Genomic DNA, 55,067 nt, shown 5'->3' with positions numbered 1-55,067 from the left:
GATTCGGCCAGGCCCCGCGACCCCGGTGCGTGATCCGCCGGACAGGGCCTAGCCCCGCTCGAGGAGCAGGACGGCCACGTCGTCGGTGAGCTCGCCGCCGTTGAGCGAACGGACCTCCGACAGCGTCTCGCGCAGCAGGACCTCGCCGCTCAGGCCGGCCGCCAGGTGGTGACGGACCAGGTCCGCCATGCCGTCCTCGCCCAGCCGCTCGCCCTGGCCGCCGCCGTCCCGGCCCTCGATCAGGCCGTCCGTGTAGAGCATCAGGCTCCACGCGTCGCCCAGCCACATCTCGGTGCGCGGCCAGCGCGCGTCCGTCAGCAGCCCCAGCGCCGGGCCGTTCTCCTCGTAGGGCAGCAGGTGGGCGCCCTCGCCCGGACGGGCGATCAGCGGCGGCGGGTGACCCGCCAGGCACACCCCCGCGCTGCGCCCGTCCGGCGCGATGTCCACCTGGCAGAGGGTCGCGAAGGTCTCCTCGCTGTGCCGCTCGTGCTCCAGCACCTTCTGCAGCGTGGCGAGCAGGTCGTCACCGCTCAGCCCGGCCAGTGTCAGGGCGCGCCAGGCGATGCGCAGCTCCACGCCGAGCGCCGCCTCGTCGGGGCCGTGGCCGGCCACGTCGCCGATCATCACGTGCACCGCCCCGTCCGGGGTGCGCACCGTGTCGTAGAAGTCGCCGCCCAGCAGGGCGCGCGAGCGGCCCGGCCGGTAGCGGGCCGCGAACCGCAGCAGGGAGCCGTCCAGGATGGGCGTGGGCAGCAGCCCGCGCTCCAGGCGGGCGTTCTCCTGGGCCCGCAGCCGGGACTCGGTCAGCCGCCGCTCCGCCGTGTCGGAGCGCTTGCGCTCCACCGCGTAACGGATCGCGCGGCGCAGCAGCCGCCCGTCCAGCTCGTCGCGCACCAGGTAGTCCTGGGCGCCGACGCGGACCGCCTCGGGTCCGCGCCGCTCGGCGTCACCCGAGCTGGTGAGCGCCAGCACCGCGTGCCGGGGCGCGATCCGCAGCACGTGCTTGAGCACGGCCAGCTCGTCCTCGGCCGCGCCGTCCTGCGACGGGGCGGTCCGGCCGGGGGCGGGGAGGTCGAGGTCGAGCAGGATGCAGTTCACGTCGTCGGTCAGGAGCCGCTCCGCCTCGGTGAGGTTGCGGGCGGTGCGGACCCGCACGGGCCTGCCGTCGGAGCCGAGGAGCTCGGTCACGACGGCGGAGCCGCCCGGGTCGGCCTCGATCAGCAGCAGCGTCAGCTGCGCCGGGGTGGGGGCCTTCTCGGCCGCCGGGGCGCTGGACGCGGGATTGTCCGGCGAGGTGTGCTCCTCGTGGTTCGGGGCGGTGCGGTGCGGGTCGTCCGCCGACGGGTTCGCCGATGCCGCGACGGACGCGGCGCCGGCCGGCCCCGGAGCGCGCGGGCCCTCCTCGGCGGGGGCGCCGTACGCCCGGGCGCCGGGGTCCGACGCCGGATCGCTCTCCGCGGGCGGGACCGCCCGGGGCCGCGGTATGTGCATCGACATGGGTTCGGTTTCCTTCCCTCCCCCCGGAGCGGCGGGGCCGAGAGGGTTCGACGCCCGCCGAGTGGGGACCTTAGCGGCTCACAAGGGCACAACGGAATGCCGCAACGCCCTCGGGAGGGTGCGTCCGGCAGCGTCAAATGCCGCGTTCAGGAGCGCTTTCGGACGAGACGGCGGCCTCGGCGGGGATGACGAACGTCACGCGCCGAGGCCGGCCGGAGGGCGGGGGAGGTGGAATGCGTCACTCCGCCTACTCCCGCACCGGAAGGGGGTGTTCCGGTGTGTCAGTCCTTCTTTCCGTCCTTCTGTCCCTCGCCCTTCCCGCTGTCGCCCTTCCGGCCGCCGGCCTGTGCGGCCGCGGTGCTCGGCTGCTTCGGGTCGGGGCGCACCACGCCCAGGATCGGCATGGTGCCCGCGCCGGCCACGGTCACCGAACGGCCGGGGCGCGGGGCGTGGATCATCAGGCCGTCGCCCAGGTACATGGCCACGTGGGTGGCGTCGCTGTTGTAGATGATCAGATCGCCGGGGCGCATCTGCTGCACGGGCACCCGGTGCAGCCGCCGCCACTGCTCCTGCGAGGTCCGCGGGATGCCGTACCCGGCCGCGGCCCACGCCTGGGAGGTCAGGCCCGAGCAGTCGAAGGAGTCGGGGCCCTCGGCGCCCCACACGTACGGCTTGCCCAGCTGCTCGGAGGCGTAGGCGATGGCGCGGCGGGCGGAGTCGGAGGTGGCGTCGTCGAGGCCGGCGAGGACGCCGGAGCCCACCCAGGCGGCCTGGGACCGGCGGGCGGCCTCGGCCTCCAGCTCGGCGAGCCGCTCCCGCTCCTCCTTCTCCAGGCGTGATTCGAGCTCCTCCGCCTGCTTCACCTGCTTCTCGATCTTCTCGCGGGCCTTGTCCTTGGCCTTGCGCTGCTTCTCGAGCTTCTCGTACCGCGTGGAGGCTTCCCGCTCCAGCTTCTTCAGCTCGCCCTTGGACTCGGTGAGTTCCGCGAGCACGCCCTTGGCGGCCTTCTCGCCCTCCCGCACGCGCCGGGCGCCGTCGAGGAAGTCCTCGGGGTCGTCGCTCAGCCAGAGCCGGGCCTCCGGAGGCAGCCCGGCTCCCCGGTACTGGGCGCGGGCGGCGGCTCCGGCCCGCTGGTGCAGGTCGTCCAGCCGCTGCTGGACGTCGTAGATCCGGTCGGTGATCCCGGCGATCTCCCGGGACTGCTCCTTCGCCTTCTCCTCGGCCGCGTTGTACGCGTCGGTGGCGCGGGCGGCGTCGCGGTAGAGGGTGTCGAGCTGCTCGCGGACCGCCTCCAGTTGCGCGGTGCTGGCGGGAACGGGCGCGGGGTCGTCGGCCGCGCTCACGGAGGCCGGCACGTGGGTGCCCGCGTACGCCACGCCCGCCACGCCCGGCGCGCCCACCGCGGTGACCGCGCAGACCAGCGCCACGGCCGTGACGATCAGCCCGCGGCGGCTCGGGCCGCGTCCGCCTCTTCCTCTGCCTGCTGCCATGGGTCGCCTCCCACCTGTCTTACCGTCGGTAACATCGGACACTCCTGGGGGATGCTGCCATGCCGCACGGGCAAAGCGACAGAGGTCGTGCCGAGCGGACCGCGGTCGGACGTGCCGACCGCCGCCCCGTACGGCCCCGGGCCACCCCTGGGCGCGACCGCCCGTCCCCTCCTGGCGGCCGCGCGTGACGCTCCCTCAGGGGGTGTGACGAACCGTACGGAGCGATCGTTCCCGGAGCGCGAGTCCGTTCGGGTGACGTTCGGTCAGGGAGTGCCGGAAGAACGCTTCCCGGGGGATCCGGGGGATCCGGGGGCGGCAGGAGGCCGGCCGATGCCCCTGGTGGGGCGCCGGTGTACAACCCCATGTGGTTGTCAGCCGTCTGTAGGACGCTGGAAGGACGCGCCTTCGGTGCGACGGCGTACGGAGATAGGGGATCAGGTGGGGAAGCAGAGCTGGAGAGCCGCTGTGGTCGGCGGTGCGGCGGTGGTGTTCACGGCCGTGGCCGCGGTGCCGGCCGGGGCGGCCGAGGGCGGGGTCTCGTTCACGCGGGTCCAGGTGAACGGCGGCAAGCCGATCGTGGTCGGGGTGTCGAACGAGGTCGCGGTGCCCGTGACCTTCCGGATGGCGACCACGCGGGCGTGGGAGTGGCCGGCGGTGTACCTGTACCGCGACAACGGTGAGCAGCTGTGGCACGCCATCGACGTGAGCGACTGCATCGAGGTGAGCGCGGGCGTCTGCGACTTCGACGAGAAGATGATCTTCGACCCGAGCGTCTGGGACATGTACAACCGTGAGGCCGGGGCCTGGAAGGTCGCGGCCGAGGTGTACTTCAAGGACGACGACGGCGGCGACACCGACGACGAGGGCCTGACGGTCCACGTCAAGCGCAACTCCCGCCTGACCGTCAACGCCTCGCCCGAACCGGTGGCCAAGGGCAAGACGATCACCGTGACCGGGAAGGTCACCCGGGCCAACTGGGAGACCAGGAAGTACGCCTCCTACGGAGGCCGCCTGGTGAGCCTGCAGTTCAAGGCTTCCGGCGCCACCTCCTACACCACGGTGAAGAAGGTGTACGCGAACAGTTCGGGCGATCTCAGGACGACCGTGACGGCCTCCAGGACGGGTACGTGGCGCTGGGCGTACTACGGCAACACCACCACCGGGCCGTCGACGTCGTCCGGGGACAACGTCGTGGTGCAGTGACGTCCGTGACCGTGTCCGTGTCCGTGTCCGCGTCCCTGGCCGCGGTGACGGCGGGCCGGTGGGGGCCGGGCCGGCGGTGACGCCGAGACGGTCGAAGGGCCGGGCCCGCCGCGCCGGCGGCGGACCCGGCCCCTCGACCTCGCGTTCCGACTCTCCGTGCTCCCGTGCTCCGAGTGCCGAGGCCGCCTAGCGCAGGGAGAAGCCGAACCAGGCGTCGGTGGAGGCCGCGCCGATGTCCTTGGCGCCGAACGCGTACGCGTTCTTCGTGGACAGGCCGGCCGAGCCGCCGCGCAGCAGCCACACGGCGCCGTTCTCGCTGTTCTCGGCGGTCGTGCCGACGGCGAGGTCACGGAAGCCGTTGCCGTTCATGTCCAGGAGCGCGGTGGACACGCCGAACATGTCGCCGGCCTCCCCGACGCCGGGGATCCCGGCGGTGTCCTGGTTGACGGCCTTGGCGCCCGCGCCGGTGACGCCGGCGGCGCTGCCGGGCACCAGGACGACGGCGCCCGCGTCCTCGATCGTGCCGATGTCCTCGCCCGCGACGCCGAGCGCGATGTCGGCGTACCCGTCACCCGTCATGTCGGCGACCGAGACGGAGGAACCGAAGAGGTCACCCTCCTCCTGGGCGCCGGGGATGCCGGGCGAGTCCTGGTCGAGGAGCACGGTCTTCGCCTCGGAGAGGCCGGAGGCCGAGCCGTAGGAGATCCGCACCTTGTCGGACCAGTCCTCCGCGCCGACCACGACGTCGTCGTAGCTGTCGCCGTTGATGTCGCCGATGCCGGTGCCGGCGGGGGTGCTGGTGGTGGAGTCGCCGGGCACCCAGCCGCGGGTGAAGCCGGTGGCGCCGCCGCCCAGCAGCAGGCGGTTGCCCCAGGTGCCGTCACCGGTGTAATGCCACTGGACGATGTCGTCGCGGCCGTCGCCGTTGACGTCGCCGACCTGGCCGGCCCTGACCGGCCCGGTGATCGAGGCGGGACCGTCCTCGCAGGCGTTCACGTCGGCGCAGGACCTGTCCTCCGCGTCGTACCCCCACCACAGGGACTTGTCGAGGAGCGGCAGCACGGCCGCCGGGGCGCCGGCCCGGGTGATCGGGCCCTTCCACAGGGTCGCCGGGGCGCCACTGGGGTCGTCGCCCCTGACCTCCTGCTGGGAGAACAGGGCCAGGTCGGCCTTCTTGTCGCCGTCGAAGTCGCCGATCTGGGGAGCGGCCCCGTACCCGGCCACCGCGGTGCCGCCGGTGAGACCGGAGGCCGAGCCCCACAGGATCACCGAGCCGGCGGTGCCGCCGCCGATGATCAGGTCGCCGTAGCCGTCGCCGTCCAGGTCGCCCTTGGCGAAGGTGGAGCCGAAGCGCTGGCCGGCGGTGGCCGCGCCGGGGACGCCGCTGGTGGAGCGGCTCACGATCTTCTTCTTCGCGGTGTCGACGCCCGCGGACGACCCGTACATCACCGCGACGTAGCCGGCGCGGGCCGCGCCCGAGACGGTCGCGTTCGGGGCCCCGACGACGAGGTCGGCGTAGCCGTCGCGGTTGAAGTCGTCCTGGACGCCCACGGAAGGGGCGGGGGCGGCGTGGGCCGTCGCCGTGGTCAGCGACCAGGCGCCCAGGCCGCCGGCCAGCAGCGCCGCGGCGGCAAGGGGAGCGCCCAGTCGCGTGGAACGGACGCCGCCTCGTGCTCGAGACATGGAGATGCCTTTCCGGTCGGTCGGTCGACGCGGGGCGCGAGACGCGCCGCGCGTTCAACCAGTCCGACTCCGGTCAGGGTCTTCCGGTTGTACGCCTGAATGTCACGGTAGTGTCCCCGAGCCGCAACCGCCCCGGACGGCGAACTCCCGGGACTCCGCCCGCCCTAGGGGAGATCGGGCCGACGCGCCTCGCGCGGCCGGGGGGCAACCCCGGGCAGCGACAAGCCCCCTGCTCGCGACGACCTCGCGGGCAGGGGGCTTGCGGCGGGTTACTTCTTCTTGCCCTGGTTCTTCACGGCCTCGATGGCGGCCTTGGCGGCCTCCGGGTCGAGGTAGGTGCCGTGCGGGACGACGGGCTTGAACTCGGCGTCGAGCTCGTAGGCGAGCGGGATGCCGGTGGGGATGTTGAGGCCGGCGATGTCGGCGTCGGAGATGCCGTCGAGGTGCTTCACCAGCGCGCGCAGGGAGTTGCCGTGGGCGGCGACCAGGACGGTGCGGCCGGTCAGCAGGTCGGGGACGATGCTGTCGTACCAGTACGGCATCATCCGGTGGACGACGTCCTTCAGGCACTCGGTCTGCGGGCGCAGCTCCGGCGGGATCGTCGCGTAGCGCGCGTCGTTGTACTGCGACCACTCGGCGTCGGCGTCGAGGACCGGCGGCGGGGTGTCGTAGGAGCGGCGCCACTGCATGAACTGCTCCTCGCCGAACTGCTCGAGGATCTCCGCCTTGTTCTTGCCCTGCAGGGCGCCGTAGTGGCGCTCGTTCAGGCGCCAGCTGCGGTGGACGGGGATCCAGTGCCGGTCGGCGGAGGTCAGGGAGAGCTGGGCGGTGCGGATGGCACGCTTCTGGAGGGACGTGTGCACGACGTCGGGGAGGAGCCCGGCGTCCTTCATCAGCTCGCCGCCGCGGATCGCCTCCTTCTCGCCCTTGTCGGTCAGGTCCACGTCCACCCAGCCGGTGAACAGGTTCTTGGCGTTCCACTCGCTCTCGCCGTGGCGGAGGAGGATCAGCTTGTACGGTGCGTCGGCCATGGCACCCAGCGTAATCGGAGCGCGGCGGGGGTCGCGCAGGCGTCCATTATTCGGTGGCTCCCGGCCGACGTGCGGAAGTAATATGCACCGTCCGTCTGCGCCGCTTACGGCAGTCCTGTGGAGGCCGCCTTGTCCGTCGTCTCGCCGAGACGTGCTCTGAAGGAGACCGTCTCCGGTCTCCCGCCGGCCTTCTGGTGGCTGTGGGTCAGCACCCTGGTCAACCGTCTGGGCGCCTTCGTCGCCACCTTCCTCGCGCTCTACCTGACGCTGGAGCGCGGTTACTCCGCCTCCTACACGGGCCTGGTGGCCGCGCTGCACGGGCTCGGCGGCGTGGTCTCCTCGGTCGGCGCGGGGGTGATGACCGACCGCCTCGGCCGCCGGTCCACCATGCTGATCGCGCAGCTGTCCACGGCGGCGTCGGTGGCGGTGCTCGGCTTCGTCAGCGATCCGGTGAGCATCGCGGTCGTCGCCTTCCTGGTCGGCATGGCGTCCAACGCCTCCCGGCCGGCGGTGCAGGCGATGATGGCGGACATCGTGCGGCCCGAGGACCGGGTGCGGGCCTATTCGCTCAACTACTGGGCCATCAACCTCGGCTTCGCCGTCTCCGCGGCGGGAGCCGGCTTCGTCGCGCAGGTCAGCTACCGGGCGGGCTTCCTGGTCGAGGCGGTGATGACGCTGGCCTGCGCCGTGGTGGTGTTCGTGAAGCTGCCCGAGTCGCGGCCGGAGTCCGCCCTCCAGGAGACGGCGGCCGACGGCAAGGTCGGCGGGCCGCGGGTGGGGCTCGGCACGGTGCTGGGCGACGGGCGGTTCATGTCGCTCGTCGGGCTGTCGTTCGTGGTCGCGCTGATCTTCCAGCAGGGGTACGTGGGCCTGCCCGTCGCGATGGGCAGGCAGGGGTTCAGCCCGGCGGAGTACGGGCTGGCCATCGCCGTCAACGGCGTGCTGATCGTCGCCGCGCAGCTCCCGGTCACCCGCCTCATCCAGCACCGGGACCCGCGCCGTCTGCTGGCCGTCGCCGCGCTGCTGGCGGGTTACGGGTTCGCGCTGACCGCCTTCGCCGGGTCGCTGGGGACGCTGGTGCTCACCGTGTGCGTGTGGACGTTCGCCGAGATGCTGAACGCGCCGACGCAGTCCAGCCTGGTGGTCCGGCTCTCACCGGTCGAGGGGCGCGGGCGGTACCAGGGGATGTACTCCATGTCCTGGTCGATGGCGGCCTTGGTCGCCCCGCTCGTCGCGGGCGTGGTGATCGACGGGTACGGCGCGAACTGGCTGTGGGGCGGCTGCGCGGTGCTGGGCACGGTGGCGGGGGCCGGGTATGTGCTGCTGACGCGGAACCTGCCGCCGGAGGCGGAGGTCACCGTTCCGGCCGGCGGCCTGCCGAAGCCGGTGGCCGAGGCGGCCTGAGCGGGGGTGCGTGCCCGGGGGGTGCGTGCGTCGGGTGCCTGAGCGGGGGTGCGTGCCCGGGGGGGTGCCTGCGCCGGGTGCCTGAGCGGGGGTGCGTGCCCCGGGGGGTGCCTGCGTCGGGTGCCCGAGCCGGGGTTCCCCGAGCCGGGGTGCCTGCCCGGAGTGGCCTGACCCGGAGTTGCCTGACCCCCGGTACCGGGCCCTGGACGCCTGTTCGCGGACGCCGTGCCGGAGCCGTCCGGCCGTGGTCGCCGCAGCCGCCGGCTCAGGTCCCGTGCAGCATGGTCTCGGCGATCTCGCGGACCCGCGCGAGGGTGATGCCCTCGCGCTGTTCGACCGCCAGCGGGTGGTCCGTCGGCTCCAGTTCGACGTACGGCCGGCGGCCCACCTCACGGGTGTGGACGTTGGTGCGGAGGTTGAGGGTGCTGGGGGAGTAGAGCGGCAGCGAGGTGTTCAGCCAGCCGAAGTACGGCGGTTCCGCCTCCCGCCCGGGGGTCTCCCACAGCTCGTCCGAGCGCCGGAAGTTCTGGGCGCTGAGCGAGACCCAGACACCCCACTCGAAGACCTCGCCCCCGGGCACGGCGCTGTCGCGCACGGGGATCTCGATCAGGCCCTTCACGAAGAAGTGCTCGCCCTTGATCACGCACTGGTCGGCGGAGAGCACGCTGTCCTCGCGCTCGGCGTAGCGCGGATCCCAGACGTCGGGCGCCTCGGTGGAGTAACCCATGGGAGGGCCCGCGTGGTGCTCGCCGCACTGCGAGCAGACGAAGCCGGGTCGCTCGTGTGTCATGACCCGAGAGTAATGGGCCCCTCGGACGGCCACGGCCGAACCGCCGGACCCGCCGCTCCGGCTCCCCTCGCCGCCCCCGGTCCCCCTCGCCGCCCGCCCCCGCGGCCCACGGCCCGTTCCGCTTCCGATCACTTCCGTTCCGTTCCGCGCGTTCCGCCCACCGTGGCACGCTGTCAGCGAACACAGGAGGTCCGCATGTCCCTCATGTCGTCCGGCGACCGTCTCCGCGTCCGTCCCGCCCGCGCCGACGAGGCGCCCGCCCTGAGTGAGCTGGCGCTGCGTTCCAAGGGGCACTGGGGGTACGACGCCGACTTCCTCGCCGCCTGCCGCGACGAACTGCGCCTGAGGCCCGAGGACCTGACGCCGGGCAACGCGACGGTCGCGGAGGACGCGGCCGGGCGGGTGCTCGGCTTCGTGCTGATCGACGGGGCGCCGCCCAGGGGCCGCCTCGACATGCTCTTCGTCGACCCGTCCGCCATGGGGGCGGGCGTCGGGCGCCGGCTCTACGCGGAAGGGCTGGCCACCGCCCGCCGCCTCGGGATGCGCAGCCTCGCCATCGACGCCGACCCGAACGCCGAGCCGTTCTACCGGGCGATGGGCGCCCGCGTCGTCGGCGTGGTCCGGTCCGGGTCGATCGCGGGCCGGGTGCTGCCCCTGATGGAGGCGGACGTCCCGCAGGCCGGGGCGCCGCACGCCGCCGCCCCCGCCGGGTCCCTGCCCCGGTGAGCGCCGCGGTGAGCACCGCCGACCTCCGGGCGCGGGCCATGTCGGGGCCCGGCGACCCGCCCCTGCGCCCGCTGCCGCCCGACGTCGCGGAACTGCTGACCGCCCTGGACTGCCCGCCGCGGCTGGCCGCGCACCTGCGTGCCGTGCACGACGTGGTGCACACGCTGGTGGAGTGGACGGAGCGGCGACTGCCCTCCGGGTCGCTCGACCGGGAGGCGGTGCTCTTCGGGGCGGCGACGCACGACGTCGGCAAGACGGTCCACCGGGCCGAGCTGTCCGGCCCCGGCTCCGCCCACGAGGAGGCCGGGCGCACCCTGCTGCTCGCCCGCGGGATCGACGCCGGACGAGCCCGGTTCGCCGCCACCCACGCCTCGTGGACGGCGGCGGAGGCCGGTCTGGAGGACCTGCTGGTCTCGCTCGCCGACAAGGCGTGGAAGAACAAGCGCGTTCCCGACCTGGAGGACCTGGTCGTGGCCCGGCTCGCGGAGGCGAGCGGCCGGGCGGCCTGGGAGGAGTTCGCCGACCTCGACGACCTGCTCACGGCGGTGGGTGAGGACGCCGACCGCCGCCTGGCGTTCCAGGCGTCGTTCCCGGTCGGCAGCTGACGGCGCGGTCCGGGGCCGCCGGCCGGTCGACGTCGCCCCCGCCGGTCAGCTGAGGGCGCCGCCCCGGACCCGGGACCGCCCCGTCGGTCACTCCCCGGACAGCTGCAGCGCCGCCCGGACCCGGGACCGGCCGTCGGTCACTCCTCGTCGAACAGGTGCGCGAAGGCGTCCAGGTTCCGGGTGGACTCGCCGCGGGAGACCCGCCAGGCGTACTCCTTGCGGATGGAGGAGGCGAACCCCATCTCCAGCAGCGTGTTGAAGGCGCCGTCGGCGGCCTCCAGGACCTGGCCGAGGAGGTGGTCGATCCCGTCCGCGGTGACTGAGGCCAGCGGCAGGCGGGCCGTCACGTACACGTCGCCGTGCGGGTCCACGGCGTAGGAGACGCCGAACAGCTTGAGGTTGCGCTCCAGCAGCCAGCGGTGGACGCCCGCCTCGTTCTCGTCCGGGTGGCGGATGACGAAGGCGTTCAGCGAGAGGGAGTGCCGGCCGGCGATCAGCGAGACCGTGGTCGACAGCTTCTGCGTTCCCGGCAGCTTCACCACGAAGTTGCCGGGCTCCGGGGACTCCCACTCCAGCTCGGCGTCCCCCAGGAACGCCTCGATCACCTCGCGCGCGTCAGCCATGGGCCGAGCGTACGCGACGGCGGTGGGCGTGCAGGGCGGCCGAGTACACCTCGGTGGTCGCGGCGGCGGCACGGTCCCAGCCGAACTCCTGGGCGTGCCGCGCGGCCCGCTCGCCGAGACGGGCGGTCAGCCCCGGCTCGTCGGCGAAGCGCCGCAGCACGGCCGCGTAGTCGGCGGGGTCGTGGCCGCGGACCAGGAAACCGGTCACGCCGTCCCGCACCGCCACCGGCAGGCCGCCCACCGCGGCGGCCAGCACCGGCGTGCCGGTGGCCTGCGCCTCGATGGCGACCAGGCCGAACGACTCGCTGTAGGAGGGCATCACCAGCACCGACGCCGCCCGGAACCAGTCCGCGAGCCGGTCCTGCCCCACCGGCGGATGGAAGCGCACCACGTCGTTCAGGCCGAGGCGCGCCGACAGCTTCTGCAGCCGCTCCGGCTTGGCGAGGCCGCTGCCGCTGGGCCCGCCGACCACCGGCACGAGCAGCCGCGACCGCAGGTCGGGCCGCTGCTCCAGCAGCACCGCCACCGCGCGCAGCAGCACGTCGGGGGCCTTCAGGGGCTGTATCCGCCCGGCGAAGAGGGGGATCAGGGCGTCCTGCGGCAGGCCCAGGCGGGCGCGGGCGGCGGCCCTGCCGTCGGCCGGGCGGAAGCGGTCCAGGTTGACGCCCGGGTGCACGACCTCGACCTTCCCGGGGTCGGCCTCGTAGTGGTGGACCAGGTCGGCCGCCTCGTCGGCGGTGTTGGCGATCAGCCGGTCGGCGGCGTCCACGACCTGCGTCTCGCCGATCACGCGGGCCGGCGGCTCGGGCGTGTCGCCGTGGGCGAGGGAGGCGTTCTTCACCTTGGCCATGGTGTGCATCGCGTGCACCAGCGGCACGCCCCAGCGCTGGGAGGCCAGCCAGCCGACGTGCCCGGAGAGCCAGTAGTGGGAGTGGACCAGGTCGTAGTGCCCGGGACGGTGCCCCGCCCAGGCCTGCATCACGCCGTGGGTGAAGGCGCACAGCTGGGCCGGCAGGTCCTCCTTGGCCAGACCCTCGTACGGTCCGGCGTCCACGTGCCGCACCAGCACGCCGGGGGCCATCTCCACGGTCGGCGGCAGCGAGGCGGAGGTGGCGCGGGTGAAGACCTCCACCTCGACGCCCTGCGCGGCGAGCCGGCGGGCGAGCTCGACGATGTAGACGTTCATCCCGCCCGCGTCGCCCGTGCCGGGCTGGTGCAGCGGGGAGGTGTGGACGGAGAGCATGGCGACCCGGCGCGGCCTGCGGGGCACGCCCGGCAGCCTCAGCCGCGGCGGCGACGCCGGGGAGAGACGCCCGAGCCTGGTGACGTACTGGCTCACGTGGCAGTCCTCCAGGGGTGTCGGGTGGGTACGCGGCCGTGGACCCTCCAGGAGGGGGAACACCGTCGGGACGCCCGTCATTTCGGCTTTGCCAAAACGTTACGCCGTGTGGCCGGGGGATGAACGGCGTGTTCCGGCCCGACCAGCGCTTTCGTACCCTCGTAGGCATGACACCCCGCGCAGCGACCCGCCCCGTGGGAACGGTGACGCGCGGGACGACCAACCCCAACCGGCTCCGCCGCATGGACCGCTGGATCGCGGCCGTGCACGGCGCCGAACTGCGCCGCGCGCAGCGCCCGGTCGCCGTCGACCTGGGCTACGGCGCGGCGCCGTGGACCGCGGTCGAGCTGCTCGGCCGGCTGCGGACCGCCGCGCCCCGCACGGCGGTGGTCGGCATCGAGATCGACCCGGCGCGGGTCGCCGCGGCGCGCCCGTACGAGCGGGAGGGCCTGGAGTTCCGGCACGGCGGCTTCGAGGTGCCGCTGCCCGCGCCGCCGCAGCTCATCAGGGCCGCCAACGTGCTGCGCCAGTACGACGAGGACCAGGTCGCCCAGGTGTGGTCGCGGCTGTGCGCCCGTCTCGCCCCGGCGGGCCCGCACGGTTCGCGGGGCGGGCTGCTGGTGGAGGGCACCTGCGACGAGATCGGACGCCGCCACGTGTGGGTCGCCCTCGGCCCCGAGGGCCCGCGGACGGTCACCTTCGCCGCCCGGCTGGCCTCCCTGGACCGCCCGTCCGACCTGGCGGAACGTCTGCCGAAGGCGCTGATCCACCGGAACGTGCCGGGCGAGCCGGTGCACGCGTTCCTGCGCGACTTCGACCGTGCCTGGGCGGCCGCCGCGCCGTACGCCTCCTACGGGGCCCGCCAGCGGTGGATCCGTGCGGTGCGGGACCTCACGGCGGACTGGCCGGTGACGGACGGGCCCGCGCGGTGGCGCCAGGGCGAGGTCACGGTGGCCTGGGAGGCGCTCGCCCCGCGCGGCCGCTGACCTCCGCGCGGCGGTCGACGGCCGGAAGACGGTCGACGGCCGGGAGGCGGTCGACGGACGAGGTGTCCGGGCGACGATCGGTGTCCGGACGTCAGACGGACAGCGGGACCGCGTGGATCTCGTCCGCCTTGTGCCCCGCGCGCTCGTGGACGCGCTGCACCGCGTCGGCCGAGGGGCCGTTGGAGAGGCAGTACACCGTGCCGGACTCCGGGCCGGCCCAGGCACCCTCGAAGTGCACGTCCTCCGCCTTCTCCAGCGCCAGGTCGGCCGCGTGGGCCTCCTCGAGCTCGGGTCCGGTGATGCCGGTCATGTTCCGGTGGACATCCATGAAACGGGTCATGGCTGCGCACCTTCTTCCTGTCGAGTGCGTCCGGTTCCCCTCTCCCCATCGTCCGCCTCCGCCGGGACCACCACAAACGGCGGGACCGGAGCGGACGCGGGTGCTACGACAGGGCGCGGGGCCGGGGCGGACGCGGGTGCCACGACGGACGCCGGGCGCGCACGGAGGCGTGCGCGCCCGGCGTCCGGGTGTCGTGGCGTCAGCCGCACTGACAGGGGCCGCCGGACTGGCAGCCGCAGCCGCAGCCGGAGCCGCAGCCGCAGGCCGCCAGCAGTGGCAGCGCGCGCGGGGCCGGCACCTCCTCGGTGCCGGCGGCGCGGGTCGGGTCGTCGTCCGTACGGGGGGCCTCGGGCATCTCGGTCCATCCCTCCAGTGGCGTCCAGCAGGAGCGTCCAACGGTGTCGCCCCATTGCACCGCCGCGGCGCACGGCGCATCAACGGCGCACGGATGCGCCCGGGCGGGACGGGCGCGGGACCAGCCGCGGCCGGTGGCGGCCCGGGGACGGCCCGCGCCTCCGCCCCCGTTACGCGCCGCCCTCCGCCGAGGGCTCGCCCGGGTGCTCACCGGTCACCAGGAACACCACCCGCCGCGCCGCGGACACCGCGTGGTCCGCGAACCGCTCGTAGTAGCGGCCCAGCAGGGTGACGTCGACCGCCGTCTCGATGCCGTGCTGCCACTTGTCGTCCATCAGGTGCTGGAACAGGGCGCGGTGCAGGGTGTCCATGGCGTCGTCGTCCTGCTCCAGCTGCAGGGCCAGCCGGACGTCCTCGGTGGCCAGCACCTGGGCGGTCTTGGCCATCAGCCGCTGGGCGAGCTGCCCCATCTCCAGGACGGTGGCGTGCAGGTCGGAGGGGACCGCCTTCTGCGGGTAGCGCAGCCGCGCCAGCTTGGCCACGTGCTTGGCCAGGTCGCCGGACCGCTCCAGGTCGGCGGAGATCCGCAGCGAGGTCACCACCCTCCGCAGGTCGGTGGCCACCGGCTGCTGGCGGGCCAGCAGGGCGATGGCCCGGGCCTCCAGGTCGTGCTGGGTCTCGTCGACCTGCCGGTCCGACTCGATCACCCGCTCCGCGAGTGACAGGTCGGCGTCGAGTATCGACGCGGTCGCCCGCCCCATCGCCGAGCCGACCGTACGGGCCATCTCCGCCAGGTCCTCGCCGATCGAGTCGAGTTCCTCGTGGTACGCGTCACGCATCCGTGCTTCCTTTCCGATGACGGACGGTCCCGGGCGGATCCCGGGGGCGTTCCCCGGGCGGGCCGTTCACGCAGGTGCTGCAGGTGCCGTCCGTCCTACCCGCCCGGCGTCCGGTGTAGCCACTGTCGCCCGCCGCCCCCCGCCGTACCGGTCCCGTCCGGTGAACCGACACGGACCGGAAGGTGAACTCTGGGCGACCAGTGCGTCAGGTCTCCCTCCGGAGGCTGCGGAGCACCCCCTGCCCCCGCCTAACCTGGAGGCATGGACGTGAACGCGGCGGTCGCCGCAGCGGCGGCGATCGCGGGTGTGCTCACCGGCGTGATCGCCATGCTGGCGTTCCGCTGGAGCGAGAGCGACCTGGAACGCCCCTCCCGCGCCGCCGACAGGGCCGAGGCCGCCCTGCCCCGCGGGGTGGACACCGTGCTGTCGGTGCTCCGCTCCTCGGCGGTGGTGCTCGACGAGGCCGACGCGGTGGTGAAGGCCAGCTCCGCCGCCTACGCGCTGGGCCTGGTCCGCGGCGGCCGGCTCGCCGTCGAGCCGATGCTGCAGATGGCCCGGGACACCCGCCGGGACGGCGAGATACGCCAGGTCGAACTGGAACTGGCCCGGCGCGGCGCCGGTCGGGCCGAACCGCTGGCGGTCTCCGCCCGGGTCGCCCCGCTGGGGTCGCGCCTGGTCATGCTGCTGGTGGAGGACCTCACCGAGGCCCGCCGCATCGAGGCGGTGCGGCGCGACTTCGTCGCCAACGTGTCGCACGAGCTGAAGACCCCCGTGGGAGCCCTCTCCCTGCTCTCGGAGGCCGTCATGGACGCCTCCGACGACCCGGAGGCGGTGCAGCGGTTCGCCGGCCGGATGCAGATCGAGGCCACCCGCCTGACCAACCTGGTGCAGGAGCTCATCGACCTCTCCCGCATCCAGAACGACGACCCGCTGGAGTACGCCGAGCCGGTCAAGGTCGAGGTGCTGGTCGACGAGGCGATGGACCGCTGCCGCCAGCAGGCCGGCTCCAAGGACATCACCATGGCCGCGGCCGGCGCCGAGGGGCTGTACGTCTGGGGCAACCGCGGCCAGCTGGTCGGCGCCCTGGGCAACCTCGTCGAGAACGCCGTCAACTACTCGCCGGCGCAGACCAAGGTCGGCATCGCGGTCCGCCGGGTCGCCGACGCGAGCGGCGACATGGTCGAGATCGCCGTCACCGACCAGGGCATCGGGATCTCCGACCGGGACCGGGAGCGCATCTTCGAGCGTTTCTACCGCGTCGACCCGGCCCGTTCCCGGGCCACCGGCGGCACCGGCCTGGGCCTGGCGATCGTCAAGCACGTGGTGGCCTCGCACGGCGGGGAGGTCACCGTCTGGAGCACCGAGGGCCAGGGCTCCACCTTCACCGTCCGCCTGCCCGAGGCCGCCGCGGCACGCGACCGCGGCCGCCGCGACTCCGACACCACCCCCGCCCGGCCCCCGGCCTCCGGCGCGGACCACGCCGCCGGTGAACGGTCCGCCGCGGCGCCCGCTCCTGCCGCGACGGGGTCCACCGCCGTGCCCGCCACTTCGCCCGATCCGCTTCCCGCCACCGCTCCCGCTCCGGAGGTCCGCCCGTGACCCGTGTGCTCGTCGTCGAGGACGAGGAGTCCTTCTCCGACGTCCTGTCGTACATGCTCCGCAAGGAGGGCTTCGAGGTCGCCGTCGCGGCGACCGGCCCCGACGGCCTCGACGAGTTCGAGCGCAACGGAGCGGATCTGGTCCTGCTGGACCTGATGCTGCCCGGGCTGCCGGGCACCGAGGTCTGCCGCCAGCTGCGCAACCGCTCCAACGTCCCGGTGATCATGGTCACCGCCAAGGACAGCGAGATCGACAAGGTCGTCGGCCTGGAGATAGGCGCCGACGACTACGTCACCAAGCCGTTCTCCTCGCGTGAGCTGGTCGCCCGCATCCGCGCCGTGCTGCGGCGGCGGGGCGAGCCGGAGGAGGCCACCCCCGCCGCGCTGGAGGCGGGCCCGGTCCGCATGGACGTCGACCGCCACGTGGTGACCGTGGACGGTGCCAAGGTGGACCTCCCGCTCAAGGAGTTCGACCTGCTGGAGATGCTGCTGCGCAACGCGGGCCGGGTGCTGACCCGCATGCAGCTGATCGACCGGGTCTGGGGGGCCGACTACGTGGGCGACACCAAGACACTCGACGTCCACGTCAAGCGGCTGCGCGCCAAGATCGAGCCGGACCCGGGCGCGCCGCGCTACCTGGTCACGGTCCGTGGGCTGGGCTACAAGTTCGAGCCGTAGACCGGCGCGGAACAGCGGAAAGGGGCGGCTCCCCGCGGGGAGCCGCCCCTTTCGTGCCCGGTGCGGGCGGGTGTCAGTGACCGGCGCCGGACGCCGACTGCTCGGCGGACGGCTCGCGCTCGCCCTCGGACGCGTCGAGGTCCCCGGGCTCCGACGGCGAGGCGGACGCGGAGGCCGAGGAGGACGGCTCGCCCGACGGCTCCGCGCTCGGCACGGCCGAGGGGCCCCAGTCCGCGAACTGGTTCTCGGCGGGGAGCACCAGGGCGTCCAGGGAGACGTTGCCGGTCTCGCTGAAGGCGAACGTCACGCGCTGGACGTCGCCGTCGCGCACCGCCTCGCGGCCGCCGGGGATCGTGGCGACGGCGGCGCCGTCCTTGCCGCCGATCACCACCCGGCCGCCGGCCGGGACCTTCACCCGGCTGCCCTTGTCGGACGTGAGCTCCACGGTCGGCCCGCCGGGCAGGGTGATGGAGTCGAGCGTCTGGTCGGTCCACCCGTCGTTGAAGACGGTCGCCATCACGGCGGCCGGGCCGGTGGCCTCCGGGTCGGCCTGGGTGAGGACGGCGACGTTCTGCACCTTGATGTCGCCGACGGTGATGTCCGCCAGGTCCGGCTTGATCTGGAGGGTCTCGGCGTTGTTGCCGGCGCCGCAGGCGGCGAGCGAGGCGATCGAGAACGCGATGGCGGCGGCGGCGAGGGCGCCGCGTCGAAGGCTGCTGCTCACGGCGGCGGCAACTCCTTGAACGTGGGCGGAGCGGAGGCGGCGCGAACGCCGGCTCCCGGGGGTCTGCGTAACGCCCCAAGATTACCGAGCCGGTTCTTCCCCGCCGCACCCGACCCACCCTGTGCGAACAGCACATGCACACGGCGTGATCCCGGGCTCCGCGGACACGGGAACTTCACGGGTCCGCTTGACGTTCATCACAACCGGACGTTCTTCCGGCCGCGGACGCGGCGCCGAACCCCCCGCCGGACGTTGTCGATTCACCATGCAACGGTTCAGCATTCACATAACTGCGGGGCGTTATTTCCGCAGGCCCAAATGGCGTCCGTGAAATTCGATCAGGTGGTCACTCGGCCGGCCGGTGATCAATTTCGGATTGACCCGGGTGGCCCTGCCGGAGGGGCCCGGCCCGCTCGAACGGAGTAGCGGAGATCGCTCACTTGGAATCGGACATTCCGGGGCGTAACGTCGTTGTCGCGGTGCCGCGAAGGGGTGTAACGTCCGCGTTTCGCGCGGTCGTGATCCGCCCTCCGACCTGCGAATACCCCCTTCCGATCCCCTTCCGAAGCATGTACCCGCAGGAGTTGTCAAGCCCCGAGATATGCCCTGACCTGCGAAAACGCCATTCAGAACCCGCCCAATCCGTGTTACCCTGGATAGCCACGGAAGGGGTACCTGTCACATGACGTTCAAGGTTGGCGACACCGTGGTCTATCCCCATCACGGGGCCGCGCTGATCGAGGCCATCGAAACTCGCCAGATCAAAGGCGTGGACAAGACCTACTTGGTGCTGAAGGTCGCCCAGGGCGATCTGACGGTGCGTGTGCCCGCGGACAATGCGGAGTTCGTAGGCGTGCGCGACGTGGTCGGTCAGGATGGGCTGGACCGGGTCTTCGAGGTGCTGCGCGCGCCGTACGCCGAGGAGCCCACGAACTGGTCGCGCCGTTACAAGGCAAACCTGGAGAAGCTGGCCTCCGGCGATGTCATCAAGGTCGCCGAGGTCGTCCGCGACCTGTGGCGGCGCGAGCGCGAGCGCGGCCTGTCCGCCGGTGAGAAGCGCATGCTCGCCAAGGCCCGCCAGATCCTGGTGAGCGAACTGGCTCTCGCGGAGAACACCAACGAGGACAAGGCCGAGGCCCTGCTCGACGAGGTGCTCGCCTCCTGATGTTCCCCCGGGCGCGCCCGAGCGGTGACGCCGTGCGCGACCGGAAGTAGGACACTTGCTGCCGTGGTGCCCGATGATGCGAAAGCATTGCCGGGCGCCGCGGCATGTCCGTACCCGGATGTGGTCCGTACCGGCCGGGTGTCACGGAAGGGCCCGGTCGGTGGCGGAGCATCCGGTTCGCCAAGGCCATACCCATCCGGGTGGAGCACACAAACCTGACAGGAACCGATGTCCGACGCAGCTTTCCCCCGAGAAGAGCGCCCCTCCCCTTCCGCGGCCCGCGCCGCCGTCGTGATCCCGGCCGCAGGCCGCGGCGTACGCCTGGGCCCCGGCGCCCCCAAGGCGCTGCGCACGCTCGGGGGCACCCCCATGCTGATCCACGCGGTGCGCGCGATGGCGGCGTCCCGTCACGTCTCCCTGGTCGTGCTGGTGGCGCCGCCCGACGGTGTCGCCGAGGTGCGGTCCCTGCTGGACTCGCACTCCCTGCCCGAACGGACCGACTTCCTGGTCGTGCCCGGCGGGGCGACCCGGCAGGAGTCCGTGCGGCTCGGCCTGGAGGCCCTGCCCGCCGGCTCCGAGGTGGTGCTGGTGCACGACGCGGCCCGGCCGCTGGTCCCGGTGGAGACCGTGGACGCGGTGATCGAGGCGGTCCGCGCCGGCGCCGGCGCCGTGGTGCCCGCGCTGCCGCTCGCCGACACCGTCAAGGAGGTCGAGCCGGCGGAGGCGGCCGGGGCGCCCGAGCCCGTGGTGGCCACCCCGGTGCGGGCCCGGCTGCGCGCCGTGCAGACCCCGCAGGGCTTCGACCGGGCCGTGCTGACCCGCGCGCACCAGGAGGTCGAGGGCGAGGTGACCGACGACGCGAGCATGGTCGAGCGGCTCGGCCTGGGCGTCGTCACCGTGCCCGGGCACGAGGAGGCGTTCAAGGTGACCCGCCCGCTGGACCTGGTCCTGGCCGAGGCGGTCCTGGCCCGCAGGAGGCGCAACGATGGCTTCTGAGCAGGCCGTTCCCCGGCAGGATCTGCCGTACCCGCTGCCCCGGGTGGGCATCGGCACCGACATCCACGCCTTCGAGGAGGGCCGCGAGCTGTGGTGCGCGGGCCTGCTCTGGGAGGGCGAGGGCCCCGGGCTCGCCGGGCACTCCGACGCCGACGTGGTGGCGCACGCCGCCTGCAACGCGCTGTTCTCCGCCGCCGGGCTCGGCGACCTCGGGCAGCACTTCGGCACCTCCCGCCCCGAGTGGTCGGGCGCCTCCGGCGTCACCCTGCTCACCGAGGCGGCCCGGATCGTGCGCGAGGCGGGCTTCGTCGTCGGCAACGTGGCCGTGCAGGTCGTCGGCCCCCGCCCCAGGATCGGCAAGCGCCGCGACGAGGCGCAGAAGATCCTCTCGGCGGCGGCGGGCGCGCCGGTCTCCGTCTCCGGCGCGACCACCGACGGGCTCGGCTTCCCCGGCAGGGACGAGGGCCTGATGGCGGTGGCCACCGCCCTGGTCGTCGAGGCCCCCGGACAGCGGGGCGCGTAGGCCCTTGCGGCCGATGGCCGGTTGTTTGACAGTGGGCGTGAGGCAGGGCCGCACGCCCACTACTCTTGAGGCGTGACTATTCGCCTGTACGACACCAGCGCCCGGCAGATCCGTGACTTCGTCCCGCTCACGCAGGGCTGTGTCTCGATCTACCTGTGTGGTGCCACCGTGCAGGCCGCTCCGCACATCGGTCACATCCGCTCGGGCCTCAACTTCGACGTGCTGCGCCGCTGGTTCGCCCACCGCGGCTACGAGGTGACGTTCGTGCGGAACGTCACCGACATCGACGACAAGATCATCGCCAAGTCGGCGGAGTTCGGCCGTCCCTGGTGGTCCATCGGTTACGAGAACGAGCGGGCCTTCACGGCCGCCTACGACGCGCTCGGCTGCCTGCCCCCGACCTACGAGCCGCGGGCCACCGGCCACGTCACCGAGATGGTCGAGATGATGCGCGGCCTGATCGAGCGCGGTCACGCCTACGAGGCGGACGGCAGCGTCTACTTCGACGTGCGCTCGTATCCCGAGTACCTGTCGCTGTCGAACCAGGACGTCGACGACCTGCGCCAGCCCGACGAGGGCGTGGCCGGCAAGCGCGACCCGCGGGACTTCGCCATGTGGAAGGCGGCGAAGCCCGGCGAGCCCAGTTGGGAGACGCCCTTCGGTCCCGGCCGCCCCGGCTGGCACCTGGAGTGCTCGGCGATGGCCCACAAGTACCTGGGCCCCGCCTTCGACATCCACGGCGGCGGCCTGGACCTGATCTTCCCGCACCACGAGAACGAGATCGCCCAGTCCAAGGCGTTCGGCGACGAGTTCGCGCGCTACTGGATGCACAACGCCTGGGTAACGATGAGCGGCGAGAAGATGTCCAAGTCGCTGGGCAACTCGGTGCTGGTCTCCGAGATGGTCGAGCGGTGGCGGCCGATCGTCCTGCGCTACTACCTGGGCACCCCGCACTACCGGTCGATGATCGAGTACAGCGAGGAGGCCCTGCGCGAGGCGGAGTCCGCGTTCGCGCGGATCGAGGGCTTCGTGCAGCGGGCGGTGGAGCTCGCGGGCGGCCCCGTCGAGCCCGCCGCCGAGGTCCCGCCGGCCTTCGCCGAGGCGATGGACGACGACCTAGGCACCCCGCAGGCGCTCGCCGTCGTGCACACCACGGTCCGGCAGGGCAACAGCGCCCTCGCGGCCGACGACAAGGAGGCCGCCGTCGCCCGCCTGGCCGAGGTCCGCGCCATGCTCGGCGTGCTCGGCCTCGACCCGCTGGACGAGCAGTGGTCCGGCGGCGCCGACGGCCGGGGCGAGGAGCTCGAGGGTGTGGTCGACGGCCTGGTCCAGCTGGTGCTGGAGCAGCGCGAGGCGGCCCGTGCCCGCAAGGACTGGGCGACCGCCGACGCCATCCGCGACCAGCTCGGCCGCTCCGGCCTGGTGATCGAGGACAGCCCGCACGGACCCCGCTGGTCCCTCGGCGGACGCTGACCCACGACCTGCGCGACCTGCGCGAATGTGCCGTCCGGGCTTCCGGGCGGCACACTTGCACTTCAAGACGTACACATCCCCCCAGCTTCACGGAGACGATCAGCTCATGGCCAAGGACCGCCGCGTATCGAGTAAGAAGGGCGCGCAGGTCGGCAGTGGCGGCCAGCGACGCCGGGGTCTCGAGGGCAAGGGGCCGACCCCGCCCGCCGAGATGCGCAAGGGCCACGTCAAGCAGCGGGTCGCCGCCGCCAAGGCCCGCCGCGCCCAGGGCCGGCCCGCGGCCGCCCGCCGTGGTGGCGGCCGCTCCACCTCCGAGCTGGTCGTCGGCCGCAACCCGGTTGTCGAGGCGCTGCGCGAGGGCGTGCCCGCCAGGACGCTCTACGTGCAGCAGTTCATCGACAACGACGAGCGGGTGCGCGAGGCGCTGCAGCTCGCCGCCGAGCGCGGCGGCATCAACCTCATGGAGGCGCCGCGCCCCGAGCTCGACCGGATGACCAACGGGCTCAACCACCAGGGCCTGGTCCTGCAGGTGCCGCCGTACGAGTACGCGCACCCCGAGGATCTGGTCGCCGACGCCGCCGACCGGAACGAGGACCCGCTGGTGGTGGCGCTGGACGGCGTCACCGACCCGCGCAACCTCGGCGCCGTGGTCCGCTCCGTCTCCGCCTTCGGCGGTCACGGCGTGATCGTGCCGGAGCGGCGCGCCGCGGGCATGACGGCCGGCGCCTGGAAGACCTCGGCCGGCACCGCGGCCCGCACGCCGGTCGCCCGGGCCACCAACCTGACCCGTGCGCTGGAGCAGTACAAGAAGGCCGGCCTGGTCGTGGTGGGCCTGGCGGCCGACGGCGAGCACGAGATCGGTGACCTCGAGGCCCTGGGCGGCCCGGTCGTCGTCGTGGTCGGCAGCGAGGGCAAGGGCCTGTCCCGGCTGGTCGGCGAGACCTGCGACTACCGGGTCCGCATCCCGATGCCGGGCGGCGCCGAGTCGCTCAACGCCGGTGTCGCGGCGGGCATCGTGCTCTACGAGGCGGCGCGCCGGCGCAGCTGAGCCGGGGCTTCCCGGCCGGTCGACGGGTGGACGTCGGGCCGGTGGGGGCCCGGTGGGGCCGGGGAGGTGTTCCCGGCCCCACCCGTCACGGCGGCGGTGAGCCGGCCCCACCCGTCACGGCGGCCGTGAGCCGGCCCCACCCGTCACGGCGGCTGTGAGCCGGCCCCACCCGTCACGGCGGCTGTGAGCCGGCCCCACCCGTCACGGCGGCCGTGAGCCGGACCCGCCCGACCCGAACAGGTGTGCAGAAATTCGCCCGCGCGGGGTGTTTTGCGGGTGACTGCCGAGCTTGACGTGCTTCGGACAGATCGGGGCGCTCGGGGCAGTGTCCTTACGTGTCGTCACTCGGTTAGATGAGCGTGGACACCAGAACACCCCGCACACCTTTGGGGGACGGTCCGTCGGGCTTCGACGACACCCCCGCGCTGAGCATGGTGAAGGTGCCCTGCGATCCCGCGCAGGTCATCGTCAATCACGCGAGTTTCCGCGTGCAGTTGGGCGCCTCGGCGCGGCGGGCCAGGTCGACGCGGATCGCCGGGCACGTGAGAGCCACCGACGACACGACGCCGATCCCGGTCGTCGCCCAGCCGGGAGCGGCCGCCGCCGGGAAGAGGCGCCGGCCGGTCGTCTGGAGCGGGCACACCGCCCCGGACGACACCGGGGCGCACCGCCTGCTGCAGGCCGTGCGGGGCGCGCAGCTCGGGGGCCTTGCCCAGGCTCCCGCAGCGTCCGGCGGGCCCGCGAGCCCGCTGGCGGCCGAGGCGGGGGCGACCCGGACCATCCCGCGGCCGCCCGAACCCGGCGCGGGCGCCGCTCCCAGCTCCGCTCGAGGCTCCGGAACGAGCGTCCCGGGCGGCGGCCTGGGCGGTCGGGGCGGCGGCCTGGGCGTTCCGGGCTCCGGCTTCGGCGGCGGGTTCGGCGAGGGGTACGACGGCGGCCAGGACGGCCGCTACGGGGACGGCCCCGCCGGGTACGCGGGGGTCCGCGAGGAGAGCGCCGCCGAGCGCACCCTGGAGCACCCCGTGATCGGCGAAGGCACCCGGCTGCTCCCGCCGATGCGGTCGGTGGGCAGCGCCTTCGAGGAGCCCGGTTACCTGGCTCCCGGCTCCTACGAGGGCTACGGCGAAGGCGACAGGTACGGCTCCGGCGGTTACGGCCGCCCCGGCGCCTACGCGGACACGGACCCCGGCCGCAAGGGCTACGACGGCTACGGCGCGGCCGCCTACGGGACCGACGCGTACACCACCGACGGCTACGGCCCCGACAGCTATGGCACCGACGGTTACGGTCCGGACGGCTACGGTCCGGACGGCTACGGCCCGGACGGGTACGCGGCCGACGGGCGCGCGGCGGGCGAGGAGGCCGGGGAGGGCCGCGGCGGGCGGCGGGCCTCGGAGAAGCACGCCTACTACCCCGGCCGCCGGATGAACCTCGGCGTGGTGCTGCTGCCGCTGCGGGTCTTCCTGGGCTTCGTCTCCGTCTACGACGGCATGGGCAAGCTCTGCGACCCCGTCTACTTCGACGGCGGCGAGCGCGGCTCCATGACGCGGCTGCTGCACTCCCTCGAGCCGGGCGGCGTCGGCGAGCCGCTGCACGGCTTCGCGCTCCAGCACCCGGTGGGCTCCGGCCTCACCGTGGCCTTCCTCCAGGTGATCGTCGGCGTGCTGACGGTCCTGGGCCTGTGGCAGCGGGTCGCCGCCGGGGTGGGCGTGCTGCTGGCGGCCGCGCTGCTGCTCGGGGCGAGCTGGCAGGCGGTGCCGGTGTACGAGATGGCGGACGTGGTCTACCTGGCGGCCTGGACGCCGCTGCTGGTCGCGGGCGCGCCGGTCTACTCGGTGGACGGGGCGCTGGCCGGGCGGGCCTGGCGGCGGCTGGGTCCGCGGGCCGCGATCTGGGACCTGCGGCGCTACGTGCTCAAGCGGGGCGCGCTGGCGACGGGCGTGGTCGCCGGCCTGACCCTGCTGATCGGCTCCGTGCTGGGCGCGGCGGTGCGGGACGCGGACCGGGTGGTCGTGCCGCGCCCCGGCGAGCCCCCGCGCAACGCGCTGCCGGGCGCGCCCCTGCCGGACGACACGGCGCCGGGGAGCGAGTCCCCGTCGGAGTCGGCCTCCGACACCCCCACGGCGGGTTCGGAGGGCACCGCGGGCACGGAGGAGACGGCCGGCACGGCCGGGGCCGAGGAGCGGAACGCGGGCGCGGGCACCGAGGCGGACGTCGCCGGGACGGACACCGGGGCGACCGGTGACGTCACGGGTGGCCGGCCGAGCGAGTCCGGGCAGGCCCCGCCGGTCGAGCCGGCCCCCGCGGAGGCGCCGGGCGGCTCCGGCTCCTCCGTCGAAGCCCCCTCCGGCGGCTCCCCCTCCACCGGCGGCGGCTCCCCCGCCGAATCCCCCCGCAAACCGGGCCTCGTCGGCGGCCTCCTGGGCTGACCGCCCTTCCCCCGGCCCCCGCCGCGCTCCGGTGCGGCGGGGGCCTTCGCGCACCGGGCCTCCGCCTCGCGGGAGGAGCGGCGGGTCCCACGTCCCCTCACCCCGCCTCGCCGGGCCACCGCGTCGGTCCCGCGGCGGTCACGCGTCGCTTCCGCCGTGCTCCCCAGTCGCTCCCGGGACGGCCCGCTTCACGTCGCGTAAGCCCTCCCGGGAAGGGGGCGGGGCGGGGGGAACGACCGGTGCTGCCCACCGAGGCTCAGCCCGCACCGCACCGCAGTGGAGGCACGCGCGTGCGGTGCCGGGGGCTCGAGCGGGACGGTTGGGAGGTCAGGCCGCGCACAGGCGAGGGACGTACGGGCCGCGGAAGGGGGCACGCGCGGCCCCGGCGGCCCCTCGGTCAGCCGTTGAGCGCGGCCAGCTCCTTCGCCGCCTCCGTGAGGTCCTTCGCCGTGTCGATCGCCCGCCAGTAGGCCCCGTGCGGAATGGAGAACCCCGCCAGCCGCCGCTCCCGCGCGAGCTGAGGGAACGTGCTCCGCTCGTGGTCCCCCCGCTCGGGCAGCTGCTCGGCGAACTCCGGCGAGAACACGTACACACCCGCGTTGATCTCGAACGTCGACGGCGGCGCCTCGATGAAGTCGCTGATGTAGCCGAACCCGTCGGTCCGCACCGCCCCCCACGGCAGCCGCGGCCGCGCCAGCGCCAGCGTCGCGGTGGCCCCGCGCCCGGTGTGGAAGTCCGCCATGTCCCGCAGCGAGAACCGCGTCCAGATGTCACCGTTGGTGGCGTACCAGGACCGGTCGGGGTGCGGCAGGTGCGCCGCCGCGTACTTGAGCCCGCCGCCCCGCCCCAGCGGCTCCGGCTCCACGACGGTGGTGACCCGGGCCGGCAGGTCGGCGCCCTCCAGCCACTTCTCCAGCACCTCGGCGAGATGCCCGCAGCTGACGACCACGTCGGTCACGCCCTCCTGGGCGAGCCAGGCGATCTGGTGGCCGATGATCGGCGTTCCGGTGCCGGGGATCTCCACCATCGGCTTGGGCCGGTCGTCGGTGTACGGGCGCAGGCGGGAACCCTGGCCACCGGCCAGGATGACGGCCTGGACGGGGCGCGCGGCGGCGTTCGGATCGGTCATGGACCGCACTGTACGTGCGCCCCGCGCGCCACAGGACGAGGAGGGGGGAAAAGAAGCGGGCCCGACGCCCCGCCCGGCCCTCCGGAGGGGTCAGGGAGGTCCGGGCCCGGCCGGAGGCGCTCAGCGCCCCGCCGCGGCCACCCCCGTGGCGAACGCGGTGTCGCACACCGGCCGCGAGTAGGACTGCGCCTTCACCGGCCCGTAGGTGCGGACCGCCGCCCGCCCGAGCGCACGGGCGATCGAGGCGCAGTGACGGGCCAGCGACGGCCGCTCGTCGACCGCCTTCTGGAGGTGGGTGAGGGCGACGCCCGGGTCCTTCTCCCGCATCTCGGTCAGGAGCCGGTCGCGCAGCACCTCCTGCGGGGCGGGCCGGTGCCGGCCGGACACGCCCGCCGGAACCTCGGCGTTCGCAGCGGCGAGCACCGGGTCGGCGGGCTCGCCCGACCAGTTCACCCGGGTGACCGCGAGCGTGCCGGAGAGGACCAGGACGACGGGGAGGACGAGGGCGAGCGTGCGGCCGATCCCGCGGGCGGGACCGCGACCGGCGCGCGTCTGCTGGTTCGTGGTGTGCTTCACGCGAGTGAGGGTAGCGGCCGGTAGTCGCCCGGCAACATTTGGTAACCCTGATGGGTGACGTTTCGGTGGAGCATTCGAGTCACCGTGTTGACGCCGCCCTCGCACGCCGCCGCACGGAAGGGCCTGGAAGGCGCGAGGGCCCGTGGGACGAACGCCGAGGGCCCCGCGGCGCGAACGCCGCGGGGCCCTGCGTGCCACTGCCGGGATCAGTCGGAGAGACGCTCGCCCGTGGAGGTCGAGAACACGTGGGTCTCGCCGGCCTTGGGGACGATGCTGAGCTTGGAGCCCTTCTCCGGGACCTGACGGCCGTTGACGCGGACGACCAGGTCCTTGTCCTCGCCGCCGACCCGCGCGGTGCCGTAGACGTAACCGTCGGCGCCGAGCTCCTCGACCACGTTGACCGAGACCTCGAGGCCGCTCTCCTTGGAGAGACCGCCGGCGCCGACCGGCACCACGTCGAAGTGCTCGGGACGGACGCCCACGGTCACCGTGGAGTCGCCGCGGCTGGAGGCGGCGGTCAGGGCCTCACGGCTGACCGGCACCACGGTGTTGCCGAACTTCACGCCGCCGTCGGTGATCGGCACCTCGACCAGGTTCATCGCGGGCGAGCCGATGAAGCCGGCCACGAAGAGGTTGGCGGGACGGTCGTACATGTTGCGCGGGGTGTCGATCTGCTGCAGCAGACCGTCCTTCAGCACGGCCACCCGGTCGCCCATCGTCATGGCCTCGACCTGGTCGTGGGTGACGTAGACGGTGGTGATGCCCAGACGGCGCTGGAGCGACGCGATCTGCGTACGGGTGGAGACACGGAGCTTGGCGTCCAGGTTGGACAGCGGCTCGTCCATGAGGAAGACCTGCGGCTCACGCACGATGGCGCGGCCCATCGCCACACGCTGACGCTGACCACCGGAGAGCGCCTTGGGCTTGCGGTCCAGGTACTCGGTGAGGTCGAGGATGCGCGCGGCCTCCTCCACCTTCTGGCGGATGACGTCCTTCGACACACCGGCGATCTTGAGCGCGAAGCCCATGTTCGCGGCGACCGTCATGTGCGGGTACAGCGCGTAGTTCTGGAACACCATGGCGATGTCCCGGTCCTTCGGCGGCAGGTGCGTGACGTCGCGGTCGCCGATGCGGATCGCACCGCCGTTGACGTCCTCGAGACCCGCGAGCATGCGCAGGGAGGTGGACTTGCCACAGCCGGACGGGCCGACCAGGACCAGGAACTCGCCGTCCTGGATCTCGATGTCGAGCGCGTCGACGGCGGGCTTGGTGCCACCCGGGTAGATCCGGGTCGCCTTGTCGAACGTAACAGTGGCCATGGTGATCGGCCCCCTTCACCGGCAGGAACGTGCCGGACGATCCGTAGTGGAAGGTGGATGTCGAGCCCGGCGGAACCGGACTGCAGGGACGTTAACCCGCGGGACCGCCGAAAGTCAGCACCTGCCGGGGATAACTTCGCAACAATTGCCGACGGGGTCACCCGACGCGGTGGGTACACTGCTCGGGCAACGCCTCCTTAGCTCAGCTGGCCAGAGCACCGCTCTTGTAAAGCGGGGGTCGTCGGTTCGAACCCGACAGGGGGCTCCAGCGGAAGGGCCAGTTCAGGGGCGAGAACCTCTCGGACTGGCCCTCCGTCGTGCTGGCGGCCGTGCCACACACGACATGCCTTCGGCTCGGCCCTGCGGAGAGCCTTCAGTAGACGATGACTCTCCAGCGTTCGACCCACAGCAGCCAGTCACCGCCCGTACCGCGGACCTGGACGCGATCGGCCTCCACTTGCCAAACGGTGCCGTAGCGCGTGGCGTCGGGGAGGTCCACCCTCACGACGTCATGGACCTCCAGGTCGTCCTCGACCGGCCGAGACCATGTGTGCGCACAGTGATCGCAGAGGTAGCCGACCACATCGCGCCCCGCAATGGTCATCGGCCGGCCCGGACGGACCGCCTCGATGCAGCACCGAGGGCACGGATCGGCGGTGTGCGCGCCTACTGATCGGGACATCGCCCGATCCTGCGGTACAGCGGTGAAGTACAGCAACTACAGCAACCGATCCGATCCGGCGGCGTCCGTGCGGAGGTGTTCCAGAACGGCCGGCGACCCGCGGTCCGTCCCGGTTACCGCGACGTAGGATGCGCTTCACTTCCGAGCGTTCCGCGCTCTTCACAGTCTCGTGGGGGGACTTCACGTGAGAAAACGATCCCTGGCACTCGCCTGTGCCTTCGTGGCGACAGGCGTCCTGCTGGGCCCGGTGCCGGCCGCGCACGCTGCGGTGGCACCCGTGCTGTACACCGTGGGCAGTGACGGGCCGGCCTCCGGCCTGGTCTCGGTGTCCGCCTCGTCCGACAGCGCCATCACCTCCATCACGGCGCACCTGTACGCACCGGACTCCGCCGCCGGCGACCCGGAGGTCGCCGAGGTCAGCGACTTCACCCGCGCCTCGGGCACCGACCAGCAGGGCAGATGGCTGACCAGCACCCCGCTGCGCCTCGCCGACCTCGGCGTCTACCGCGTCACGGTCGACCTGACCGACGCCGACGGGGACACCACCACGGCTCAGGGCACCTACGAGTACCGACTCGAGGCGAACCTGACCGACCTCCAGGCCACACCGCGGAACCCTGACTACGAGCATCAGGACGTCACCGTCACGGGCGGCTTCACGGTCACCGACCCGCGCACCGGCGAGACGACACCGGCAGCGGGCAAGCAGGTGGACCTCGAGATCACCAACGGGGCCGACGAGACGCCCACGACCGGTGCCGACGGCCGTTTCACCGCCACCTACACCGTGGACGACCCGTCCAGCGCCTACATCAACGCCTGGCTGCGGCTGGACGAGCCCTGGTACCAGTCCAGGGACAACCAGAGCGTCGAGGTCAAGGCCGTGCAGTCGCAGACACGCGTGACCCTGGACGCCGGCACCGTGTACGTGAAGGCCGGTCAGCCGGCCACGGTCTCCGGCACGGCCGAGGTGTACGTCGGCGGGGCGTGGAAGCCACTGGCCGGAGCCGTCGTCGACGAGGTGTGGGACGACGGCGACGGAGGGTCCGGCGTCGCCTCCCGGCCCGTCACGGGTGCCAACGGCCGCTTCACCGGCAACCTGACCGTACCGAGGTCGGGACGGGTCGACGTGCGGGTGCGCACCGGGACGTACCTGGGGTACAGCGGCTCGCAGACGGTCCACGTGTACGTCGCGAGCAAGACGTCCATCACCGGCTTCACGGCGACCCTGAACAAGTACTCCGAACTCACCGCCAAGGGCCGCCTGAACACCGGACAGCGGCTTCCCTCGGAGGCGGTCAACAAGGTCGAACTCCAGTACTCGGCCGACGGCAGGACCGGCTGGCAGACCGTGAAGACGGTCACGCCGGGCAGCGGCGACCCCGAATTCGGCGCACCGTTCAAGGGCACGTTCGACGCGCCCTACAAGGGCTACTACCGGGCGCACTTCAAGGGCAACCGCGACTTCCAGGAGTCGTACAGCGCGGTCGTGCACGCCAACCGCACCCGGACCCGGATCACCGACGGCAATGCCTCGCCCGAGCCGGTCCACAAGAGCCGCACGATCACCTACAAGGGCAAGCTCCAGCGGTACACCTCGGGCGCCTGGAAGGCCTACGCCGACCAGAAGGTGAAGATCCTCTTCCGCCCCAAGGGCTCCAGCACCTGGTACGACATGGGCAACACCTACACCCGCTCGGACGGCACCTTCAGCAAGGGCTTCACGGCCTCGAAGGACGGCACGTGGGTCGCGGTTCTCCTGTACCCGAACAGCACCCACCTGGTGAGCTCGGGGCGCGAGGACTACGTCGACGTCATCTGAGCACGAGCACATGCGAAAGGCCGCCCCGGACATAGCCGGGGCGGCCTTTCGCCGAAGCGCGGCGGCCAGGGAGCCCAGAGCCCGGACTGACAAGGATGAGGCTTGAGATCACCCGCGCTTTCCAAGCCTGTGCTCCATCCGGAGCAGTAGGCGATCAGGCCGCTGGCCGGAACGATGGCAGCATGCACTACTTCAACGCGACGGGTTGGCTCGCGATCTTCAGCGGTACCGAGACGATGATCGGCCGAACCGTGCACGTGGACGCGTGGGACACCGCGACCGGCGTTGCCCTCGTCGTCGATCCGCAGCGAGGGGTTCGCCGGCCGGTCACGGACTACCCGGACTTCTCCCACCTGGAGCAAGCCGACCAAGTCGTAGCCGCCATACCGGGGAGCGGCTGGCGCGCGTACTGGGAGGACGAAGGGCCGGACAACGGCCCGCTGACCGAGCAGGTGCTTGCATGGCTCATCACCGCCAAGGGCCGGGCCACACCGATCACCGTCGACGCGCACGGACACGTGGACGACGCCGAGACCGCTGACCGGCTCATTCCTCCCGGGGAGGAGTGAGAGTCCTCCGCCGCCTGAGCGTCTGGTCCCCATGTCGGAGAAGCCCAGCTCTGCGAAGGGCCTGAACGATACCCGGGCCGTGACGCTGCCGTCCTGGGACCGCCGAGGGGCGGCTGCGCAGAGCACCAGGACATGACGGGGGCCGCAATCGTTCGGACCCGACGGAGGGCTCCGCGAAGGCGGAAGGGCCGGTGCAGAGGCGGACCTCCTGCACCGGCCCCTTCGTCGTGCTCGGGCCTGGGGCGGTCCGTCAGCCGTTGACGAGGGTGAACGACTCGGACGGGCCGATGGTCGTGCGGCTGGCGACGAGCGGGCTCGTGCCGTTGGTGCCCGTGGTGACGTACAGGTTGTTGATCTGGGCGCGCAGGCTGATGGTGCCGTCGGAGTTGTTGACGCGCTGGAAGGTCTCCCAGGGACCGACGGTGGTGCGGTTGGCGACGAGCGAGCCGCTGCCGGCGTTCTCGGCGCAGACGTACCGGCTGTTGACGCGGGCGCGCAGCGCGACGGCTCCCTCGCTGAGCTCGACCAGGTCGAAGCGCTCCCAGTCGCCCGCGGTGGCACGGTTGGCGACGAGTGGGTTGGCTCCCGCGTTCTCCGCGCAGACGTACTGGTTGTTGGCCCGGGAACGGAGGCTGACCACCGTCCCCGTGGGAGGTGACGACGGGGTGAGGACGGCTTCCCAGGTCGTGGTGGTGGTGTTGGAGGTGGCGTCGGCGCTGAGACGGTCGCGGGCGGCGGTGTCGGCGTAGAGGCTCCAGCGCATCCAGTCCACGTAGGTGGCCACGGTCTGGGTGTGGTTGTAGCCGCTCCAGATGTACTCGTCGTGGCGTGCGCCGCGGTGGGTGAGGAACGCCTTGGGCGCGGGCAGTTCCGAGTAGGCCTGGCGGGCGGAGGAGTACTGGCAGGTGGGGTCCTGGTCGCCGTGGACGAACAGGACCTTGGCCGCGACCGTGCTGCTGGGATTGCCCATGTCGACACAGGCGAAGGGGACGGCTGCGGCTATCCGGCTGTCCGGCCAGGCGGTCAGCAGGCCGTGGGTGGTCATGCCGCCCAGCGAATGGCCCGCGACGCCGACGCCCGAGCGGGTGTCCAGGTGGCCGGCGAGCGGGTCGCCGGCCGTGGTGTTCAGCGCGAGGGTGTTGCTGATGACCTGGGAGACGTCCATGGACTGGTTGCCGTTGTAGACGTCCTGGATGTTGCCCGAGGTGCCGCTGGAGGTGGTCGGGAAGACGGGGGCCGGGACGACGAACCCGGCCTCGGCCAGGGGGCGGATCAGCGGTGCGTAGCTCTCCGGATTGCCGCCGAGGCCGTGGCTGAACTCGCAGATCGGGAACACGCCGTCGGCCACGGGGGCGTTGACGACCGGAGCACCGCCCGGCGTACCGGTGGCGGGGTAGAAGATCCGGGTGGTCAGCCGGCGGCTTCCGCGTGACCAGGCGTACTCCCTCACCCCGATGGCGAAGCGCTGGGTCGGCGCGGCCGCCGAGGCGGACGGGGCGGCCGTCGCCGCGGTGGCGCCGTGCAGGTGGACGGCGGCCACGGCGCCGGCTGCGCCCAGTCGCAGGAGGGTGCGTCTGTTCATGGCCATGGTGTGCTCCTTGTCGGACGGTGGGGGGTGGGGGAGGTCCGGGTCGGGCGAGGGGGAGCGGTTGTGGGGGTGGGTCACGGTCCGCGGTGCGGCGGTGCGGTGCCAGGGGCGGGTCCTGTCCGACGCGGGGACCGGAGTGGGCGAGTGGCTCTTGGGGCGCCCTGTTGGTCCTCGTCCGAATCTGTGCCGATCGGTTGTCGAATTGTTCGGCGTTCGCCCGGATGAATGGACCGTAGGTTTGCGTCAGTGGGGTGTCAATCGTCGGATTCGGCACCGTGAGGTCGCGTTCTGCGCGGTTCTGGGTGCCCGTGTGAAGGGGGATCACTTCAGGTGAGCGGAACGCGTTGCGAAATATCAACGAAAGATGAAGCGGGAGCCGGGGGAGAGGGGGGTAGCTGCCGGTTTGCCTGAAGTCCCGTATGGGCGGCGTCTTCGAAACTCAACGAAATCGACCGTGCCGCTCGTTGTCCGAAACCATGCCTCAGGGAGGGGCATACCACTTACGCCCGCCGGACCGGATCGCCGCCGGACCGGATCGCCGGACCGGACCGGACCGAGCCACTCGGCAGTGACGGCCTTCGGGGCAAAGGCGTTGACGGCGTCGTGCGGTGTCCGGTGTGCTGCCGTCATGAGCGACCTACGTATTGAGCGGCCGGAGGACGAGGGGTCCCTTGCCGACTGGCGGTTCGTCCACAACGCGGTCATTCCGACGCACCGGTTGTCCCTGGAGGAGGTGCGGGAGCGGGCGAAGCGGAATCACCTGGAGGTCGCGTACCTCGGGGACACGCTGATCGGGTGCTCCACGGTGCGGCCCCCCGCGGAGGGGACGGCCACGGCCACGGTGATCGCGCGGGTGCTGCCGGCGCACCGGAGGCGGGGGCGCGGTGCGGAACTGTACGCGCGGGGGCTGCGGCGGGCGCGGGAGCTGGGCGCCGAGGTGATCGAGACGGTGGTGCTGTCGTCCAACAAGAACGGGCTGCGGTTCGCCTACCGCAACGGTTTCCAGGAGATCGAGCGGTACCTGCTGGACGGGGACACGATTCCGTGGGTCGACCTGCGCCTCGTGCGGCCGACTGCCGAGCGCTGAGACGGGCCGCCCGCGCCCGGGGCCGCGTGTGAGGATGGGCGGCATGATTCGACCCGCCGCACCCGCCGACGTTCCCGTCATCCACGGTCTGATCCGTGAGCTCGCCGAGTACGAGAAGGCGCCCGAGGAGGCCGTGGCCACCGAGGAGCAGCTGCGGGAGGCGCTGTTCGGTGAGCGGCCCGCCGTGTACGCGCACATGGCGGTGGACGAGGGGACGGGGGAGCCGGTCGGGTTCGCGATGTGGTTCTTGAACTTCTCCACCTGGCGCGGGGTGCACGGAATTTACCTGGAGGACCTGTACGTGCGGCCCGAGGCGCGCGGCGGCGGGCACGGGCGGGCGCTGCTCACCGAGCTGGCGCGCATCTGCGTGGAGCGCGGCTACCAGCGTCTGGAGTGGTCGGTGCTGGACTGGAACGAGCCCGCCATCGGCTTCTACCAGGCGCTGGGCGCCCGTCCGCAGGACGAGTGGACGGTGTTCCGGCTGACGGACGAGGCGCTCACCGCGCTCGGGAGCTGACGGCCGCGCGCGGGGCCGGCGGCCTGAAGCCGGGCACCGCGCGGTAGGGACCGAGGGCCAGGGTCACCGCGGTGAGCGCGCTGCTGAAGGCGACCGCGGAGAGCACGCCCGGTGCGGCGACCTGGTCGCCGGCCAGGAACACGCCGCCGCCGCGGTCCACCGAGGGCCGGTCGCGCCAGGTGGTGCCGGGTGGGTCGACGGCACCGGTGCGTCCCTCGGCGAGCGCCTCGCGGCGGTAGGTGATCCGCTCCCGCCAGTCGGGAAGCCCCAGGTCGAGCAGGGTCCCGCCGCGGGCGAGGGCGTCCTCGCGGGGCGCTCCGGGGGCCAGCGGGAACTGGGCCTGGAGGAGCTGCTCGCCCTCGGGGGCGAGGGTGGGGTCCGTGCCGGAGAAGCGCTCCATGTAGCCGGGGCCGTCCAGGTCGACGAGGGCGAAGGCGTCGCGGGGGTCCTCGCGCAGCGCCAGGTCCACCAGGACGGTGCGGCCGCTCGGCCAGGTCAGCGTCGGGTCGTCGAGCAGCGCGCGGGCGGCGGGCAGCGCGGTGGCGACGATCACCGGGCCCGCGTCCGGCCGGGCGTCGGCGAGGTCGGTGATCCGCGAGCCGGTCTCCACGCGCACGCCGAGGTTGCGGACCCGGGCGGCCATCCGTGCGATGAAGGACTGCCAGCCGCCGCGGGGGTAGCGGACCTCCGGCGGGACGTGGCACATCCGCCGCAGCCGCTCCTGGACGAACCGGGCGGACAGTGAGCCCGGGTCGTGGTGGAAGAGCACCGTGACGGTGGCGTAGGCGGTTGCGCGGGCCGCCTCCTCGCCGACCCGCCAGGAGGCCCAGCTGAGGAAGTCGACGTCGGCGGGCACGTCCTCGGGGTCGAAGCGGAGCAGCCGGGCCATGCCGAACGGCGGGGTGCGGCGCAGGGCGCCGTCGCGGCGGAAACGGAGCCGGGCCACCTCGCGCAGCGGCATCGGGGCGAGGGGACCGATCAGGCCGCGGTCGTTCAGCCACCGCCACTGGGGGCTGAGGCTCAGGAAGGCGTGGGGGCCGTCGTTGGTGTGGTAGGGGCCGGCGGCGGTGCGGGCTCGGCCGCCGAGGTCGTGGTGGGCCTCGTGCAGGGTGACGTCGGCGCCGCGCTCGGCGGCGGCGATGGCGACGGTGAGTCCGGCCAGGCCGCCACCGACGACGGTGACGGTGCGGGGCATGGTGGTCTCCCTCGGACGCGGGCGGGGCGAGCCGGTGCCGTCCGGTGCCGCCGTCCGCCGTGTCCACCGCGGTGCGACGGTGCGTCCACCGCGGGGCCGCGGTGCGTCCACCGCGGTGCGGCGGTGCGGTGTGTTCGCCGCGGTGCGACGGTGGTGCGGGGCGGCGGGGCGGTGCGGTGTGGTTCGGTTCCGCCGGTACGTGGTACGAGTCCCCGTTCGCGCGGCATCGACGCGGCGGCGCGGGCCCCGGCCTTCGAGGCGGCCACGGGCAGGCGCGGCATGGGTCGGTCACGGCATCCGGGGCGTCCGAGTGGCACGGGTCCGTGGCCGTCGCGGGAGCGTCGACGTGGCGTGGGTCCCGGGGTGGCGCGGGATCCGACGTGGCGCCGGACCGGGGCGGCGCGGGACCCGGGGGCGGGGCTACGGGAGGCGGGGGAAGCGGGCCTGGAGGGTCCAGACGGCCGGGTTCTCGCCGAGGTCCTCGTGCATGTCGACCAGGTCGGCGATCACGTCGTGCAGGAAGTCGCGGGCCTCGCGGCGCAGCTCGGCGTGGGAGAACCGCAGGGGCGGCTCGTCGGTGGTCATCCAGTCGGCGTCGATCTCGACCCAGCCGAAGCGCCGCTCGAAGTAGAGGCGGTCGGTCGACTCGGTGAAGTCCAGCTCCGCGCGCTGCGGACGGGAGGCGCGGGAGCCGGCCGGGTCGCGGTCGATCTGCTCGGCGATGTCGCACAGCGCCCAGGCGAAGTCGAGCACCGGAACCCATCCCCAGGCTGTGGAGATCTCCTCGTCCTTCTCGGTGTCGGCGAGGTAGACGTCACCGCAGAACAGGTCGTGGCGCAGGGCGCGGACGTCCGCGCGCCGGTAGTCCGTCTGCGGCGGGTCCGGGAAGCGGTTGGAGAGGGCGTAACCGATGTCGAGCACACGCCGATGGTGTCATGCCGCGGCGGTGCGGCCCGGGCGCGTCCGACCTGGCCTCGCGGGAGGCGGGAGGCGGGAGGCGGGAGGCGGTCCGTGGACCGGGGCCTCAGGGCGGGGTGCCGAGGCCGGGGCTGCCGGAAGGGGGTGCCCCACTTCGACAGGCCCGCGCATGACGGCCGGCGTGTGATGGCCCGCGCGTGACAGCCAGCGCATGACGGCCGGCGCGCGTGACGGCCCGCGCGATCGGGGCGAACCCGGCGCAGGCCGGCGCGGCCCGCCCCGGGGGCCGGTCCGGGCGGACCCTCACGCCGTCTCGGCGTCGGCGGCGGTCGCCGCGGCCACCAGGCGCGCGAGGCGGGGCGGCCAGATCGTCTCCCCGGTGGCGGCGAGCTCCTCCAGGGGCCACCAGCGCCAGGCGAGTATCCCGTCGGCGCGGTGGGCCTCGGTGAGGTCGCCGGACAGGTCGCGGTGCGGGGCCCGCGCCAGGTAGACGTGCTCGTGCTGGCGGACCGGGACGCCGTGGTACGTGAAGTCGTGCTCCCAGACGCACAGCAGCGGACCGGGAGTGACGTCGCTCCAGCCGGTCTCCTCGCGGACCTCGCGGGTGGCGCCCTGCAGGGGGCTCTCGCCGGGTTCGAGTCCGCCGCCGGGCACCGCCCAGTAGACGCCGTCGTCGGGGTTCTCGTAGCGCAGCAGGAGGACGGGACGGTCGGGGCCGGGACCGACCACGGCGACCCGGGCGGCGGCGCGCGGCATGCGCGGCGTGGCCGGGTCCTGCAGCGGCTTGCGCAGCACGGAGCAGGGGCGCCGGTACTGGCGGTCCAGGCGGTGGCCGATCACCTGGTAGCCCAGGGAGGTCCAGAAGGCGAGCGAGCCGGGCGTGCTGTCCAGGACGGCGAGCCGGACGGCGGTGCGGCCGGCGGCGAAGAGGCGGGCCTCCACGGCGGCGGCGAGCCGGCGGCCGAAGCCCTGGTGGTGGACGGTCGCGTCGATCATCAGCAGGCCGATCCACGGGTCCGGGTCCGCCGGGTCCGGGTGGTGGGCCAGGGTGACCGCCAGACCGATCAGGCGGCCGGCGCTGCGGGCGAGGAGGATCTCGATGTCCGGGTCGGCGATCTCCTCCGCGAGGGCGGCGGCGACCTGCTCGGGCCGGATGTCGTCCGGATCGGGGAACTCGTCGTCCCCGGCGAGCGCGTGGAACTCGCGGTTCGACGCGTAGAGGGCGGTGAGCTCGGTGAGCACGGGGCCCGGGATGTCGCGGTCCGGGGTGAGGGGGAGCGGCTCCAGGATCATGGGCGCACGCTAATCGACCGCGGGGCGCGGGTAATCCCCCTCGACGTGCGGACGGTGTTCCGCGACCGCCGGTCGGGCGACGTTCCGGGCCCTCGGCCGGACGGCGCTCCACGGTTGCCGGCCGGACGGCTCCCCCGTCGTCGGGCGGCGACCATGGCAGGGTGCCGGGACTTTCCTGCACCCTCGTCGCCGTGCGCCCCCGTGCACCGGACCGGGACTGGGCGACGGGCCCCGGGCCCGGCCCGCCCCGGCTGGGAGGCGGGCCGGGGCGTGGCCGGGAGGACTCAGACGTTGACGCCGAAGTCCTGGGCGATGCCGGTGAGGCCGGAGGCATAACCCTGGCCGACCGCGCGGAACTTCCACTCGGCGCCGTGGCGGTAGAGCTCGCCGAAGACCATGGCGGTCTCCGTGGCGGCGTCCTCGGAGAGGTCGTAGCGGGCGATCTCCGCGCCACCGGCCTGGTTGATCACGCGGATGTACGCGTTGCGGACCTGGCCGAAGTTCTGCGAGCGGTTCTCCGCGTCGTAGATGGAGACCGGGAAGACGACCTTGTCCACCTCGGCGGGAAGACCGGCCAGGTTGACGTTGATGGCCTCGTCGTCGCCGGCGCCCTCACCCGTGCGGTTGTCACCGGTGTGGACGATGGACTGGTCCGGCGTCGCCTTGTTGTTGAAGAAGACGAAGTACGCGTCCGAGTGCACCCGGCCGGCGGCCGTGACGGCGATGGCGGACGCGTCGAGGTCGAAGTCCGTGCCCGTGGTGGTGCGGACGTCCCAGCCCAGGCCCACGGTGACGGCGGTCAGGCCCGGGGCCTCCTTGGTGAGCGAGACGTTGCCGCCCTTGGACAGGCTTACAGCCATGGTGGGAGTCCTTCCTTCGTTGTGTGACTGACGGGCTTCGCACTGGGGGCGAACCTACCGTCGCTTCGTTGAACGCCGGGAGAGGTCCGAGAGGTTCCGCCTCGCTTTACCTTTTTTACCCCTTCACCCGGACGGCCTGACGAAAACCGGGATGACTGCGGCGGCCCGGGCGGGGGACCATGGGGGCATGTCCGGTCGCCCCCTTCTCATCCGCGGCTCCGTGCCTCTGCCCGAGGCGGAGCTCAGCTGGCGTTTCTCCCGTTCCGGCGGGCCGGGCGGACAGCACGTCAACACCAGCGACACGCAGGTCGAGTTGCGGTTCGACCTGGCGGCGACCGAGGCGCTGCCGCCGGTCTGGAAGGCCCGCGCGATCGAGCGGCTGGGGTCGCGGCTGGTGGATGGGGGCGTCGTGGTGGTGCGGGCCTCGGAGAACCGCTCGCAGTGGCGCAACCGGGAGGCGGCGATGGAGCGGCTGACGGCCCTGCTGGGCGAGGCGGTCGCGCCGCCGCCGAAGGTCCGGCGGCCCACCCGCATTCCGCGGGGCATCAACGAACGCCGCCTGCAGGAGAAGAAGAAGCGGGCGGACACCAAGCGCGGACGCAGCCCGCGCAACTGGGACTGACCGGCCTGCCACGGGCCCGTGACCATGGGACCCGGTCTGCACCGCGACCGCGACCGCGCCCAGGAGCCCCGGTCGGCCACCGGCGGCCCGTCCTCGGGCGACCCGCGCCGCCGGTGAACGGACCGATGGACGTGAAGGGACGCGCCCGGACGCCGCCGGCTCAGCCCAGGTGCCGGTACCGGCTGCGGAAGTGCAGCAACGGCCCCGCGTCCCCAGGCGCCGTCGACGCGGCCAGCACACGCCCGACGAGCAGGGTGTGGTCGCCTGCCTCGACGCGCTGCTCGGTGCGGCACTCGACGGTGGCGAGCGCCCCGGTGATCAGCGGGGCGCCGCTGGCCTCACCGCGGGTGTGCGGGACGTCGGCGAACAGGAGCCGGTCGCTGATCCGCCCCTTCATGGCGAACCGCCCCGCGACGTGCCGCTGGTCCTCCGCGAGCACCGAGACTGCCCACAGCGGCTGCTCGGCGAGCAGGTCGTCCATCCGGGAACCGGTGCGCAGGCTGATCATCGCCAGCGGCGGGTCGAGCGAGACCGACATGAAGGCCGTCGCCGTCATCCCCGCGTCCTCGCCGGCCGGGCCGTCGGGGTCGGGCTGGGGCTCGTGCGCGGTCACCAGGACCACACCCGAGGCCAGGCGGGACATGGCCGCGCGGAATTCTTCGTCGTTCACCCCTTCAGGATGCCCCGGAGCATGGTCGCCAAGGGCGGCCGGGGGGACCGGCGAGGTGTGAGACGCGGGAGGGAAGGAAAGGGTCGCCACATGAACGACGCTAGGCGCCGCCACGCCTGCCCCGCATCGGACCCGGGCCGCATCCCGGGACCGTTGGGGGACCTAGGTCCCCCGCCCGGGCCGCAGGCGCGCGGGCGCCGCGGCACGGGGTTCCCGGCGGCCTCCGCAGCAAAGTCCCCACGTTGTCCACGTTTCCCGTGATACATGTGACTTGACTCACAGCGACAGAAATTTGCTGACCCTGCGTACCGGTGGAGCAGCGCGCTGTGATTCAGTGACGTTGAAAGCTGCACGAGTACGCCGAAGACAACCCTTGATTCGCTGCGAGGTCTCGGGGGGAGGGCGAGCATGGAGACCGAGTCGGAACCGTATGTCCGCCTTGCGACTCTGCGGCAGTTGCACCAGCTGATGGCCCGGATGAACACCGCCCGCAGCCTGGCCGACACCCTGCAGACGGTCGCCGACGGCCTGGTCGAGGGCCTGGGCTGGGAGCTCGCCGCCGTCAATCTGGTCCGCCCCGAGAAGAACGACCTGGTCGTCGCCGCCATGGCGGGCAACACGGCGGCCGAGGCGCTGCTGACCGGCCGGTCCGGCTCCCGCGAGTCCTGGGACCGGCGGCTCACCATGGGGGAGTCCTGGGGGTCGCTGCGGTTCATACCGCACACCGAGGCGTGGATGCTCAACGAGGACGACGTCCCGACCTGGCTCACCGGCGGTCCGCTGCCCCGCTTCGAGGACGAGTGGCACCCCGACGACCGGCTGTTCGCGCCGATGTACGCCCCCCGCACCCTGGACCGCAAGGTCGAGCCCGAGTTGATCGGCGTCATATCGGTGGACCGCCCGCGCAACGGCCGCCGACCCGGGGCGTGGGGGCGCGAGGCGCTGGAGACGTACGCCTTCCACGCCTCGATCGCCATAGCGAACGCCCGGCTGCGCTCCAACATGCAGCGCGCCCTGGTCCGCCTGGAGCGGGAGCAGCAGGCGCTGCGGGCCAGTGAGGAGAGCTTCCGGCAGGCCTTCGAGTACGCCCCGTCCGGCATGGCCATCGCGGACATGGGCGGCGGCGACCAGCACGGCCGGATACTGCGCACGAACGACGCCCTGTGCCGGCTGCTGGGCCGCCCGGCCACCATGCTGTGCAAGCAGTCCTTCGAGGCCCTGGTCCACCCCGAGGATGCCTCCACGCTGCACCGGACCTCCGCCGAGGGCGGCCGGGCGGAGCTGCGCCTGGCGCGGCGGGACGGCAGCTACGTCTGGGTGTCGCTGCGCAACTCGGTGGTGGCGGACACCGCCGACGGGCCGCGGTTCCTGCTCACCCACGTCGAGGACATCGAGGAGCGCAAGCGGCGTGAGCTGGCGCTCGCCCACCGCGCCTCGCACGACTCGCTGACCGGCCTGCCGAACTCCGCGGAGCTGCGGGCCCGGCTGAGCGCCCGGCTCTGCGACCGGCCGTACGCGGCGGACACCGCCGACTCCCGGCTGGCCGGGGTCGTGGAGTCGCTGGACGCGGCCTACGGGGACGAGCCCGCCGAGCTGGGCCTGTACGAGCCCGGCGCCTACGACACCGGGGTCTACCACGACATGGCGGTCGAGCCCTTCCGCGAGGGCGGCTACGAGCCGGACCCGTTCGAGGGACCGGGGCACAGCCGCGCGCGGGTCCCGGGGGACGGGTACGACGGCTTCGACGGGTGTGACGGGTTCGGCGGCATCGTCCGCGAGCCACGCCACGTGCACACCGTGGCGCCGCGCGAGGCGCGGGACGACGGCGGCAAGGGGCTGGCGGTCCTCTTCTGCGACCTGGACGGCTTCAAGGGCATCAACGACCGCTTCGGCCACAACGCCGGCGACGCGGTGCTGATCGAGGTGGCCCGCCGCCTCAGCGAGGCCGTCCGCGACGGGGACACGGTGGCCCGGCTGGGCGGGGACGAGTTCGTGGTGCTCGCCGACGGCCTCGGGCGTTCCGACGCCGAGGACCTGGCGGCGCGGCTGCGCAGCCGAATCGTTCAGCCGATCGCGGTGGAGGGCCGGGACGTGCGGGTGGGCGCGAGCTTCGGCATCGGCTGGGCGCACTGCGGGATGACCGCCGAGGAAGTGCTGAAGTCCGCCGACGAACGTATGTACGTTCAGAAACGATCACGTCCGAAAACTCACAGACGGGCGGGTTAGACCGCAGGTCAGGGCGCCGTCATCGGCCGGTGGGATCTGTGTCACCCACTCGGGCTACAAACAACGGGTACGCTCGCAAGACATCACCTGTCGCACCTGACCCCGCATCTGTTGAGGAGTACCAAGGGATGACGTCCGGTAACAACGGCGCCAGCACGCCCGAGGACGACGACCCGTTCGGCTACCTCTACGCCGACGGGCAGGCCAACGGCGCCCAGCCGCCCACCGGCGGCGGTTACGGCTACCCGAACTCCGTCAACCGTGTGCGGGCCGTCGGTGAGCGCCGGTACGGCGCGCAGCAGACGGCGCAGCAGCCCGCGCCGCCCGCCGGCGCGGGTTACGGCCGTCCGAACCCCCACTACCAGGCCCCCGAGGTCGCCATGGGCTCCGTCGGAGTTCCCGGCGGACCCGCGGCCGGCGGGCACCGCTCCCACGGGAACGGCGGCGGCGGCCGCGGTCGCGGCCCCAACACCAAGGGCCTGCTGATCGGCGCCGTGGCCGTGGTGGCCGCGGTGGTCATCGGCATCAGCGTCGCCATCGCCAGCGGCGACGACGACGCCGACAAGAACGCGAGCGCGTCCCCGTCGCCCTCGGTGACCACCATGGAGAAGCCGGCCGGTTCCGGGGACAAGGACAAGGGCGAGGACGACGACGTCTTCGAGCCGTTCGCGATCGAGGCCGCCTCGCTCACCGGCGGCCTCTCCGGTGGCGCCACCCCCGCGAGCGACGTCCCCGGCTCCCGGGCCAAGAGCGGCTCCTACGTGGCGGGCCTGAACACCCCCGGCGCCTCGGTGACCTGGACGGTCAACGGCGTGCCGGAGGACGGCCAGTACACGCTCTTCACCTACTACGGCGTCCCCGGTGAGGACACCAAGGCCACCCTGACCGTCAACGGCGGTCCCGGTGCCGAGGTGGCCATGAAGAACTGGGCCAACGCCGAGAAGGGCGCCTGGGACAAGGGCTGGACCCGCACCTACAACTACGTGCCGCTGAAGAAGGGCACCAACACGATCACCCTCACCTGCGCCAGTGGCTGCAACGCCAACATCGACCAGTTCGGTCTGGTCGCCGGCGAGGTGAAGGAGGCGCCGAAGGAGTTCGGCTCCTGACCCGCGGGCGCCCCGCGCCCGGTCAGGCCGTGGGCGCCGCCTCGGCGACCCGGACGCGGCCGAGCAGCTCCTCGTAGCGCGCCCGGTCGAACTCCCCGGCGACCGGCGAGAGCACGGTGGCCGCCGAGAGGGCGGCCGCCCGGGCCAGCCGCTCGGGCCAGGGCAGGTTCTCCGCCAGCGCGGACAGCAGCCCGGCCACCGCCGAGTCCCCGGCGCCGGCCGGGTTCCCGCGCAGCGGGCGGGGCGGCGCGGCCCGCCAGTGCCCCTCGGGGCCGACGGCCAGCAGGCCCTCGGCGCCCAGCGAGGCCACCACGGTCCGCGCCCCGCGCCGCCGCGCGTCGCGGGCCGCCTGCAGCGGGTCGTGCGAGCCGGTCAGCTCGGCGAGCTCCTCCGCGTTCGGCTTGAGCAGGTCGGGCCGGGCGGCGACGCCGCGGCGCAGCGGTTCGCCGGAGGTGTCGAGCAGCACGGTGACGCCCGCGGCCCGCGCCTCGCGGACCAGCAGCGCGTACGCGCCGACCGGCACGCCCGGCGGCAGGCTGCCGCACAGGGCGACCGCCCGGGCGGAGGGCAGCAGGTCCCGGTAGGCGTCGCGGAACGTGTCCCACTCCGCGGGCGAGACCGTGGGGCCGGGCTCGTTGAAGAGGGTGGCGTCCTCGGCGGCCGGGTCGACCACCGAGACGGTGCGGCGGGTGGAGCCCGCCACGGGTATCAGCGCGTCCGCCACCGCCCCCGGCCCGTTCGCCAGCAGGTCCCGCACGGTGCGCCCGGTCGCGCCGCCGGCGAAGCCGGTCACCGTGACCCGGTGTCCGAGGGCCGCCAGCACCCGGGCGACGTTGATGCCCTTGCCGCCCGGCCGTTCCACGACCTCCGACACCCGGTGACCGGTCTGCGGACGCAGGGCCCGCACCCGGTAGGTGATGTCGAGCGCGGCGTTCAGCGTCACCGTGAGGATCACTCGGTCCGCCTCCCCCCGATGATGCGCCAGATCCGGAAGCGGCCGGTGTCACGGCCGCCAGTTTCTGGCTCGATCATGCCAAACACGCGCCCGGTGGCCCAGAGGCCCGACGCCCCCGGGGAACGGCCGAGGAGGAAGGCGGGAAGGGGGAGGGGCGGCAAGGGGACAGGAGGGAGGAGGCCGCGGGTCAGTCGCGGCGGGGGTCGACCACCCAGGCTCCCTTGCGCATCACGCCGCGCAGGGCGAACTCCTCGTCCAGCACGACCAGGTCGGCGTCCTTGCCGGGTTCCAGCGAGCCGATCCGGTCGTCCAGGCCGAGCAGCCGGGCGGGCGTCGCGGAGATCGCCGCGACCACCTCCTCCACGGGCAGGCCGTCGAGGGTGACGGCCCGTCGGAAGGCGCGGTCCAGGGTCAGGGTGGAGCCGGCGATGGTGCCGTCCCCGGCCAGCCGGGCCACGCCGTCGACCACTTCCACCTCCAGCGGACCCAGCCGGTAGCTGCCGTCGCCGAACCCGGCGGCGTCCATGGCGTCGGTGATCAACGCGACCCGCGCGCCGCCCGCGTGACGGAACGCCAGCCCCAGCGCGCCGGGGTGCAGGTGCACTCCGTCGTCGATCAGCTCGACGGTGACCCGCTCGTCCTCCAGCAGCGCGGTGACCGGGCCGGGGGCTCGGTGGGCCAGCGGGGGCATGGCGTTGAACAGGTGGGTGGCGACGGTCGCGCCCGCCTCGATCGCCTCGACGGTCTGCTCGTAGGTGGCGTCGGTGTGGCCGACCGCGGCGATGACGCCCATCTCCTTCAGCATCCGCACCGAGTCGACGCCGCCGGGCAGTTCGGCGGCGAGGGTGACCATCCGGGCCTGCCCGCGCGCGGCCTCCACCAGCTTGCGGACCTCCGCCGGGTCCGGCTCCCGCAGCAGCTCCTCGGAGTGCGCGCCCTTGCGGCAGGGCGAGATGAACGGGCCCTCGAAGTGGACGCCGGCGATCTCACCGTCCTCCGCCAGCTCGGAGAGCATCGAAGCGCGCCGGGCCAGGGTGTCCAGGTCGCCGGTGACGGTGGAGGCGACCAGGGTGGTGGTGCCGTGCGCGCGGTGGGTGCGCACGCCGCGCAGGACGTCCTCGACGCTGCCGGAGCTGAACGAGGCGCCCCCGCCGCCGTGGTTGTGCAGGTCCACGAAGCCGGGGACGACCCAGCAGCCGGACAGGTCCACCACGGTGGCGGGGGCGTCCTCGGGGACGGCCGCCGGGTCGGCGAGGCGGGAACCCTCGACGACCACCCGGCCGCCGGGGACGACGCCGCCGGGCAGGACCACCCGGGCGCCGGTGAGCACGGTGCGGGGCGCGCCGGCGGCGCGTGCGGGAGCGGGAGTGGGGGCGGCAGCGGTGAGGGGGACAGCGGCGGGGGATGCCGGAGCGCTGCCGGGGTCGGTGGCCGTCATGGAGCGGGGACCTCCTGGGTGGGGGCGTCGGGGGAGGGGCCGGCCGCGGCGTCGGCCGGTGCGTCGAGCAGGTCCCAGGCGAGGAGGCCGGCGCCCAGGCAGCCCGCCGTGTCGCCGAGGGCGGCGGGGACGATCTCGGGCGGCCGCTGGAAGGTGATCCGCGCGGCCACCGCCTCACGCAGCGGGGTGAACAGCGTCCCGCCGGCCTCGGCGAGACCGCCGCCGACGATCAGGCGCTGCGGGTCCAGCAGGGTCAGGCCGGTGATCAGGCCGTCCGCCAGGGCGTCCACCGCCTCCTGCCAGACCTCCCGCGCCCGCGCGTCGCCGCGGTCCGCCGCCGCGGCGCAGTCCGCGGCGTCCGCGTCCGGGTCGCCGCAGACGCGCGCCCAGGCCTCGCCGACCGCCGAGGCGGAGGCGTACCGCTCCAGGCAGCCGTGCTGTCCGCAGGGGCAGGGCCGGCCGCCGGGCCGCACGACGACGTGGCCGATCTCGCCCGCGTTGCCGTGCGCGCCCTCCTCGACCCGGCCGGCGATGCCGATGGCGCCCGCGATGCCGGTGCCCAGGGCCACGAAGAGGAACCGGTCCGCGCCGCGGCCGGCCCCGGCGCGGCCCTCGGCGAGACCGCCGGAGCGCACGTCGTGGCCCACCGCGACCGGGACGCCGCCCAGCCGCTCCCCGATCAGGGTGCGCAGCGGGACGTCCTTCCAGCCGAGGTTGGCCGCGTAGACGGCGACGCCGTGCTCGGCGTCCACCAGGCCGGGGACGGCGATGCCGACCGCGGCGGCGCCCCGCCCGAGGCGGGCCTCGCCCTCGGCGTGCAGGTCGGCGGCGAAGTCGAGGATGCCGTCCACGACGGCCTCGGGGCCCCGGTGCCGACCGGTGGCCCGGCGGTCCTGGTGCAGCAGGGTGCCGTCGGGGGCGACCAGGGCGGCCTTCATGCCCGTGCCGCCGACATCGAGGGCGATGACGTGTTTCACGCGGATCAGTCTGGCGGGTGCGCCGCGAAAGGTCTAGTCCACTTGCGGGCCTTGGGCATCCCTTGACGGTCCTGCGGTGCTCGCGGATCCGTTCGGTGGTGCTCGCGGATCCGCCCCCCGGTGCTCGCGGACGGTCCCCCGGTGCTCGCCGGCGGTCCCGCGGTGCTCGCGGCGTGGCCGCCGTCCCGGTCCGGCGGTGTGTCCGGGGCAGCGGTTACCGTGCAGGGATGGAGGAGCTCAGTGGCAGGGAACGGGACGTGCTCGCGCTGGAGCGGCGGGGGTTCGCGGGGCCCGGCGCCAAGGAGCGGGCCATCCGCGAGGAGCTCGGCCTCGCCCCCGTGCGGTACTACCAGCTGCTCAACGCGCTGCTGGACGACCCGCGGGCGCTGGCGCACGACCCGGTGACGGTGAACCGGCTGCGCCGCGTCCGGGACAGCCGCCGCGCGGAACGGTGATCGGGGGGTTGGCAGCGGACTGCGCGGTTATGGTCCCGGTATGGGCAGCGACCAGAACCAGAACCCCGCGAACCCCTCGGCCGGCGGCGGCCTCCCGGAACCGGTGACGGAGGCCGGACGGCACGGGCTCGAGGCCATCCTCGCGGCACCGGAACGCGCCGTGATCGCGCTGGACTTCGACGGCACGCTGGCGCCGATCGTGCCGGACCCGGACCGGGCCCGCGCGCACCCCGAGGCGGTGCCCGCGCTGGCCGCGCTGGCGCCGAAGGTGGCGGCGGTGGCCGTGGTCACCGGGCGGCCGGCCGAGGTGGCGGTGCGCAACGGCGGTTTCGCCGGGGTGGCCGGGCTCGACCACCTCGTGGTGCTCGGGCACTACGGGGCGGAACGGTGGGAGGCCGCCACCGGAAAGGTCACGGCGCCGGACCCGCACCCGGGGGTCGAGGCGGTGCGGCGGGAGTTCCCCGAGGTGCTGGCCTCGGTGCCGCAGTCGCGCGGCACCTGGATCGAGGACAAGGGCCGCGCGCTGGCCGCGCACACCCGGCGGGCGGAGGACCCCGAGGCTGCCTTCGAGGCCCTGCGGGCGCCGCTGGACGCGCTGGCGGAGCGGCACGGGCTGATCGTCGAGCCCGGCCGGATGGTGCTGGAGCTGCGGCCGCCGGGGATCGACAAGGGGGTCGCGCTGCGTGCCTACCTGCGTGACGTCGGCGCGGGCGCGGTGCTGTACGCCGGGGACGACCTCGGGGACATCCCCGCGTTCGACGCGGTGGAGGCGCTGCGAGGTGAGGGGCTGCCCGGCGTCCTGGTCTGCAGCGCCAACGAGGAGGTCCGCGAGCTCGCCTCCCGCGCCGACGTCGTCGTCCCCGACCCCGAGGGCGTCGTCCGCCTCCTGTCGGCCCTCGCCGCCCGCCTGGGCTGACCCGCGCCCCGCACGCGAGCCCGAGGGAGCCGCGCGCCGTCCGCGCCTGTGGGCCGTCAGGGTGAATTGCCGGCCTCCGGTGACGATTCCGGCGTGTCGCGTGGGATTCATCCCTGTCGGGTGCTGAAGCAGCGCCTTCTTCCCTGTCCGTCGCGGCACCGTCCACGGCGGGCGTGAAAGGAGCAGCTCGTGATACGAACCCGGCTCGCGTACGTCGCGGCCCTCGCGGTCGCCCTGTCCGTGACCTCGGCGGGACCGTCGTCGGCCGCGGCGGTCGACGACCAGGACGTCATGTTCGTGAAGGCCGCGCACCAGGGCAATCTCGCGGAGATCGCCGCCGGCCAGGACGCGCAGAAGAACGCCACGACCGCGTGCGTGAAGAAGGTCGGCATGATCCTCGTGCGCGACCACACGAAGCTCGACGCCGACGTGCGGACCCTGGCGGGCAAGCTCGACATCGCGCTGCCCTCGGGCCCCACCGAGGAGCAGAAGCGGGAACTCGCCGCCGTCCAGGCCAAGGCGGGCAGCAGCGCCTACGACAAGGCGTGGCTGACGCTGCAGGAAGCCGCGCACACCAAGACCCTCGCCCTGATCGACCAGGAGCTGAAGGCCGGCGGCAACGCCGAGGTCAAGGCGGCCGCGCGGGCCGCGCGGCCGGTGGTGGCGATGCACCTCGACATGGTGCGGGGCGGTGTCTGCCACGCGGCGAAGGAGGCCGGGACGGTGAAGGCCGGCAGCGGCGGACAGCTCGCGGACGCGGAGCAGGACAGTGGCATGCCCGCCGCCGGAGTCACGGGCCTGATCGGCGGCGGCCTCCTCGCCGGCGTCGGCGCCGCCTGGCTGGTGCGCAACCGTCGGCGGTCGGCCCACCGGAGCTGACCTTGCAGCGACGGCGCCGCGGTGCGGTCGCCGCCGTCGTGTGCGCGCTCGGCGCGGCGACGGCGACCGCCGGGTGGGCCGTGCTGGCGGGCCCGCTTCCCCTCGGGGAGGCGGGCCCGGTGCCGTCGGCGGCCGCCTCCGCCGCCTCGGTCGCACCGGCCGGAGGCCGCGGCCCGGCCGTGCCCACCGAGGTGCGCGGCCCGGAGGGCTTCCGGGCGGGGCTGGTCCCGGTCGCCGCGCGGGCCGACGGCTCGCTGGCACTGCCGGGGGACCCCCACCTGGGGGGCTGGTGGGCGCTCGGGGCGTCGGCCGGGGCCGCCCGGGGCACCCTGCTGGTCGCCGGGCACGTCGACACGGCACGGGACGGCCTGGGCGTGTTCGCGGCGCTGCACCGGCTCCGGGTCGGCGCGGTGGTCGACGTGGTCGGGGCGGACGGCCTGGCCCGCCGTTACCGGATCACCGCCCGCCGCACCTATCCGCAGCGCGCCCTGCCGTCCGACCTGTTCACCCGCGAGGGCCCTCACCGGCTGGTGCTGGTCACCTGCACCGGCGTCTACCGCCGGGCGGCGGGCGGCTACGACCGGAACCTGGTGCTCTACGCCACCCCTGCCCCGAACGCCCCCGCCCCGGGCGCCGCTGCCCCGGGTGCTCCCGCGCCGGATGCTCCCGGACCGGACGGGCCTGCGCCGGGTGCTCCCGCGCCGGGCGTCCTTGCGCCGGGTGCCTTCGCGCCGGACGCCCCTGCCCCGAGTGCCCTCGCGCCGGGTGGTCCCGCGCCGGACGTCCTTGCGACGGACGCGCCTACGCCGGGTGCCCTCCCGCCGGATGTCTTTACGCCGGTCGCTCTTGCGCCAGGTGTCCTTGCGCCAGGCGCCCTTGCGCCGGACACCCCCGAGCCGGGTGCCCCCGTGCCGAACGCCCCCGGGCCGGGAGCCCCCGGGCCGGACACCCCAGCGCCGAACGCTTCCGCGCCGAACGCTCCTGCGCCGGACATCCTTGCCCCAGGTGCCCCCGCGCTGGGCGCCCCCGCTCCCGGGCCCCCGTTCCGCTGACCGCGGCCCGCGGCCGGCGGAACGGGGGTCGGGTGGCCCGTCCCGCTAGTGCGCCGTGGCGGTCAGCGCGTCGAGCTGGTCGAGGAACCACTTGGCCGGCGGCGTGGCGGTGGCCGCCGCGACGAGCCGCTTGGTGCGGTCGGCGCGCTCGCCCGGCGGCATGGTGAGGCCCTCGTGCAGCGCCCGCGCCGTGGCGTTCACGTCGTAGGGCTGGACGGTGATCGCGTCGTCGCCCATCTCCTCGTGCGCCCCCGCCTCCCTGGAGAGCACCAGCGCGCAGCCGTTCTCGGCGAGCACCGGGACCTCCTTGGCGACCAGGTTCATGCCGTCGCGGATGGGGTTGACCAGCGCCACGTCGGCCAGCCGGTACGCGGCCAGCGAGCGGGCGAAGTCGTCCTTGAGGTTGAGCACCACGGGCGTCCAGTAGGGCGTGCCGTACTCCGCGTTGATCTCCTCGGCGACCCGCGCGACCTCCGTCGTGTAGTCCCGGTAGACGGCGAGGTCCTGCCGCGAGGGGTAGGCGAAGGCCACGTGCACCACCCGGTCGCACCACTCGGGGTGGTCGTCCAGCAGCTGCCGGAAGGCGTGCAGGCCGCGGACGATGTTCTTGGAGAGCTCGGTGCGGTCCACCCGCACGATCGTCTTCCGCAGGTTCCCGTCGGGGTCCTGGCCGATCTCCGCGCGCAGCTCCGCCACCCGCTCGTCGACGTCGGCCCGGTGGGCCCGCTCGCGCAGGAAGTCGGCGTCGGCGCCCAGGCCGTGCACGCCGATGCGGGTGTCACCGAGGCCGCCGACGACGGTGTCGCAGCAGGCGGTGAAGGCGTCGGCCCAGCGCTGGGTGAGGAAGCCCAGGCGGTCGGCGCCCAGCATGCCGCGCAGCACGGACTCCGCGACGTCGTCGGGCAGCAGCCGGAAGTACTCCGGCGGGGCCCAGGGGGTGTGCGAGAAGTGCCCGATGCGCAGGTCGGGGCGCAGCTCGCGGAGCATGCCCGGGGCCAGCGTCAGGTGGTAGTCCTGGATCAGCACCGCCGCACCCTCGGCGGCCTCCTCGGCCAGCGCCTCGGCGAAGGCCCGGTTGAACTCCTGGTAGGCGGCCCACTGCATCCGGAACTCACTGTCGAACACCGGTTCGAGAGGGGTCTGGTAGAGCATGTGGTGCACGAACCAGAGCACCGAGTTGGCGATGCCGTTGTACGCCGCGTGATGGGTCTCGGCGGAGATGTCGAGCATCTTCACGCCCGGCTCGCCCACCCCGCGCCGGACCGCCTCGCGGTCCCCGTCGCTCAGCGCCGAGCAGACCCACAGGGCGCCGGCGTCCGGGCCGATCGCGGAGAGTCCGGAGACCATGCCGCCACCGCCCCGCCGGGAGACCAGCGAGCCGTCCTCGGCGAGCGAGTAGGAGACCGGGCCGCGGTTGGAGGCGACCAATACCTGTGCAGATCTTTCGGCGGAACCCATACGCGTCACCTAGCCCGGAGGGGAAAAATCCAAACGTGCGGAGATCATGCGAACGGCGGGAGAGGCGCCCCGCCCGGGGGCGGGGCGCCTCTCCGCACGGAGGGATCAGGCCACTTCCCGCGACCGGTACTCGACGATCTCCGCCATCGGCGGCCGCTCCAGGGTGTCCACCGCGTGGGTCCGCGGCGTGAAGCCCTTCTCGGTCCGGTCGAACTGGGTGATCAGCGGCCGGACCATCTGCCCGCGCGCCAGCCGCAGCTGGGCGGTGCGGTAGATGGTGGCGGCCATCCGGCCCAGGGCCTGGCTGTCCTGGTTGCGGTGCTTGCGGACGCCCACGTCGACCTGGGCGAGGGCGTCCAGGCCCACGGTGTGCAGGGAGTCGATCAGCATGGCCAGCTCGATGCCGTAGCCCACGGGGAACGGCAGCCGCTCCAGCAGCGACCGGCGGGCCGCGTACTCGCCGCCCAGCGGCTGCACGAATCCGGCCAGCTGGGGCCAGTGCAGGTTGATCAGCGGGCGGGCCATCAGCTCGGTGACCCGGCCGCCCTGACCGGGCTCGGCGCCCAGCGGGCGGTCGTACATGGCCTTGACCAGCGAGATGCCCGGGTCGGTGAGCAGCGGCCCCACCGTGCCGGTGACGAAGTCGGAGGAGAAGTCGCGCAGGTCGGCGTCGACGAAGCAGACGATGTCGCCGCTGGTGGCCAGCAGCGAGCGCCACAGCACCTCGCCCTTGCCGCGGACGGCGGGGACCCGGGGCAGGATGCTGTCGCGGTGGACCACCTTGGCGCCCGCCGCGGCGGCCACCTCGGAGGTGCGGTCGGTGGAGGCGGAGTCGACGACGACCAGCTCGTCGACGAGCGGGACCTGTTCCACCAGGTCCCGGCGGATCGCGGAGACGATGTCACCGACGGTCGCCTCCTCGTTGAGCGCCGGCAGGACGACGGAGACGGTCGAGCCGCTCTGGCGCTTGGCGGCGAGTATCTGGTGCAGCGGGCGATCGGTCACATGCCAGGAGCGTGTGCCCAGCCAGCCTTCGACTTCTTCCAGCACAGTCACCGGCTCCTTCACTGTCCCCGCCTGCCTCGCGGCGGACGGTCCGTCTCGCGTTCCGGACGATCCTCTCAACTGTCCTGGCCTTCGGTTACAGTCTTGAACATCACCAGTGACCACCGCATGTCGGGGTCGGCGTCACTCGACTGGTAGATGCGAGTCCCCCTTGCGGGAGCGGCTCAAAACGCACGACGCGAAACAACTCCACAACAACAGAAAAACGCTCATCCAGAGGGGCAGAGGGATACGGCCCGATGAAGCCCCGGCAACCCTCCAGCCGCGCCCGCGTCACGCGAGGCCCCGGCTAGGGAAGGTGCCAAATCCGTCTCACGGCGAAGACGCCGCTGAGGAAGATGAGGAGAAAGGGCCTCGCCTCTCATGGCTGTACAGACTGTCACGACCGCTTCCGCGTCCACGACGACCTCCGCCGCCCCCGTCGATCTCGGTCCGGCCACCGCGCTCTCCTGTCGCGAATGCGGCCACCGCGTCCCGCTCGGCCCCGTCTTCGCCTGCGAGGAATGCTTCGGGCCCCTCGAGATCGCCTACGACTTCTCCTCCTACGACGCCGAGGAACTCCGCCGCCGCATCGAGGCCGGCCCCGCCAGCATCTGGCGCTACGCACCCCTGCTGCCCGTCCCGGCCGACGTCGCCGACAAGCCCAACCTGAACCCGGGCTGGACCAAGCTGGTCAAGGCCGACAACCTGGCCCGCGAGCTCGGCGTCACCGGCGGCCTGTACGTCAAGGACGACTCCGGCAACCCGACGCACTCCTTCAAGGACCGCGTGGTCGCCCAGGCCCTGGAGGCCGCCCGCGCCTTCGGCTTCACCACCCTCTCCTGCTCCTCCACCGGCAACCTGGCCGGCGCGGTCGGCGCGGCCGCCGCCCGGGCGGGCTTCCGTTCCTGCGTGTTCATCCCGCACGACCTGGAGCAGGGCAAGGTCGTCATGGCCGCGGTCTACGGAGGCGAGCTGGTCGGCATCGACGGCAACTACGACGACGTGAACCGTTTCTGCTCCGAGCTGATCGGCGACCCGGCCGGCGAGGGCTGGGGCTTCGTCAACGTCAACCTGCGCCCCTACTACGGCGAGGGCTCCAAGACGCTGGCGTACGAGATCTGCGAGCAGCTCGGCTGGCGGCTGCCGGACCAGCTGGTGATCCCGATCGCCTCCGGCTCGCAGTTCACCAAGATCGACAAGGGCCTCAAGGAGCTGATCGCGCTCGGCCTGGTCGAGGACAAGCCGTACCGGCTCTTCGGCGCCCAGGCGAACGGCTGCTCGCCGGTCTCCGCCGCCTACAAGGCAGGCCACGACGTGGTCCGCCCGCAGAAGCCGGACACCATCGCCAAGTCGCTGGCCATCGGCAACCCGGCCGACGGCCCGTACGTCCTGGACATCGCCCGCCGCACCGGCGGCGCGGTGGAGGACGTCACGGACGAGGAGGTCGTGGCGGGCATCCGGCTGCTGGCCCGCACCGAGGGCATCTTCGCCGAGACGGCGGGCGGCGTGACGGTCGGCGTGACCCGCAAGCTGATCGAGAACGGGCTCCTGGACCCCACGCTCACCACGGTCGTCCTCAACACCGGAGACGGCCTCAAGACGCTGGACGCGGTGGCCGACCAGGGCCTCACCGCGACCATCCGGCCGAGCCTGGAGTCCTTCCGCGAGGCCGGCCTCGCCTGACCGCCGGTCCGCCCGACGTCACCCGACCGTCGGGCGGACCGACCGTCGCCCGGCCGGACCGCACGGCCCGTCCGTCCCGTCACCCGCTCACCGTCATCGGAGGTCACCCCGCATGAGCGTCACCGTCCGCATCCCCACCATCCTCCGCACCTACACCGGCGGACAGGCCGAGGTGGAGGCCGAGGGCGCCACCCTGGGCGAGGTCATCGCCGACCTGGAGAAGAACCACACGGGCATCGCCGCGCGCGTGCTCGACGACCAGGGCAAGCTGCGGCGCTTCGTCAACGTCTACGTGAACGACGACGACGTGCGCTTCGAGCAGGGGCTGGAGACCGCGACGCCCGCCGGCGGCAACGTCTCGATCATTCCCGCGGTGGCCGGCGGCGCCTGACGGCCGCGCATTTCCCCGTCCGTCTTCCGGTACTCCTTTTCGGATAGCGGAAAGGCGGTTACCACCAGCTTTCGCGCATCGCCCTCTCCG

General features: G+C 73.5%; 52 protein-coding genes, 1 tRNA gene and 1 riboswitch. Of the genes, 27 read left to right on the top strand and 26 right to left on the bottom strand.

Features of this window, described 5'->3' with window-relative positions; translation table 11 throughout:
* Window positions 1-48: 48 nt before the first annotated feature.
* On the bottom strand, window positions 49-1,497 hold the full coding sequence (locus Sfr03f_RS01755; RefSeq protein ID WP_108951852.1) for a response regulator: 1,449 nt from the start codon (window positions 1,495-1,497) through the stop codon (window positions 49-51).
* Between the two features lie 281 nt (window positions 1,498-1,778).
* A complete protein-coding gene (locus Sfr03f_RS01750; protein WP_108951851.1) occupies window positions 1,779-2,987 on the bottom strand; it encodes a C40 family peptidase in 1,209 nt (402 codons plus the stop codon).
* A gap of 438 nt (window positions 2,988-3,425) precedes the next feature.
* Between Sfr03f_RS01750 and Sfr03f_RS01740 the strand changes: the two genes are divergently transcribed.
* Entirely contained in the window at window positions 3,426-4,190 is a 765-nt protein-coding gene (locus tag Sfr03f_RS01740; protein WP_159105510.1) for a hypothetical protein, read from the top strand.
* A 186-nt stretch (window positions 4,191-4,376) separates the two neighbouring features.
* Here Sfr03f_RS01740 and Sfr03f_RS01735 read toward each other — a convergent pair whose 3' ends face one another.
* Both Sfr03f_RS01735 and Sfr03f_RS01730 read right to left on the bottom strand, forming a co-directional pair.
* The gene (locus Sfr03f_RS01735; protein WP_108951848.1) at window positions 4,377-5,873 is read right to left on the bottom strand and encodes an FG-GAP-like repeat-containing protein; all 1,497 of its coding nucleotides are present in this window, start codon (window positions 5,871-5,873) and stop codon (window positions 4,377-4,379) included.
* A gap of 269 nt (window positions 5,874-6,142) precedes the next feature.
* Entirely contained in the window at window positions 6,143-6,904 is a 762-nt protein-coding gene (locus Sfr03f_RS01730) for a phosphoglyceromutase (protein WP_108951847.1), read from the bottom strand.
* A gap of 129 nt (window positions 6,905-7,033) precedes the next feature.
* Here Sfr03f_RS01730 and Sfr03f_RS01725 point away from each other — a divergent pair, with 129 nt between their 5' ends.
* Entirely contained in the window at window positions 7,034-8,308 is a 1,275-nt protein-coding gene (locus Sfr03f_RS01725) for an MDR family MFS transporter (RefSeq protein WP_108951846.1), read from the top strand.
* Window positions 8,309-8,573: 265 nt separating this feature from the next.
* Here the strand turns inward: Sfr03f_RS01725 and Sfr03f_RS01720 are convergent, their stop codons facing one another.
* On the bottom strand, window positions 8,574-9,035 hold the full coding sequence (locus tag Sfr03f_RS01720; protein ID WP_245967358.1) for a DUF2199 domain-containing protein: 462 nt from the start codon (window positions 9,033-9,035) through the stop codon (window positions 8,574-8,576).
* Window positions 9,036-9,293: 258 nt separating this feature from the next.
* On the opposite strand from Sfr03f_RS01720, the gene Sfr03f_RS01715 reads away from it, so the two are divergent.
* Entirely contained in the window at window positions 9,294-9,824 is a 531-nt protein-coding gene (locus tag Sfr03f_RS01715) for a GNAT family N-acetyltransferase (RefSeq protein ID WP_245967335.1), read from the top strand.
* 38 nt (window positions 9,825-9,862) lie between these two features.
* Window positions 9,863-10,429: an HD domain-containing protein gene (locus Sfr03f_RS01710; protein ID WP_108951953.1), complete on the top strand. Its 567-nt coding sequence runs from the start codon at window positions 9,863-9,865 to the stop codon at window positions 10,427-10,429.
* Between the two features lie 137 nt (window positions 10,430-10,566).
* On the opposite strand, the gene Sfr03f_RS01705 is transcribed toward Sfr03f_RS01710, so the two are convergent.
* Complete coding sequence (locus Sfr03f_RS01705) at window positions 10,567-11,052, bottom strand: type III secretion system chaperone family protein (protein ID WP_108951844.1); 486 nt, start codon at window positions 11,050-11,052, stop codon at window positions 10,567-10,569.
* Window positions 11,045-12,391: a D-inositol-3-phosphate glycosyltransferase gene (gene mshA, locus Sfr03f_RS01700; protein WP_108951843.1), complete on the bottom strand. Its 1,347-nt coding sequence runs from the start codon at window positions 12,389-12,391 to the stop codon at window positions 11,045-11,047. The genes Sfr03f_RS01705 and mshA overlap by 8 nt, the downstream gene beginning before the upstream one ends.
* A 167-nt stretch (window positions 12,392-12,558) precedes the next feature.
* Between mshA and Sfr03f_RS01695 the strand changes: the two genes are divergently transcribed.
* Window positions 12,559-13,377 (top strand): class I SAM-dependent methyltransferase, encoded by an 819-nt coding sequence (locus Sfr03f_RS01695; protein ID WP_108951842.1) that lies wholly within the window; start codon window positions 12,559-12,561, stop codon window positions 13,375-13,377.
* Window positions 13,378-13,468: 91 nt separating this feature from the next.
* Here Sfr03f_RS01695 and Sfr03f_RS01690 read toward each other — a convergent pair whose 3' ends face one another.
* The 3 genes from Sfr03f_RS01690 to phoU all read right to left on the bottom strand — a co-directional run bounded on the left by Sfr03f_RS01690 (window position 13,469) and on the right by phoU (window position 14,910).
* Window positions 13,469-13,717, bottom strand: coding sequence for an SCO4226 family nickel-binding protein (locus tag Sfr03f_RS01690; RefSeq protein ID WP_108951841.1), 249 nt, complete (start codon window positions 13,715-13,717; stop codon window positions 13,469-13,471).
* 199 nt (window positions 13,718-13,916) lie between these two features.
* Window positions 13,917-14,072 (bottom strand): hypothetical protein, encoded by a 156-nt coding sequence (locus tag Sfr03f_RS30475; RefSeq protein ID WP_170145009.1) that lies wholly within the window; start codon window positions 14,070-14,072, stop codon window positions 13,917-13,919.
* Window positions 14,073-14,241: 169 nt separating this feature from the next.
* Complete coding sequence (phoU, locus tag Sfr03f_RS01685) at window positions 14,242-14,910, bottom strand: phosphate signaling complex protein PhoU (protein ID WP_108951840.1); 669 nt, start codon at window positions 14,908-14,910, stop codon at window positions 14,242-14,244.
* A gap of 261 nt (window positions 14,911-15,171) precedes the next feature.
* Between phoU and phoR the strand changes: the two genes are divergently transcribed.
* Together phoR and phoP are read left to right on the top strand one after the other, a co-directional pair.
* On the top strand, window positions 15,172-16,509 hold the full coding sequence (phoR, locus tag Sfr03f_RS01680) for a two-component system sensor histidine kinase PhoR (protein ID WP_108951839.1): 1,338 nt from the start codon (window positions 15,172-15,174) through the stop codon (window positions 16,507-16,509).
* Window positions 16,510-16,514: 5 nt separating this feature from the next.
* Complete coding sequence (gene phoP, locus Sfr03f_RS01675) at window positions 16,515-17,186, top strand: two-component system response regulator PhoP (RefSeq protein WP_471997393.1); 672 nt, start codon at window positions 16,515-16,517, stop codon at window positions 17,184-17,186.
* A 73-nt stretch (window positions 17,187-17,259) separates the two neighbouring features.
* Here the strand turns inward: phoP and Sfr03f_RS01670 are convergent, their stop codons facing one another.
* Window positions 17,260-17,910, bottom strand: coding sequence for a copper chaperone PCu(A)C domain-containing protein (locus tag Sfr03f_RS01670; RefSeq protein WP_108951837.1), 651 nt, complete (start codon window positions 17,908-17,910; stop codon window positions 17,260-17,262).
* 682 nt (window positions 17,911-18,592) lie between these two features.
* Between Sfr03f_RS01670 and Sfr03f_RS01660 the strand changes: the two genes are divergently transcribed.
* The 6 genes from Sfr03f_RS01660 to Sfr03f_RS01635 all read left to right on the top strand — a co-directional run bounded on the left by Sfr03f_RS01660 (window position 18,593) and on the right by Sfr03f_RS01635 (window position 25,544).
* Window positions 18,593-19,075: a CarD family transcriptional regulator gene (locus tag Sfr03f_RS01660; protein ID WP_003953493.1), complete on the top strand. Its 483-nt coding sequence runs from the start codon at window positions 18,593-18,595 to the stop codon at window positions 19,073-19,075.
* A gap of 228 nt (window positions 19,076-19,303) precedes the next feature.
* Entirely contained in the window at window positions 19,304-20,071 is a 768-nt protein-coding gene (gene ispD / locus Sfr03f_RS01655; RefSeq protein ID WP_108951835.1) for a 2-C-methyl-D-erythritol 4-phosphate cytidylyltransferase, read from the top strand.
* Window positions 20,061-20,594 carry a 2-C-methyl-D-erythritol 2,4-cyclodiphosphate synthase gene (ispF, locus tag Sfr03f_RS01650; protein ID WP_108951834.1) on the top strand — a complete coding sequence of 178 codons (534 nt, stop codon included), beginning with the start codon at window positions 20,061-20,063 and terminating at the stop codon, window positions 20,592-20,594. The genes ispD and ispF overlap by 11 nt, the downstream gene beginning before the upstream one ends.
* Window positions 20,595-20,666: 72 nt before the next feature.
* Window positions 20,667-22,067 (top strand): cysteine--tRNA ligase, encoded by a 1,401-nt coding sequence (cysS, locus tag Sfr03f_RS01645; RefSeq protein ID WP_108951833.1) that lies wholly within the window; start codon window positions 20,667-20,669, stop codon window positions 22,065-22,067.
* A gap of 106 nt (window positions 22,068-22,173) precedes the next feature.
* Window positions 22,174-23,115: a 23S rRNA (guanosine(2251)-2'-O)-methyltransferase RlmB gene (rlmB, locus tag Sfr03f_RS01640; RefSeq protein ID WP_108951832.1), complete on the top strand. Its 942-nt coding sequence runs from the start codon at window positions 22,174-22,176 to the stop codon at window positions 23,113-23,115.
* Between the two features lie 359 nt (window positions 23,116-23,474).
* The gene (locus Sfr03f_RS01635; protein WP_245967357.1) at window positions 23,475-25,544 is read left to right on the top strand and encodes a DoxX family membrane protein; all 2,070 of its coding nucleotides are present in this window, start codon (window positions 23,475-23,477) and stop codon (window positions 25,542-25,544) included.
* Window positions 25,545-25,941: 397 nt separating this feature from the next.
* Here the strand turns inward: Sfr03f_RS01635 and Sfr03f_RS01630 are convergent, their stop codons facing one another.
* The 3 genes from Sfr03f_RS01630 to Sfr03f_RS01620 all read right to left on the bottom strand — a co-directional run bounded on the left by Sfr03f_RS01630 (window position 25,942) and on the right by Sfr03f_RS01620 (window position 28,568).
* Window positions 25,942-26,673 carry a nucleotidyltransferase family protein gene (locus Sfr03f_RS01630; protein WP_108951831.1) on the bottom strand — a complete coding sequence of 244 codons (732 nt, stop codon included), beginning with the start codon at window positions 26,671-26,673 and terminating at the stop codon, window positions 25,942-25,944.
* Between the two features lie 120 nt (window positions 26,674-26,793).
* Window positions 26,794-27,249, bottom strand: a complete 456-nt coding sequence (locus Sfr03f_RS01625; protein WP_108951830.1) for a hypothetical protein — start codon at window positions 27,247-27,249, stop codon at window positions 26,794-26,796.
* A gap of 206 nt (window positions 27,250-27,455) precedes the next feature.
* Window positions 27,456-28,568: an ABC transporter ATP-binding protein gene (locus tag Sfr03f_RS01620; protein ID WP_108951829.1), complete on the bottom strand. Its 1,113-nt coding sequence runs from the start codon at window positions 28,566-28,568 to the stop codon at window positions 27,456-27,458.
* 191 nt (window positions 28,569-28,759) lie between these two features.
* Between Sfr03f_RS01620 and Sfr03f_RS01615 the strand changes: the two genes are divergently transcribed.
* Window positions 28,760-28,836: transfer RNA gene (locus tag Sfr03f_RS01615), tRNA-Thr, on the top strand.
* A 105-nt stretch (window positions 28,837-28,941) separates the two neighbouring features.
* On the opposite strand, the gene Sfr03f_RS01610 is transcribed toward Sfr03f_RS01615, so the two are convergent.
* Window positions 28,942-29,250 carry a hypothetical protein gene (locus Sfr03f_RS01610; protein ID WP_174721519.1) on the bottom strand — a complete coding sequence of 103 codons (309 nt, stop codon included), beginning with the start codon at window positions 29,248-29,250 and terminating at the stop codon, window positions 28,942-28,944.
* 184 nt (window positions 29,251-29,434) lie between these two features.
* Between Sfr03f_RS01610 and Sfr03f_RS01605 the strand changes: the two genes are divergently transcribed.
* Both Sfr03f_RS01605 and Sfr03f_RS01600 read left to right on the top strand, forming a co-directional pair.
* Window positions 29,435-31,072, top strand: coding sequence for a hypothetical protein (locus Sfr03f_RS01605; protein WP_159105509.1), 1,638 nt, complete (start codon window positions 29,435-29,437; stop codon window positions 31,070-31,072).
* A gap of 182 nt (window positions 31,073-31,254) precedes the next feature.
* Window positions 31,255-31,641: a hypothetical protein gene (locus Sfr03f_RS01600; RefSeq protein ID WP_108951827.1), complete on the top strand. Its 387-nt coding sequence runs from the start codon at window positions 31,255-31,257 to the stop codon at window positions 31,639-31,641.
* Between the two features lie 250 nt (window positions 31,642-31,891).
* On the opposite strand, the gene Sfr03f_RS01595 is transcribed toward Sfr03f_RS01600, so the two are convergent.
* Window positions 31,892-33,229: a mucin-2 gene (locus Sfr03f_RS01595; protein ID WP_108951826.1), complete on the bottom strand. Its 1,338-nt coding sequence runs from the start codon at window positions 33,227-33,229 to the stop codon at window positions 31,892-31,894.
* A 628-nt stretch (window positions 33,230-33,857) separates the two neighbouring features.
* Between Sfr03f_RS01595 and Sfr03f_RS01590 the strand changes: the two genes are divergently transcribed.
* Together Sfr03f_RS01590 and Sfr03f_RS01585 are read left to right on the top strand one after the other, a co-directional pair.
* A complete protein-coding gene (locus tag Sfr03f_RS01590; RefSeq protein ID WP_108951825.1) occupies window positions 33,858-34,316 on the top strand; it encodes a GNAT family N-acetyltransferase in 459 nt (152 codons plus the stop codon).
* A 43-nt stretch (window positions 34,317-34,359) separates the two neighbouring features.
* Window positions 34,360-34,833, top strand: coding sequence for a GNAT family N-acetyltransferase (locus Sfr03f_RS01585; RefSeq protein WP_108951950.1), 474 nt, complete (start codon window positions 34,360-34,362; stop codon window positions 34,831-34,833).
* Here Sfr03f_RS01585 and Sfr03f_RS01580 read toward each other — a convergent pair.
* From Sfr03f_RS01580 to Sfr03f_RS01565, 4 genes are all read right to left on the bottom strand, one after another.
* A complete protein-coding gene (locus Sfr03f_RS01580; RefSeq protein WP_108951824.1) occupies window positions 34,814-36,028 on the bottom strand; it encodes a phytoene desaturase family protein in 1,215 nt (404 codons plus the stop codon). The two genes, Sfr03f_RS01585 and Sfr03f_RS01580, sit on opposite strands and share 20 nt — an antisense overlap.
* A 420-nt stretch (window positions 36,029-36,448) precedes the next feature.
* On the bottom strand, window positions 36,449-36,949 hold the full coding sequence (locus Sfr03f_RS01575) for a hypothetical protein (protein WP_108951823.1): 501 nt from the start codon (window positions 36,947-36,949) through the stop codon (window positions 36,449-36,451).
* A gap of 300 nt (window positions 36,950-37,249) precedes the next feature.
* Window positions 37,250-38,239 (bottom strand): bifunctional GNAT family N-acetyltransferase/NUDIX hydrolase, encoded by a 990-nt coding sequence (locus Sfr03f_RS01570; protein WP_108951822.1) that lies wholly within the window; start codon window positions 38,237-38,239, stop codon window positions 37,250-37,252.
* 284 nt (window positions 38,240-38,523) lie between these two features.
* Complete coding sequence (locus Sfr03f_RS01565; RefSeq protein WP_108951821.1) at window positions 38,524-39,099, bottom strand: TerD family protein; 576 nt, start codon at window positions 39,097-39,099, stop codon at window positions 38,524-38,526.
* Between the two features lie 187 nt (window positions 39,100-39,286).
* On the opposite strand from Sfr03f_RS01565, the gene arfB reads away from it, so the two are divergent.
* Window positions 39,287-39,721: an alternative ribosome rescue aminoacyl-tRNA hydrolase ArfB gene (gene arfB / locus Sfr03f_RS01560; protein WP_108951820.1), complete on the top strand. Its 435-nt coding sequence runs from the start codon at window positions 39,287-39,289 to the stop codon at window positions 39,719-39,721.
* Between the two features lie 160 nt (window positions 39,722-39,881).
* On the opposite strand, the gene Sfr03f_RS01555 is transcribed toward arfB, so the two are convergent.
* Window positions 39,882-40,391, bottom strand: a complete 510-nt coding sequence (locus Sfr03f_RS01555) for a flavin reductase family protein (RefSeq protein ID WP_245967334.1) — start codon at window positions 40,389-40,391, stop codon at window positions 39,882-39,884.
* Between the two features lie 408 nt (window positions 40,392-40,799).
* On the opposite strand from Sfr03f_RS01555, the gene cdgB reads away from it, so the two are divergent.
* Complete coding sequence (gene cdgB / locus Sfr03f_RS01550; RefSeq protein WP_108951818.1) at window positions 40,800-42,617, top strand: diguanylate cyclase CdgB; 1,818 nt, start codon at window positions 40,800-40,802, stop codon at window positions 42,615-42,617.
* 128 nt (window positions 42,618-42,745) lie between these two features.
* Window positions 42,746-43,726 carry a carbohydrate-binding protein gene (locus Sfr03f_RS01545; protein WP_108951817.1) on the top strand — a complete coding sequence of 327 codons (981 nt, stop codon included), beginning with the start codon at window positions 42,746-42,748 and terminating at the stop codon, window positions 43,724-43,726.
* A gap of 22 nt (window positions 43,727-43,748) precedes the next feature.
* Here Sfr03f_RS01545 and Sfr03f_RS01540 read toward each other — a convergent pair whose 3' ends face one another.
* The 3 genes from Sfr03f_RS01540 to Sfr03f_RS01530 all read right to left on the bottom strand — a co-directional run bounded on the left by Sfr03f_RS01540 (window position 43,749) and on the right by Sfr03f_RS01530 (window position 47,096).
* Window positions 43,749-44,681, bottom strand: a complete 933-nt coding sequence (locus tag Sfr03f_RS01540; protein ID WP_108951816.1) for a 1-phosphofructokinase family hexose kinase — start codon at window positions 44,679-44,681, stop codon at window positions 43,749-43,751.
* A gap of 187 nt (window positions 44,682-44,868) precedes the next feature.
* Window positions 44,869-46,011, bottom strand: coding sequence for an N-acetylglucosamine-6-phosphate deacetylase (nagA, locus tag Sfr03f_RS01535; protein ID WP_494485773.1), 1,143 nt, complete (start codon window positions 46,009-46,011; stop codon window positions 44,869-44,871).
* Between the two features lie 104 nt (window positions 46,012-46,115).
* The gene (locus Sfr03f_RS01530) at window positions 46,116-47,096 is read right to left on the bottom strand and encodes an ROK family protein (RefSeq protein ID WP_108951814.1); all 981 of its coding nucleotides are present in this window, start codon (window positions 47,094-47,096) and stop codon (window positions 46,116-46,118) included.
* 227 nt (window positions 47,097-47,323) lie between these two features.
* On the opposite strand from Sfr03f_RS01530, the gene Sfr03f_RS01525 reads away from it, so the two are divergent.
* The 4 genes from Sfr03f_RS01525 (at window position 47,324) to Sfr03f_RS01510 (ending at window position 50,398) form a co-directional block, all read left to right on the top strand.
* Entirely contained in the window at window positions 47,324-47,551 is a 228-nt protein-coding gene (locus tag Sfr03f_RS01525; protein ID WP_108951813.1) for a DUF3263 domain-containing protein, read from the top strand.
* Between the two features lie 40 nt (window positions 47,552-47,591).
* Window positions 47,592-48,467, top strand: a complete 876-nt coding sequence (otsB, locus tag Sfr03f_RS01520) for a trehalose-phosphatase (protein ID WP_108951812.1) — start codon at window positions 47,592-47,594, stop codon at window positions 48,465-48,467.
* A gap of 189 nt (window positions 48,468-48,656) precedes the next feature.
* Entirely contained in the window at window positions 48,657-49,346 is a 690-nt protein-coding gene (locus Sfr03f_RS01515; RefSeq protein WP_245967333.1) for a DUF4142 domain-containing protein, read from the top strand.
* A 2-nt stretch (window positions 49,347-49,348) separates the two neighbouring features.
* Complete coding sequence (locus Sfr03f_RS01510; protein WP_159105508.1) at window positions 49,349-50,398, top strand: class F sortase; 1,050 nt, start codon at window positions 49,349-49,351, stop codon at window positions 50,396-50,398.
* A 45-nt stretch (window positions 50,399-50,443) separates the two neighbouring features.
* Here the strand turns inward: Sfr03f_RS01510 and Sfr03f_RS01505 are convergent, their stop codons facing one another.
* Window positions 50,444-51,856: an alpha,alpha-trehalose-phosphate synthase (UDP-forming) gene (locus tag Sfr03f_RS01505; RefSeq protein ID WP_108951811.1), complete on the bottom strand. Its 1,413-nt coding sequence runs from the start codon at window positions 51,854-51,856 to the stop codon at window positions 50,444-50,446.
* 105 nt (window positions 51,857-51,961) lie between these two features.
* Window positions 51,962-52,906, bottom strand: a complete 945-nt coding sequence (locus Sfr03f_RS01500; protein WP_108951810.1) for a glucosyl-3-phosphoglycerate synthase — start codon at window positions 52,904-52,906, stop codon at window positions 51,962-51,964.
* 221 nt (window positions 52,907-53,127) lie between these two features.
* Window positions 53,128-53,266: riboswitch (SAM riboswitch) on the top strand.
* Window positions 53,267-53,284: 18 nt separating this feature from the next.
* On the opposite strand from Sfr03f_RS01500, the gene thrC reads away from it, so the two are divergent.
* Window positions 53,285-54,586: a threonine synthase gene (thrC, locus tag Sfr03f_RS01495; RefSeq protein ID WP_108951809.1), complete on the top strand. Its 1,302-nt coding sequence runs from the start codon at window positions 53,285-53,287 to the stop codon at window positions 54,584-54,586.
* A 112-nt stretch (window positions 54,587-54,698) separates the two neighbouring features.
* Window positions 54,699-54,977, top strand: a complete 279-nt coding sequence (locus Sfr03f_RS01490; RefSeq protein WP_108951808.1) for a MoaD/ThiS family protein — start codon at window positions 54,699-54,701, stop codon at window positions 54,975-54,977.
* Window positions 54,978-55,067: the final 90 nt, after the last annotated feature.

It is taken from the genome of Streptomyces fragilis, assembly GCF_003112515.1.
GTDB classification, from domain to species: Bacteria; Actinomycetota; Actinomycetes; order Streptomycetales; family Streptomycetaceae; genus Streptomyces; species Streptomyces fragilis.
Note: the sequence above shows the minus strand (reverse complement) of the source record. Positions and strands in the feature narration are given on the sequence as shown.

What these genes read in the sequence shown, in the direction of transcription:
- Sfr03f_RS01595 (WP_108951826.1), bottom strand. Translation starts at nt 33,229, where the DNA reads ATGGCCATGAACAGACGCACCCTCCTGCGACTGGGCGCAGCCGGCGCC.
- ispD (WP_108951835.1), top strand. Translation starts at nt 19,304, where the DNA reads ATGTCCGACGCAGCTTTCCCCCGAGAAGAGCGCCCCTCCCCTTCCGCG.
- phoR (WP_108951839.1), top strand. Translation starts at nt 15,172, where the DNA reads ATGGACGTGAACGCGGCGGTCGCCGCAGCGGCGGCGATCGCGGGTGTG.
- Sfr03f_RS01735 (WP_108951848.1), bottom strand. Translation starts at nt 5,873, where the DNA reads ATGTCTCGAGCACGAGGCGGCGTCCGTTCCACGCGACTGGGCGCTCCC.
- arfB (WP_108951820.1), top strand. Translation starts at nt 39,287, where the DNA reads ATGTCCGGTCGCCCCCTTCTCATCCGCGGCTCCGTGCCTCTGCCCGAG.
- Sfr03f_RS01525 (WP_108951813.1), top strand. Translation starts at nt 47,324, where the DNA reads ATGGAGGAGCTCAGTGGCAGGGAACGGGACGTGCTCGCGCTGGAGCGG.
- otsB (WP_108951812.1), top strand. Translation starts at nt 47,592, where the DNA reads ATGGGCAGCGACCAGAACCAGAACCCCGCGAACCCCTCGGCCGGCGGC.
- Sfr03f_RS01590 (WP_108951825.1), top strand. Translation starts at nt 33,858, where the DNA reads ATGAGCGACCTACGTATTGAGCGGCCGGAGGACGAGGGGTCCCTTGCC.
- Sfr03f_RS01610 (WP_174721519.1), bottom strand. Translation starts at nt 29,250, where the DNA reads ATGTCCCGATCAGTAGGCGCGCACACCGCCGATCCGTGCCCTCGGTGC.
- Sfr03f_RS01690 (WP_108951841.1), bottom strand. Translation starts at nt 13,717, where the DNA reads ATGACCCGTTTCATGGATGTCCACCGGAACATGACCGGCATCACCGGA.
- cdgB (WP_108951818.1), top strand. Translation starts at nt 40,800, where the DNA reads ATGGAGACCGAGTCGGAACCGTATGTCCGCCTTGCGACTCTGCGGCAG.
- Sfr03f_RS01720 (WP_245967358.1), bottom strand. Translation starts at nt 9,035, where the DNA reads ATGGGTTACTCCACCGAGGCGCCCGACGTCTGGGATCCGCGCTACGCC.
- Sfr03f_RS01620 (WP_108951829.1), bottom strand. Translation starts at nt 28,568, where the DNA reads ATGGCCACTGTTACGTTCGACAAGGCGACCCGGATCTACCCGGGTGGC.
- Sfr03f_RS30475 (WP_170145009.1), bottom strand. Translation starts at nt 14,072, where the DNA reads ATGCCCGAGGCCCCCCGTACGGACGACGACCCGACCCGCGCCGCCGGC.
- thrC (WP_108951809.1), top strand. Translation starts at nt 53,285, where the DNA reads ATGGCTGTACAGACTGTCACGACCGCTTCCGCGTCCACGACGACCTCC.
- rlmB (WP_108951832.1), top strand. Translation starts at nt 22,174, where the DNA reads ATGGCCAAGGACCGCCGCGTATCGAGTAAGAAGGGCGCGCAGGTCGGC.
- Sfr03f_RS01750 (WP_108951851.1), bottom strand. Translation starts at nt 2,987, where the DNA reads ATGGCAGCAGGCAGAGGAAGAGGCGGACGCGGCCCGAGCCGCCGCGGG.
- Sfr03f_RS01715 (WP_245967335.1), top strand. Translation starts at nt 9,294, where the DNA reads ATGTCCCTCATGTCGTCCGGCGACCGTCTCCGCGTCCGTCCCGCCCGC.
- Sfr03f_RS01695 (WP_108951842.1), top strand. Translation starts at nt 12,559, where the DNA reads ATGACACCCCGCGCAGCGACCCGCCCCGTGGGAACGGTGACGCGCGGG.
- Sfr03f_RS01585 (WP_108951950.1), top strand. Translation starts at nt 34,360, where the DNA reads ATGATTCGACCCGCCGCACCCGCCGACGTTCCCGTCATCCACGGTCTG.
- Sfr03f_RS01570 (WP_108951822.1), bottom strand. Translation starts at nt 38,239, where the DNA reads ATGATCCTGGAGCCGCTCCCCCTCACCCCGGACCGCGACATCCCGGGC.
- Sfr03f_RS01600 (WP_108951827.1), top strand. Translation starts at nt 31,255, where the DNA reads ATGCACTACTTCAACGCGACGGGTTGGCTCGCGATCTTCAGCGGTACC.
- Sfr03f_RS01705 (WP_108951844.1), bottom strand. Translation starts at nt 11,052, where the DNA reads ATGGCTGACGCGCGCGAGGTGATCGAGGCGTTCCTGGGGGACGCCGAG.
- Sfr03f_RS01710 (WP_108951953.1), top strand. Translation starts at nt 9,863, where the DNA reads ATGTCGGGGCCCGGCGACCCGCCCCTGCGCCCGCTGCCGCCCGACGTC.
- Sfr03f_RS01660 (WP_003953493.1), top strand. Translation starts at nt 18,593, where the DNA reads ATGACGTTCAAGGTTGGCGACACCGTGGTCTATCCCCATCACGGGGCC.
- ispF (WP_108951834.1), top strand. Translation starts at nt 20,061, where the DNA reads ATGGCTTCTGAGCAGGCCGTTCCCCGGCAGGATCTGCCGTACCCGCTG.
- Sfr03f_RS01755 (WP_108951852.1), bottom strand. Translation starts at nt 1,497, where the DNA reads ATGTCGATGCACATACCGCGGCCCCGGGCGGTCCCGCCCGCGGAGAGC.
- phoU (WP_108951840.1), bottom strand. Translation starts at nt 14,910, where the DNA reads ATGCGTGACGCGTACCACGAGGAACTCGACTCGATCGGCGAGGACCTG.
- Sfr03f_RS01730 (WP_108951847.1), bottom strand. Translation starts at nt 6,904, where the DNA reads ATGGCCGACGCACCGTACAAGCTGATCCTCCTCCGCCACGGCGAGAGC.
- Sfr03f_RS01505 (WP_108951811.1), bottom strand. Translation starts at nt 51,856, where the DNA reads ATGGGTTCCGCCGAAAGATCTGCACAGGTATTGGTCGCCTCCAACCGC.
- Sfr03f_RS01580 (WP_108951824.1), bottom strand. Translation starts at nt 36,028, where the DNA reads ATGCCCCGCACCGTCACCGTCGTCGGTGGCGGCCTGGCCGGACTCACC.
- Sfr03f_RS01630 (WP_108951831.1), bottom strand. Translation starts at nt 26,673, where the DNA reads ATGACCGATCCGAACGCCGCCGCGCGCCCCGTCCAGGCCGTCATCCTG.
- Sfr03f_RS01545 (WP_108951817.1), top strand. Translation starts at nt 42,746, where the DNA reads ATGACGTCCGGTAACAACGGCGCCAGCACGCCCGAGGACGACGACCCG.
- Sfr03f_RS01490 (WP_108951808.1), top strand. Translation starts at nt 54,699, where the DNA reads ATGAGCGTCACCGTCCGCATCCCCACCATCCTCCGCACCTACACCGGC.
- Sfr03f_RS01565 (WP_108951821.1), bottom strand. Translation starts at nt 39,099, where the DNA reads ATGGCTGTAAGCCTGTCCAAGGGCGGCAACGTCTCGCTCACCAAGGAG.